This window comes from Rhizobium sp. YAF28 (assembly GCF_052113285.1).
In the GTDB taxonomy this organism is placed as follows: Bacteria; Pseudomonadota; Alphaproteobacteria; order Rhizobiales; family Rhizobiaceae; genus Rhizobium.
In genome coordinates this window covers 221,347-274,475 of the sequence record NZ_JBFRCX010000001.1, presented here as the reverse complement: position 1 = coordinate 274,475, position 53,129 = coordinate 221,347, and the positions used below count along the sequence as shown (strand labels likewise).

Annotated in this window: 61 protein-coding genes and 3 pseudogenes (2 of these 64 only partly in view); 31 read left to right on the top strand and 33 right to left on the bottom strand. The window is 60.1% G+C overall.

Annotation, left to right across the window (positions count from 1 at the left end):
- On the top strand, window positions 1–619 hold the 3' portion of the coding sequence (locus tag AB4Z13_RS01490) for a D-alanine--D-alanine ligase family protein (protein ID WP_442205583.1). The gene continues 449 nt to the left of window position 1, outside the view; only the last 619 of its 1,068 coding nucleotides appear in the window; its start codon lies beyond the left edge, outside the window; the stop codon is at window positions 617–619.
- Window positions 620–829: 210 nt separating this feature from the next.
- Window positions 830–2,098 carry a hypothetical protein gene (locus AB4Z13_RS01485; RefSeq protein ID WP_442205582.1) on the top strand — a complete coding sequence of 423 codons (1,269 nt, stop codon included), beginning with the start codon at window positions 830–832 and terminating at the stop codon, window positions 2,096–2,098.
- A gap of 115 nt (window positions 2,099–2,213) precedes the next feature.
- Here the strand turns inward: AB4Z13_RS01485 and AB4Z13_RS01480 are convergent, their stop codons facing one another.
- The 3 genes and pseudogenes from AB4Z13_RS01480 to AB4Z13_RS01470 form a co-directional block, all read right to left on the bottom strand.
- Window positions 2,214–2,561 carry a TPR end-of-group domain-containing protein gene (locus tag AB4Z13_RS01480; protein ID WP_442205900.1) on the bottom strand — a complete coding sequence of 116 codons (348 nt, stop codon included), beginning with the start codon at window positions 2,559–2,561 and terminating at the stop codon, window positions 2,214–2,216.
- A 30-nt stretch (window positions 2,562–2,591) separates the two neighbouring features.
- Window positions 2,592–3,938 (bottom strand): annotated as a pseudogene (locus tag AB4Z13_RS01475) (tetratricopeptide repeat protein); the annotation flags it as partial.
- A 290-nt stretch (window positions 3,939–4,228) separates the two neighbouring features.
- Window positions 4,229–4,639 (bottom strand): winged helix-turn-helix transcriptional regulator, encoded by a 411-nt coding sequence (locus tag AB4Z13_RS01470; RefSeq protein WP_442205581.1) that lies wholly within the window; start codon window positions 4,637–4,639, stop codon window positions 4,229–4,231.
- A 121-nt stretch (window positions 4,640–4,760) separates the two neighbouring features.
- Here AB4Z13_RS01470 and AB4Z13_RS01465 point away from each other — a divergent pair, with 121 nt between their 5' ends.
- From AB4Z13_RS01465 to AB4Z13_RS01440, 6 genes are all read left to right on the top strand, one after another.
- Window positions 4,761–5,744, top strand: a complete 984-nt coding sequence (locus AB4Z13_RS01465) for an MDR family oxidoreductase (protein ID WP_442205580.1) — start codon at window positions 4,761–4,763, stop codon at window positions 5,742–5,744.
- A 141-nt stretch (window positions 5,745–5,885) separates the two neighbouring features.
- Window positions 5,886–6,716: an alpha/beta fold hydrolase gene (locus tag AB4Z13_RS01460; RefSeq protein WP_442205579.1), complete on the top strand. Its 831-nt coding sequence runs from the start codon at window positions 5,886–5,888 to the stop codon at window positions 6,714–6,716.
- A gap of 27 nt (window positions 6,717–6,743) precedes the next feature.
- Window positions 6,744–7,463, top strand: a complete 720-nt coding sequence (locus tag AB4Z13_RS01455) for a hypothetical protein (protein WP_442205578.1) — start codon at window positions 6,744–6,746, stop codon at window positions 7,461–7,463.
- Between the two features lie 6 nt (window positions 7,464–7,469).
- The gene (locus tag AB4Z13_RS01450) at window positions 7,470–7,889 is read left to right on the top strand and encodes a GlcG/HbpS family heme-binding protein (RefSeq protein ID WP_442205577.1); all 420 of its coding nucleotides are present in this window, start codon (window positions 7,470–7,472) and stop codon (window positions 7,887–7,889) included.
- A 12-nt stretch (window positions 7,890–7,901) separates the two neighbouring features.
- Window positions 7,902–8,621: a hypothetical protein gene (locus tag AB4Z13_RS01445; protein ID WP_310388510.1), complete on the top strand. Its 720-nt coding sequence runs from the start codon at window positions 7,902–7,904 to the stop codon at window positions 8,619–8,621.
- 338 nt (window positions 8,622–8,959) lie between these two features.
- A complete protein-coding gene (locus AB4Z13_RS01440; RefSeq protein ID WP_442205576.1) occupies window positions 8,960–9,343 on the top strand; it encodes a VOC family protein in 384 nt (127 codons plus the stop codon).
- Between the two features lie 95 nt (window positions 9,344–9,438).
- Here the strand turns inward: AB4Z13_RS01440 and AB4Z13_RS01435 are convergent, their stop codons facing one another.
- A complete protein-coding gene (locus AB4Z13_RS01435; RefSeq protein WP_442205575.1) occupies window positions 9,439–9,936 on the bottom strand; it encodes an SRPBCC family protein in 498 nt (165 codons plus the stop codon).
- A complete protein-coding gene (locus AB4Z13_RS01430; RefSeq protein ID WP_442205574.1) occupies window positions 9,926–10,279 on the bottom strand; it encodes an ArsR/SmtB family transcription factor in 354 nt (117 codons plus the stop codon). Before AB4Z13_RS01430 ends, AB4Z13_RS01435 begins: the two co-directional genes overlap by 11 nt.
- Before the next feature lie 292 nt (window positions 10,280–10,571).
- Between AB4Z13_RS01430 and AB4Z13_RS01425 the strand changes: the two genes are divergently transcribed.
- The 5 genes from AB4Z13_RS01425 to AB4Z13_RS01405 all read left to right on the top strand — a co-directional run bounded on the left by AB4Z13_RS01425 (window position 10,572) and on the right by AB4Z13_RS01405 (window position 14,226).
- Entirely contained in the window at window positions 10,572–11,327 is a 756-nt protein-coding gene (locus tag AB4Z13_RS01425) for an SDR family oxidoreductase (RefSeq protein WP_442205573.1), read from the top strand.
- A gap of 51 nt (window positions 11,328–11,378) precedes the next feature.
- Complete coding sequence (locus AB4Z13_RS01420; protein ID WP_442205572.1) at window positions 11,379–11,783, top strand: cupin domain-containing protein; 405 nt, start codon at window positions 11,379–11,381, stop codon at window positions 11,781–11,783.
- A gap of 113 nt (window positions 11,784–11,896) precedes the next feature.
- Window positions 11,897–12,649, top strand: a complete 753-nt coding sequence (locus AB4Z13_RS01415; RefSeq protein ID WP_442205571.1) for an SDR family oxidoreductase — start codon at window positions 11,897–11,899, stop codon at window positions 12,647–12,649.
- A gap of 101 nt (window positions 12,650–12,750) precedes the next feature.
- On the top strand, window positions 12,751–13,449 hold the full coding sequence (locus AB4Z13_RS01410) for an HAD family hydrolase (protein WP_310388523.1): 699 nt from the start codon (window positions 12,751–12,753) through the stop codon (window positions 13,447–13,449).
- A 126-nt stretch (window positions 13,450–13,575) separates the two neighbouring features.
- On the top strand, window positions 13,576–14,226 hold the full coding sequence (locus AB4Z13_RS01405; RefSeq protein WP_113323529.1) for a LysE family translocator: 651 nt from the start codon (window positions 13,576–13,578) through the stop codon (window positions 14,224–14,226).
- Window positions 14,227–14,285: 59 nt separating this feature from the next.
- On the opposite strand, the gene AB4Z13_RS01400 is transcribed toward AB4Z13_RS01405, so the two are convergent.
- Window positions 14,286–14,630, bottom strand: a complete 345-nt coding sequence (locus tag AB4Z13_RS01400) for an ArsR/SmtB family transcription factor (protein ID WP_310388527.1) — start codon at window positions 14,628–14,630, stop codon at window positions 14,286–14,288.
- 106 nt (window positions 14,631–14,736) lie between these two features.
- On the opposite strand from AB4Z13_RS01400, the gene AB4Z13_RS01395 reads away from it, so the two are divergent.
- A complete protein-coding gene (locus AB4Z13_RS01395) occupies window positions 14,737–15,483 on the top strand; it encodes a glucose 1-dehydrogenase (protein ID WP_113323527.1) in 747 nt (248 codons plus the stop codon).
- A gap of 86 nt (window positions 15,484–15,569) precedes the next feature.
- Here AB4Z13_RS01395 and AB4Z13_RS01390 read toward each other — a convergent pair whose 3' ends face one another.
- Complete coding sequence (locus AB4Z13_RS01390) at window positions 15,570–16,070, bottom strand: GNAT family N-acetyltransferase (RefSeq protein WP_113323526.1); 501 nt, start codon at window positions 16,068–16,070, stop codon at window positions 15,570–15,572.
- Window positions 16,071–16,322: 252 nt separating this feature from the next.
- Here AB4Z13_RS01390 and AB4Z13_RS01385 point away from each other — a divergent pair, with 252 nt between their 5' ends.
- On the top strand, window positions 16,323–17,918 hold the full coding sequence (locus AB4Z13_RS01385) for a serine hydrolase domain-containing protein (RefSeq protein WP_442205570.1): 1,596 nt from the start codon (window positions 16,323–16,325) through the stop codon (window positions 17,916–17,918).
- Between the two features lie 474 nt (window positions 17,919–18,392).
- Here AB4Z13_RS01385 and AB4Z13_RS01380 read toward each other — a convergent pair whose 3' ends face one another.
- Entirely contained in the window at window positions 18,393–18,950 is a 558-nt protein-coding gene (locus tag AB4Z13_RS01380) for an NUDIX hydrolase (protein ID WP_442205569.1), read from the bottom strand.
- A 146-nt stretch (window positions 18,951–19,096) separates the two neighbouring features.
- On the opposite strand from AB4Z13_RS01380, the gene AB4Z13_RS01375 reads away from it, so the two are divergent.
- On the top strand, window positions 19,097–19,861 hold the full coding sequence (locus tag AB4Z13_RS01375; protein WP_442205568.1) for an alpha/beta hydrolase family protein: 765 nt from the start codon (window positions 19,097–19,099) through the stop codon (window positions 19,859–19,861).
- A 206-nt stretch (window positions 19,862–20,067) separates the two neighbouring features.
- Here the strand turns inward: AB4Z13_RS01375 and AB4Z13_RS01370 are convergent, their stop codons facing one another.
- Both AB4Z13_RS01370 and AB4Z13_RS01365 read right to left on the bottom strand, forming a co-directional pair.
- Window positions 20,068–20,517 carry a DUF4168 domain-containing protein gene (locus AB4Z13_RS01370; protein ID WP_113323522.1) on the bottom strand — a complete coding sequence of 150 codons (450 nt, stop codon included), beginning with the start codon at window positions 20,515–20,517 and terminating at the stop codon, window positions 20,068–20,070.
- Between the two features lie 300 nt (window positions 20,518–20,817).
- The gene (locus AB4Z13_RS01365; protein WP_442205567.1) at window positions 20,818–21,966 is read right to left on the bottom strand and encodes a helix-turn-helix domain-containing protein; all 1,149 of its coding nucleotides are present in this window, start codon (window positions 21,964–21,966) and stop codon (window positions 20,818–20,820) included.
- A 667-nt stretch (window positions 21,967–22,633) separates the two neighbouring features.
- Between AB4Z13_RS01365 and AB4Z13_RS01360 the strand changes: the two genes are divergently transcribed.
- Complete coding sequence (locus AB4Z13_RS01360; protein ID WP_113323520.1) at window positions 22,634–22,834, top strand: hypothetical protein; 201 nt, start codon at window positions 22,634–22,636, stop codon at window positions 22,832–22,834.
- Here the strand turns inward: AB4Z13_RS01360 and AB4Z13_RS01355 are convergent.
- Together AB4Z13_RS01355 and AB4Z13_RS01350 are read right to left on the bottom strand one after the other, a co-directional pair.
- Window positions 22,831–22,947, bottom strand: a pseudogene (locus tag AB4Z13_RS01355) (IS5/IS1182 family transposase); the annotation flags it as partial. The gene AB4Z13_RS01360 and the pseudogene AB4Z13_RS01355 overlap by 4 nt on opposite strands.
- Before the next feature lie 43 nt (window positions 22,948–22,990).
- A complete protein-coding gene (locus tag AB4Z13_RS01350) occupies window positions 22,991–23,464 on the bottom strand; it encodes an Lrp/AsnC family transcriptional regulator (protein WP_113323549.1) in 474 nt (157 codons plus the stop codon).
- A gap of 103 nt (window positions 23,465–23,567) precedes the next feature.
- Here AB4Z13_RS01350 and AB4Z13_RS01345 point away from each other — a divergent pair, with 103 nt between their 5' ends.
- Window positions 23,568–24,101: an RBBP9/YdeN family alpha/beta hydrolase gene (locus AB4Z13_RS01345; RefSeq protein ID WP_442205566.1), complete on the top strand. Its 534-nt coding sequence runs from the start codon at window positions 23,568–23,570 to the stop codon at window positions 24,099–24,101.
- A 60-nt stretch (window positions 24,102–24,161) separates the two neighbouring features.
- Here the strand turns inward: AB4Z13_RS01345 and AB4Z13_RS01340 are convergent, their stop codons facing one another.
- On the bottom strand, window positions 24,162–25,133 hold the full coding sequence (locus AB4Z13_RS01340; RefSeq protein ID WP_442205565.1) for a quinone oxidoreductase family protein: 972 nt from the start codon (window positions 25,131–25,133) through the stop codon (window positions 24,162–24,164).
- 82 nt (window positions 25,134–25,215) lie between these two features.
- On the opposite strand from AB4Z13_RS01340, the gene AB4Z13_RS01335 reads away from it, so the two are divergent.
- The gene (locus AB4Z13_RS01335; protein WP_442205564.1) at window positions 25,216–26,076 is read left to right on the top strand and encodes a LysR family transcriptional regulator; all 861 of its coding nucleotides are present in this window, start codon (window positions 25,216–25,218) and stop codon (window positions 26,074–26,076) included.
- 79 nt (window positions 26,077–26,155) lie between these two features.
- Here AB4Z13_RS01335 and AB4Z13_RS01330 read toward each other — a convergent pair whose 3' ends face one another.
- Both AB4Z13_RS01330 and AB4Z13_RS01325 read right to left on the bottom strand, forming a co-directional pair.
- Window positions 26,156–26,461 carry an MliC family protein gene (locus AB4Z13_RS01330; protein ID WP_442205563.1) on the bottom strand — a complete coding sequence of 102 codons (306 nt, stop codon included), beginning with the start codon at window positions 26,459–26,461 and terminating at the stop codon, window positions 26,156–26,158.
- Between the two features lie 64 nt (window positions 26,462–26,525).
- A complete protein-coding gene (locus tag AB4Z13_RS01325; RefSeq protein ID WP_442205562.1) occupies window positions 26,526–26,990 on the bottom strand; it encodes a GNAT family N-acetyltransferase in 465 nt (154 codons plus the stop codon).
- A gap of 430 nt (window positions 26,991–27,420) precedes the next feature.
- On the opposite strand from AB4Z13_RS01325, the gene AB4Z13_RS01320 reads away from it, so the two are divergent.
- The gene (locus AB4Z13_RS01320) at window positions 27,421–27,621 is read left to right on the top strand and encodes a hypothetical protein (protein ID WP_442205561.1); all 201 of its coding nucleotides are present in this window, start codon (window positions 27,421–27,423) and stop codon (window positions 27,619–27,621) included.
- 78 nt (window positions 27,622–27,699) lie between these two features.
- Here the strand turns inward: AB4Z13_RS01320 and AB4Z13_RS01315 are convergent, their stop codons facing one another.
- The 8 genes from AB4Z13_RS01315 to napE form a co-directional block, all read right to left on the bottom strand.
- Window positions 27,700–28,632 carry an alpha/beta fold hydrolase gene (locus AB4Z13_RS01315; protein ID WP_442205560.1) on the bottom strand — a complete coding sequence of 311 codons (933 nt, stop codon included), beginning with the start codon at window positions 28,630–28,632 and terminating at the stop codon, window positions 27,700–27,702.
- Window positions 28,633–28,739: 107 nt separating this feature from the next.
- Window positions 28,740–29,102 carry a DUF2200 domain-containing protein gene (locus AB4Z13_RS01310; protein WP_442205559.1) on the bottom strand — a complete coding sequence of 121 codons (363 nt, stop codon included), beginning with the start codon at window positions 29,100–29,102 and terminating at the stop codon, window positions 28,740–28,742.
- 210 nt (window positions 29,103–29,312) lie between these two features.
- Window positions 29,313–30,020, bottom strand: coding sequence for a cytochrome c3 family protein (locus AB4Z13_RS01305; protein ID WP_442205558.1), 708 nt, complete (start codon window positions 30,018–30,020; stop codon window positions 29,313–29,315).
- Window positions 30,017–30,526, bottom strand: a complete 510-nt coding sequence (locus tag AB4Z13_RS01300) for a nitrate reductase cytochrome c-type subunit (RefSeq protein ID WP_442205557.1) — start codon at window positions 30,524–30,526, stop codon at window positions 30,017–30,019. The genes AB4Z13_RS01305 and AB4Z13_RS01300 overlap by 4 nt, the downstream gene beginning before the upstream one ends.
- Window positions 30,496–33,000: a periplasmic nitrate reductase subunit alpha gene (gene napA / locus AB4Z13_RS01295; protein WP_442205556.1), complete on the bottom strand. Its 2,505-nt coding sequence runs from the start codon at window positions 32,998–33,000 to the stop codon at window positions 30,496–30,498. The genes AB4Z13_RS01300 and napA overlap by 31 nt, the downstream gene beginning before the upstream one ends.
- Entirely contained in the window at window positions 32,975–33,256 is a 282-nt protein-coding gene (locus AB4Z13_RS01290; RefSeq protein ID WP_310388564.1) for a chaperone NapD, read from the bottom strand. The genes napA and AB4Z13_RS01290 overlap by 26 nt, the downstream gene beginning before the upstream one ends.
- Window positions 33,249–33,749, bottom strand: coding sequence for a ferredoxin-type protein NapF (locus AB4Z13_RS01285; protein ID WP_442205555.1), 501 nt, complete (start codon window positions 33,747–33,749; stop codon window positions 33,249–33,251). Before AB4Z13_RS01285 ends, AB4Z13_RS01290 begins: the two co-directional genes overlap by 8 nt.
- Window positions 33,750–33,759: 10 nt before the next feature.
- A complete protein-coding gene (gene napE, locus AB4Z13_RS01280; protein WP_029868513.1) occupies window positions 33,760–33,969 on the bottom strand; it encodes a periplasmic nitrate reductase, NapE protein in 210 nt (69 codons plus the stop codon).
- A gap of 393 nt (window positions 33,970–34,362) precedes the next feature.
- On the opposite strand from napE, the gene AB4Z13_RS01275 reads away from it, so the two are divergent.
- Window positions 34,363–35,019 (top strand): glutathione S-transferase family protein, encoded by a 657-nt coding sequence (locus AB4Z13_RS01275; RefSeq protein WP_442205554.1) that lies wholly within the window; start codon window positions 34,363–34,365, stop codon window positions 35,017–35,019.
- A 191-nt stretch (window positions 35,020–35,210) separates the two neighbouring features.
- On the top strand, window positions 35,211–36,437 hold the full coding sequence (locus AB4Z13_RS01270; protein ID WP_442205553.1) for an NAD(P)-binding domain-containing protein: 1,227 nt from the start codon (window positions 35,211–35,213) through the stop codon (window positions 36,435–36,437).
- 470 nt (window positions 36,438–36,907) lie between these two features.
- On the opposite strand, the gene AB4Z13_RS01265 is transcribed toward AB4Z13_RS01270, so the two are convergent.
- Entirely contained in the window at window positions 36,908–37,288 is a 381-nt protein-coding gene (locus AB4Z13_RS01265; RefSeq protein ID WP_113323507.1) for a pentapeptide repeat-containing protein, read from the bottom strand.
- Window positions 37,289–37,752: 464 nt separating this feature from the next.
- Between AB4Z13_RS01265 and AB4Z13_RS01260 the strand changes: the two genes are divergently transcribed.
- Entirely contained in the window at window positions 37,753–38,124 is a 372-nt protein-coding gene (locus tag AB4Z13_RS01260; RefSeq protein WP_007797316.1) for a COG4315 family predicted lipoprotein, read from the top strand.
- A gap of 345 nt (window positions 38,125–38,469) precedes the next feature.
- Here AB4Z13_RS01260 and argS read toward each other — a convergent pair whose 3' ends face one another.
- Window positions 38,470–40,173 (bottom strand): arginine--tRNA ligase, encoded by a 1,704-nt coding sequence (argS, locus tag AB4Z13_RS01255; RefSeq protein ID WP_442205552.1) that lies wholly within the window; start codon window positions 40,171–40,173, stop codon window positions 38,470–38,472.
- Window positions 40,174–40,582: 409 nt separating this feature from the next.
- Here argS and gltS point away from each other — a divergent pair, with 409 nt between their 5' ends.
- From gltS to aac(6'), 3 genes are all read left to right on the top strand, one after another.
- Window positions 40,583–41,788 (top strand): sodium/glutamate symporter, encoded by a 1,206-nt coding sequence (gltS, locus tag AB4Z13_RS01250; protein WP_442205551.1) that lies wholly within the window; start codon window positions 40,583–40,585, stop codon window positions 41,786–41,788.
- 187 nt (window positions 41,789–41,975) lie between these two features.
- A complete protein-coding gene (locus AB4Z13_RS01245) occupies window positions 41,976–42,998 on the top strand; it encodes an alpha/beta hydrolase family protein (protein ID WP_442205550.1) in 1,023 nt (340 codons plus the stop codon).
- Between the two features lie 50 nt (window positions 42,999–43,048).
- Window positions 43,049–43,492 carry an aminoglycoside 6'-N-acetyltransferase gene (gene aac(6'), locus AB4Z13_RS01240; RefSeq protein ID WP_442205899.1) on the top strand — a complete coding sequence of 148 codons (444 nt, stop codon included), beginning with the start codon at window positions 43,049–43,051 and terminating at the stop codon, window positions 43,490–43,492.
- 118 nt (window positions 43,493–43,610) lie between these two features.
- On the opposite strand, the gene AB4Z13_RS01235 is transcribed toward aac(6'), so the two are convergent.
- Complete coding sequence (locus tag AB4Z13_RS01235) at window positions 43,611–44,381, bottom strand: alpha/beta hydrolase (RefSeq protein ID WP_442205549.1); 771 nt, start codon at window positions 44,379–44,381, stop codon at window positions 43,611–43,613.
- 201 nt (window positions 44,382–44,582) lie between these two features.
- Between AB4Z13_RS01235 and AB4Z13_RS01230 the strand changes: the two genes are divergently transcribed.
- Window positions 44,583–45,578, top strand: a complete 996-nt coding sequence (locus AB4Z13_RS01230; RefSeq protein ID WP_442205548.1) for a cupin domain-containing protein — start codon at window positions 44,583–44,585, stop codon at window positions 45,576–45,578.
- 147 nt (window positions 45,579–45,725) lie between these two features.
- Here AB4Z13_RS01230 and AB4Z13_RS01225 read toward each other — a convergent pair whose 3' ends face one another.
- The gene (locus AB4Z13_RS01225) at window positions 45,726–46,211 is read right to left on the bottom strand and encodes a RidA family protein (RefSeq protein WP_439015445.1); all 486 of its coding nucleotides are present in this window, start codon (window positions 46,209–46,211) and stop codon (window positions 45,726–45,728) included.
- 332 nt (window positions 46,212–46,543) lie between these two features.
- Window positions 46,544–46,918 (bottom strand): VOC family protein, encoded by a 375-nt coding sequence (locus tag AB4Z13_RS01220; protein WP_113323499.1) that lies wholly within the window; start codon window positions 46,916–46,918, stop codon window positions 46,544–46,546.
- A gap of 68 nt (window positions 46,919–46,986) precedes the next feature.
- Here AB4Z13_RS01220 and AB4Z13_RS01215 point away from each other — a divergent pair, with 68 nt between their 5' ends.
- Window positions 46,987–47,433: a MarR family winged helix-turn-helix transcriptional regulator gene (locus AB4Z13_RS01215; RefSeq protein WP_442205547.1), complete on the top strand. Its 447-nt coding sequence runs from the start codon at window positions 46,987–46,989 to the stop codon at window positions 47,431–47,433.
- Between the two features lie 325 nt (window positions 47,434–47,758).
- On the opposite strand, the gene AB4Z13_RS01210 is transcribed toward AB4Z13_RS01215, so the two are convergent.
- From AB4Z13_RS01210 to AB4Z13_RS01200, 3 genes and pseudogenes are all read right to left on the bottom strand, one after another.
- Complete coding sequence (locus AB4Z13_RS01210; protein WP_442205546.1) at window positions 47,759–47,848, bottom strand: hypothetical protein; 90 nt, start codon at window positions 47,846–47,848, stop codon at window positions 47,759–47,761.
- A 4-nt stretch (window positions 47,849–47,852) separates the two neighbouring features.
- Window positions 47,853–48,118, bottom strand: a pseudogene (locus tag AB4Z13_RS01205) (integrase); the annotation flags it as partial.
- A complete protein-coding gene (locus tag AB4Z13_RS01200) occupies window positions 48,115–49,128 on the bottom strand; it encodes an AraC family transcriptional regulator ligand-binding domain-containing protein (RefSeq protein WP_442205545.1) in 1,014 nt (337 codons plus the stop codon). The pseudogene AB4Z13_RS01205 and the gene AB4Z13_RS01200, both read right to left, overlap by 4 nt.
- Before the next feature lie 170 nt (window positions 49,129–49,298).
- Between AB4Z13_RS01200 and AB4Z13_RS01195 the strand changes: the two genes are divergently transcribed.
- The 3 genes from AB4Z13_RS01195 to AB4Z13_RS01185 are packed head-to-tail and all read left to right on the top strand — an operon-like array spanning window position 49,299 to window position 51,507.
- Entirely contained in the window at window positions 49,299–49,805 is a 507-nt protein-coding gene (locus AB4Z13_RS01195) for a hypothetical protein (RefSeq protein WP_442205544.1), read from the top strand.
- 55 nt (window positions 49,806–49,860) lie between these two features.
- On the top strand, window positions 49,861–51,291 hold the full coding sequence (locus AB4Z13_RS01190; RefSeq protein ID WP_113323496.1) for a DUF1254 domain-containing protein: 1,431 nt from the start codon (window positions 49,861–49,863) through the stop codon (window positions 51,289–51,291).
- 33 nt (window positions 51,292–51,324) lie between these two features.
- Window positions 51,325–51,507, top strand: a complete 183-nt coding sequence (locus AB4Z13_RS01185) for a hypothetical protein (protein WP_442205543.1) — start codon at window positions 51,325–51,327, stop codon at window positions 51,505–51,507.
- Window positions 51,508–51,686: 179 nt separating this feature from the next.
- On the opposite strand, the gene AB4Z13_RS01180 is transcribed toward AB4Z13_RS01185, so the two are convergent.
- Complete coding sequence (locus AB4Z13_RS01180) at window positions 51,687–52,088, bottom strand: hypothetical protein (RefSeq protein ID WP_442205542.1); 402 nt, start codon at window positions 52,086–52,088, stop codon at window positions 51,687–51,689.
- Window positions 52,089–52,110: 22 nt separating this feature from the next.
- Window positions 52,111–53,129, bottom strand: partial view of an arylsulfatase gene (locus AB4Z13_RS01175; protein WP_442205541.1) — the 3' portion only. Its footprint extends 1,441 nt past the window's final position; the window shows 1,019 of its 2,460 coding nt (coding positions 1,442–2,460); its start codon lies beyond the right edge, outside the window; the stop codon is at window positions 52,111–52,113.

Below are 53,129 nucleotides of genomic sequence, written 5' to 3'. Positions count from 1 at the left end.
CCTGCCCGTTGCCCGCTCGGTGACGCTCGATCAGGCCGCACCGCCCGCGCTTGAGGCGCTCGAAGGCGCGCTCGACCTTCCGCTCTTCATCAAGCCGGCCCGCCAGGGCTCCTCGGTCGGCGTGCGAAAAGTCTCGGGCAGCCAGGAATTCGCGCCCGCCCTTGCCGAAGCCTTCAGCCACGACCGCAAGCTCATCGCCGAGGAATTCATTGCCGGGCGCGAGATCGAATGCAGCGTGCTGGAAGATACAAAAGGCGGCCTCTTCGTCTCCCGCCCCGGCGAGATCGCGCCCGCCGAAAGCCACGGCTTCTACAGCTACACCGCGAAATATCTCGATGAAAATGGTGCAGCCCTGAAAGTGCCCGCCGAGCTTCCCGCCGATGTCGAAGCCAGGATCCGCGACATGGCCGCCCGCGCCTTCCGCGCACTCGGCTGCGACGGCATGGCCCGCGTCGATTTCTTCCTGATGGAAGACATGCGCTTCATCGTCAACGAGGTGAACACCATTCCGGGCTTCACCGATATCAGCATGTATTCCAAGGCGATGGCCGCCAGTGGCGTCGCTTACGCCGAGGTCATCGACCGGCTGGTGGAGCATGGGCTTGCCAGAGGGGCGTGAGCTCCGACTATAAGAAAAGACCCCTCCCCACAGGTGGAGAGGCCTTCATTCGATCCATCGCCGCGGGCTGTCGCCGCATCGCTCCGCCAACGTCCAACGAGAGCCTATGGACGTGATTATTGCGACCATGCGCAACTTTAACGAGCTAACTGGCGAATTGTTAATGCCGGGCCGCTAAAACCCGCCATCACTACAATGATGGATGAACGCATGCGGCTGAAAACTGATTGCAAATCTCCAGGTTCAAAGCTGGGTTACACGACGCTTGGCATATTGGCAGGACTCGTTTTCTTCGCGGTCGGATCATCGCCGCTTCGGGCGCAGGATACAGCCCCTGCGCCAATCACGGCTAACGCCGGAACCGTCGGCGGACGGGTGCAGGCCGCGACCGAGACACTGGTGCAGATGTTCGATTTCGGTGCGGATTTAAGCCCGAAAACGCTCATCAAGACCTTGCCTGGTGACTGGGCGATATTGCCGCCGGATCACGGCCTGCCCGCAAACAAACTGAAGACGTGGTGCAAGTTCAATCGCATCAATCTCAAGCAACCCGATTCACGCTATCCGATCTTTGACGGTCTGATGGGACGGGAGGGCAGCGCCAGGCGATTTGAATTGCGCCTGTCTGTCGGTGCAGTGGTCTATTGGATCTCCAATGTTCAGGATGAGATGCATGTGCTGGGCTATGACAATCCCGAAGCCACTGAAGCAGCCGGCATGCGGCGCAACCTGGTCATAAAAAACAGCATTCAGCAAGCCGAGGCCTTTCCGGTAAACGATGATGTGGTCGGCTTTATCAATCCCGCCACCTCCACCACACCGACTTTTCTCGTGCGATGCCCGGGTGAGCCCGAGGATGCGGGAAGGACCGAGCAAAATATGCAGACCGTGAGCACGATCGCAGAAACAATAGCGCAACGGGCTGCATTTTTGTCATATTCCCCGGATGGGTCCGTTCCCTTCGTCAGCAAGATGCAGGGTAGCTGGACATTGGTTGATGAACCCGCCCGACCCGACGTGCGAAACAAAACACTCGCTGACCTGTGCCATATCCGCCGCGTCGAGATGCGGCCGGACCATCAGCCTCTGCCGATCCTGACCGCGCATGTCACTGACACTTCTTCCGAGCAGGATCGCCCGGCGCCGGCATCACAGGATGAATTCGAATTGCGGCTCGCCGGTGATGGTGAATTGTTGCGCGTGGCGCTGCATGATCCGCTTACCGAGATGAAACAGGATCCCGAACGCTTTCGCGCTCCACCCGCTGCGAAAGGCGACCTCGTTGCCAAACGCCGCCAACAGGCAGCAGTTGCGCGCTACCGCCAGGCGGCATTGTCCTACGCATTGCCGGTTACGCTTGTTTCGATCGACGACGATACGTTTATTGAAACTCCGAAGAACCCATGGAGTCGGGCTCCCAGCTACGACAGTGGGCCTGCGGCCTTCAAACGCTATTGGTTGCGATGCCCTGAAAACTGACCTGCTGCAATCGTCGCCTTGAACGTCAAAGATCAGGCAAGCCGGAACGGTAGGTTAAGCCCCCTTGTTGGAAGCGGCTTACGCTGGCATCCGACAGGATGGGCGGAGTCTTCGGTCATTTCGCAGTTGGCGAAGCCTGATCCCGAAGATGCGCCCTCGCTGCGAGCATGATCTGAGAAAAACGTGGCAGCGGGCGTAGGCTGTCCAGGTCGTTGTCGTTTTCCATCCATACCAGCAATTCCGGGCTCATCTTCGGTGCTATGCGCTCGAGCACGTCAAGTGCGGCTTGCGCATCGCCGCTGATCGCCCAGGCACAGACGAGGTTTGATTGGAGCTGGATATTATCAGGCTCGAGCAGGCTGGCACGCGAGGCCCATTCGCGGGCTCGCTCGTGATCGCCGAGGAGCGCCAGGATGCCCGCCCCATGCCCGATCGCGCCGCTGTGGTCGGGCTCGGCGGCCACGATGCGCTCGATCCGCACCTGCGCACGGCGGCAGGCGTCGAGCGCCGCTTGCTCGTCGCCCTTGCCCTGGTAGCACTGGATGACCATGGCGGCGGCATTGTAGTCTCCGGGGGCGAGTGCGGCGGCCCGCTCGAAATGGCGGATGGCATCATCGAACCGGTGCTGCATGATGAAGGTGCGCCCGGCGGCAAGGTTGGCGGCGTAGTCATCGGGATCGAGCCGCAGAGCGATTGCACATTGGCGCTCGGCCTCTTCGAACTGTCCCCTGTAGAGAAACAGCAAGGCCTTTCCGGCGTGCGCACTGGCGAGTTCGGGATCGAGTTCGAGGGCGCGATCGATTTCGAGCTCACCCGTCTCGGTGCCGCCGACACTGCGCCTCTGGCGATTGAGCGTTTCGCCGAGAAGAGCCCAGGCGCGTGCATTGCCCGGTTCCAATTCGCATACGCGGCGGCAGAGGCGGATGATCAGCGGCAGGTGCCGCTCCGAGCCGCTGATATTGTATTCCCGTGCCAGAAGGAACAGCTTGTATGCTTCGGGGTCGGTCGGCCCCGTGCGCTCCAGCGCCTGGCGCTCCGAAGGCAACAGGCGCAGCCTCAGCGCCTCGACGACGGATTTGGCAAGGTCCGACTGCAGCACCAGCACGTCCTTGATGTCCCGGTCGAAGCGCTCGGCCCAGACGGTTGTTTCGTTCGTCCCGTCGATCAGCTGGGCGGAGAGCCGGATGCGCTCGCCTGCCTTGCGCACATTGCCTTCGAGTATATAGGCCACATTGAGCTGCTGGGCGATTGCGCGCGCGCTCTGAGCCTTGATGCTGAACGATGTCGCGCGGGAAACCACCGTCAGGGCCGAGAGCTTGCTCAGGTCGATGATGATGTCCTCGGTCACGCCCGCGCTGAAATAGTCCTGCTCCGGATCGCCGCCGATATTGGCGAAAGGCAGGACGCAGATCCCGATCGGCTCGCGACCGGCGGAAGCTTGTGCCGGCGCCTCACCCTGGATGGCGAAGGCATGGATGGGGCGCTCGATATTCTTGAGCGAGATCGTCCCGAGGTCTTCAAGGGCGACATTCAATTTTCCCGCCACGTGTTCGCGCACCGTTTCGGAGAGCACGATACCGCCCGGCTGGGCGAGCGCCCGCAGCCGCGCTGCGATGTTGACCCCCTCCCCGAAGAGATCGCCGTCATCGACGATCACGTCTCCGAGATTAAGCCCCATGCGGAAACGAAGCGTCAGATCGGTTGCTGAAGCCGTGCCTTGAAGCGCAATGGCGCAGACTGCCGCATCGACTGCGCTCGCGAACTCGATGAGGGCGCCGTCGCCCATCAGCTTGACGATGCGACCATGGTGGCGCGCCAATGCAGGATCAAATGCCGCAAACGCCGCCTTGACGCGGGAAAGCGTGCCAGCCTCCGCGCCCCATCAGCTTGCTGTAGCCGGCGACATCGATACAGAGAACGGCAGCCAGTTTGCGCATAGAACCGTACCTGTGAGTTGGGTGCTCGCGGCAAAAGCCCGGGCTTTCCCCTCAAGCAGTGCATCACATTCCGGCATTGGAGACAAGCGAGCGAAGCTGCGCACCGTTTTCGGAGCACAGGCAACAGGCGTTTGCAGACTACCGCGCACAAAGCTGCCGATTGCCTGAACGTCTCCCGACTTTTGCTCCTGATCTAGCGGGCTGCCGCGGCTCTGCGACCAGCGGAAACCGGCACTTCATCGGCCGGACAGTGCGGATCCAGTTCCGGAAGTTTCTGCTGTTCCTCGCGATATCGGTCCCCCCAGTCCCTGAGGCTGCCGAGGATCGGCACCAGCGAGCGCGCAAGCGGCGTCGCCTCGTACTCGACGCGCGGCGGGACCTCCGGAAAGACGTGGCGCGTTATCAGGCCATCAGCCTCCAGCTCCCGCAGCTGGAGCGTCAGAACCCGGTGGGTCGCGTCCGGCATGAGACGGTTCAGTTCCATGAAACGCTTCTTGCCCATCAGAAGGTTGGCCAGGATCGTCGGCTTCCAGATTCCGCCGATGATGGAGACGGTGAGTTCGACGGAACATCCGCTCTTGGGCTGGAGTCGCTTAGGTCGCATCGACGGTGTCCTCTTCGATCCTCACGCACATAATTGATAGTATAGGCTGTAATTGTGCGTTCTTTCAATGACTTCCGAGTGCACATACAACAGCGAAATCATTTCAAGAAGGAACGATTTCGTGTCTTTTCAAGCAATCCTCGCAAGGCAATCAGCAGACGGCGTAACGGCAACCGTCGAGACGGTTGAGGACGATATCCTGATGGAGGGCAGCGTCACGGTCGCGATCGACTGGTCGACGGTAAACTACAAGGATGCCTTCGCTCTCGCCGGGCAGAGGATCATCCAGACCTTTCCGCTGATATCAGGCATCGACTTTTCGGGAACCGTCGAAAGCTCGCGCGACGCCCGCTTCGCCCCTGGTGACAAGGTCGTCGCGACAGGTTGGGGACTGAGCCAGACGCATCATGGCGGGTTCGCGCAGAAAGCGCGCGTGCCGGCGGACTGGCTGATCAAGCTTCCGGCCTCGATCTCGACGCGGGACGCCATGGCGATCGGCACGGCTGGCTTCACCGCGATGCTGAGCGTGCTTGCCCTGGAGCATGGAGATGTGGGGCCTGAACGAGGAGAAGTCCTCGTCACGGGCGCGTCCGGCGGCGTCGGCTCCATCGCGATCGCCATTCTGTCCAGGCTCGGCTACCGCGTCGTCGCCTCCACCGGCAAGAGGAACGAGACCGATTATCTCCAGCGGCTCGGCGCCGGCGAAGTGATCGACCGGGCAATGCTTGCGCAGGAGGGTGCGCCGATCGCTGCCGAGCGGTGGGCGGGAGCGGTCGACGCCGTCGGCGGCCGGACGCTCGCAAACGTGCTTGCCCAGACGAAATACGCAGGCGTGGTGACGAACTGCGGCTTCGTGGGCGGACGCGATCTTCCGGCCAGCGTCCTCCCGTTCATCCTGCGAGGCGTCGCGCTCGCCGGCATCGATTCCGTGAACGCGCCGATGGCGATCCGCCAGAAGGCATGGGCAAGGCTTGCGACGGATCTCGACCTCGACAAGCTGGCATCCACGATCACGCAGGTCGGTCTCTCCGATGTGCCGAGGATTGCGGCAGAAATGCTGGAAGGCCGTGTCCGCGGCCGCACGCTGGTCGACGTGAACAGCTGAGCGGTTCCGCGATCCCCTCAACCGCCGAACCGCTCCGGGTCGGCCCCAACAATTCGCGCAGCATGGCGGATGGCTCCCCTGGAACCGGACGGCGATGACGCGCGCCCCGATACTTGAAAACCTCCCCCGAAAGGAACTGACATGACCGATTCACTGCAGACTGCGCCCACGCAGTATCTCGAAGCGGATGGAATCCGCTTCGCTTACCGCCGCCTCGGCCCTGATGCAGGCACGCCGCTGATCCTTCTGCAGCACTTCACCGGCACGATGGATTCCTGGGATCCTGCAGTGATCGATGCGCTGGCGGCGGAGCGCACCGTCATCGTCTTCGACAATGCGGGCGTCGGCAGATCGTCAGGCGCCACGCCTGACAATGTCGAGCAACAGACGGCGGACGCGGAATCCTTCATAGCCGCGCTCGGCTTCGACGAGGTCGATCTGCTCGGTTTTTCCCTCGGTGGCTTCCTTGCCCAGCTGATGGCAGTCCGGCCGAAGGTCAAGGTTCGCAGGATCATCCTGGCCGGCACCGCGCCGAAAGGTGGCGAGGAACATCTGCTGCAGGTGGTCGGGGAGGCTTTCGCAAAAGATGCGCGGGACGTAAGGCTTCCGCTGTTCTTCACCCCGTCGGCACAAAGCCAGCGAGCCGGCGAGGCCTTCGTGGACCGCGCCCTCGCCCGGCAGCAGGACCGCGATCCCGATAGCGCAGATTCCGTCGCCGATCCGCAAGCCGCGTCGATCATCGCATGGTGCTCTGAGCGCGACCCGCATCATGCCTCGCTAAAGGCGATCGGGCAGCCGACGCTCATCGTCCACGGCAGCGACGACACGATGTTTCCATCGGTCAACGCCTACGAGCTGTTCAAGGCGATGAGCAACGCAACGCTGATCATCTACCCGGATTCCGGCCACGGCGCGCTTTTCCAGTACCCGGAAACATTCGTCTCGCACGTCAAGACCTTCCTCGACGCCTGAGCGTCATCTCTTTTAAGGAGTACCAAAATGAATGCATTGGCGCAGAAGATCATCGACGCCCACGGCGGTCTCGAGATCTGGAACAGGTTCTCTTCGCTCACGGCCCACCTCAGGCAGGGCGGCGCGCTCTGGGGGTTGAAGGGTCATGCCGGGAAGCTCGACGAGACTGATGTCACGGTTGGCCTGCGGGAAGAATGGGCATCGCACGCTCCGTTCGGCCCCGAGGGCAAGGTCAGCCGCTTCGAGCCCGGCAGGGTCGTTCTCAGGGATTCCGCCGGCAGCGATCTCGACACGCTTTCCGACCCGCGCAGCTCCTTTGCGGGCCATGCACTCGAAACGCCGTGGACGGAGCTTCAGCTCGCCTATTTTGCCGGCATTGCCATGTGGACCTACCTCAACATGCCTTTCCTTCTTGCTCAACCGGGCATCGAAGGCGAAAAGATTGCGGACTGGCATGAGAATGGCGAAACGTGGCAGCGTCTCAGGGTGACCTTCCCCAAGAGCATCGCGACCCATAGCACGGTGCAGACCCTCTATGTCGACGAGGCCGGGCTTCTCAAGCGCCATGACTACGACGTCGAGATCGCCGGCAACACGCCGGGCGCCCACTATATCGGCGGTTACGTCAATGTTCAGGGCCTGATGTTCCCGACCGAACGCCGGATCTATCCGCGCCTGCCGGATGGTTCCAGCCTGTCCGAACCGCTGGTCGTCTCCATCGACCTCTCTGATATAAGTCTGGCCTGACACGTCATGCGACATCCAAGACTCGATCTGGCGGCCGCACGCAAGATGATCGCGGCCGCGGAAACCCGTGCCGGGGAGACCGGCGTCAGGGCGACCATCGCCATCCTCGACGGCGGGGGCGATCTCCTCGCCATGATCAGGATGGACGGCGCATGGCCTGGCGGGTTCGACCTCGCCCTCGGAAAGGCCACGACCGCCCGATCCTTCCACGCGCCCTCCTCCGCCTTCGTTCCGCTGATCCAGCCCGGCCAGCCGCTGTTTTCGGTAAGCAACGTGGGAGGCGGACGATACGTGATCCTCGGCGGCGGGTTTCCTGTCGAACTTAACGGCAATGTCATCGGCGCCATCGGCGTGAGCGGCGGCTCGGTCGAACAGGACATCGCAATCGCCGAGGCGGCGCTCGCCGCCTTCAATCTCAGCAAGTGACTGGAGTACATAATGACCGATCTCGTCAATCTGGCGATCGAAGCGCATGGCGGCCTGAACCGTTTCAACCAGTTCTCCTCCCTGACGGCCAGGCTGTATCAGGGCGGCGTGCTATGGGGCCTGAAGGGGAAGCCGACGGTCCTGGAGAACTGCAACGTCAAGGTGGACCTCAAGCGCGAGCGGGTCTCGCACTGGCCTTTCGCCCCCACGCAGCACCGGTCTGCATTCACGCCTGATCGTGTGGCGATTGAAACGGCTGATGGAACCGTCGTCGAAGAACTGATCAACCCACGGCAGTCTTTTGAAGGCTATCTGATGGAGACGCCGTGGAGCGATCCCCAGGTGGCCTATTTCGCTGGCTACACGATGTGGACCTACCTGACGTCGCCCTTCATCCTGAAGCGCTCAGGGGTTACATCGAGGGAGATCGAGCCGTGGCATGAGAACGGAAAGACCTGGCGGCGGCTGCATGTCACCTTTCCGGACGAGATCGCGACACACAGCGCCGAGCAGATCTTCTATTTCGACGACGCCGGGATTCTGGTCCGGCATGACTACGAAGTGGACATCCAGGGCAGGAATGCAGCGGCCCGGTACCTGAGCGATTACGTGTCTGTCGAAGGAATTCTCCTGCCCGGGAAGATGCGCATCTTTCCGCGTGGAAGCGACGGCATCGCGCTGACCGAACCGTTGATCGTCTCCGTCGACCTGTCCGACTTCCGTTTCGAGTAACGAAAATTCCGCAGCGCGTGTTCGCGCGCGCTGTAGGCTTGAGGCTGCAAATGAGCAGCGCGCCTTGAATTTCAAGGCAAGCGTCGAGCATGGCCTTGAGTTGCGGCTCATCGACCTTCTCGATGTCTCCTCGCAAATGGTCCATGATGTCGTGAAGCGCGTCTGCATCTTCTGAGTATGGTGGCGCGGATCATGATCGACTGCACTGACGAGAGATATTCTCCCATGGGTCGATGTTTCGATGGACCGACGATCCGCTTGGCGGTTGCAAGCCAAACTCCTGCCGAACTCTTTGCTGCCGCTGCCACCACCCTACTTTGTCCGAAGGAGGAATTGATATGGCTACCGTCAGCGTTCGTTATATCGTCGACGACGTCGATGCAGCGATTGCATTCTATACGCAGTCGCTCGGCTTCGCGCTCACCATGCATCCGGCTCCGAGCTTCGCCATGCTCACCAGGGGCGATCTTCGCCTGCTCGTGAACGGCACGACGGGGCCAGGCGGCGCCTCCCAGCCCATGCCGGATGGACGCCGGCCCGAACCCGGCGGATGGAACCGCATCCAGATAGAGGTCGACAATATCGAAGACGAGGTCCAACGCCTGAAGACATCAGGCGCCAGATTTCGCAACGATATCGTCACCGGGTTTGGCGGCAAGCAGGTCCTCGTCGAAGACCCCGCGGGCAATGCCGTCGAATTGTTCGAGCCGCCGAAAAAGTAGCTGCGCAGCGGCGGCCCTGAAATTTATAGGGCGTGGTCTTCAGGCTGGACTGCACTGTCTCAGTCTTCGCCGCGCCACCCGCGAGATCGGCGACGTCATGCCCCTCCCGCGCCGAGGGCAACGAGAAGCTCGTCCAGTTGCTCGAACTGCTCGGGCATCCCGCCCTCCGCCCCGGAATTGGCGTCGAACGCTTCCTTCGAGGGATAGAGTTCGTGCAGCACCAGCAGCGTCTTGCCGCCTTTTTCCTCGAAGGTCACCGTGGTGATGGCAGCGTCATCACTTTCCTCATTCGTCCAGACCAGGCGCGCGTTGGGTATCACTTCGAGATACTTGCCGAAGAATTCCATGGCGCTCGAGGCATCGTGGCCAAACGCAACACGGTAGCCACCTCCGACGCGGACATCCATATCGCAGGAAAGCATGGGCACGCCCATCGACTTCGGCGCCCACCACCGCATGAACAGCTCGGGCTTGGTCCACGCCGCAAACACGATATGTGCCGGGCCGTTGAAGGTTCGCGTAACGACGAGCTCACGCTCGGACGTCCGTTCCACCGTCGTGGGGTTCTTCATGGGGGTAGGCTTACTCTCCATCGTCCTTCTCCTTCCGTTTCAGTTCCTCGATAACCTTGTCCAATTCGTCGAAGCGCGCGTCCCAGAGCTGGCGATAGCTCTCGATCCATGCCGCCTCTTCCTCCAGCCGGCGCAAGCCGAGCTTGCAGGTGCGCACGCGCCCGACCTTCTCCGTGATGACAAACCCCGCCTGCTCCAACACGCCGACATGCTTCTTCATGCCCGTCAGCGTCATCTGGAACTTATCGGCAAGGTCCGTGATCGACGCGTCTGCACGTCCAAGCTGCTCCAGAATGCCGCGTCGGGTGGCGTCCGAGAGCGCGGCAAACGAGGCATCGAGGCGGGCTTTCGAATACTGAACCATATGGTTCAGTATATAGCGCAGAGACGAGCGACACGCAAGGGACCGGGCGCTGCGTTAGCGATCTTGCCTGATCGAGCGCCTCCGCGTTTCGCCAATTATGGTTGCCCCTGATCTCATATGGGAACAATATACCCCCCGCGATGCGAGATCGCCCCTCGGCCGAAGCCGACCGTGGCGACGACAGTCGATGTGTTTCACTTAATCCAAGCATGGAATTTCTCGCGGCTGTGTCGGCTTTCGCGATCGTAACCTGGAACTCCGGCCCAAGAGGGTCGCGGGAGGAGAACCCGTTATGAAAATCGTACTTATCGGAGGCACCGGCCTCATCGGATCGAAGACCGCAGCGCGTCTGCGAGACAAGGGCCACGAGGTGCTGGCCGCATCCCCGAAAACCGGGGTCAACACCATCACCGGGGAAGGACTGGCGAGCGCGCTCGCCGGCGCCGACGTGGTCGTCGATCTCGCAAACGCGCCGTCCTGGGAAGACCAGGCAGTCCTGGACTTCTTCGAGACATCGGGCCGCAATCTGCTCGCCGCAGAACGCGACGCCGGCGTGAAGCACCATATCGCCCTGTCTATCGTCGGATCGGAACGGCTGCCGGAGAACGGCTATTTCCGGGCCAAGCTGGCCCAGGAGAGGCTCATCAAGGGATCGCCGATCCCGTACACGATCATTCATTCCACCCAGTTCATGGAATTCCTGAAGGGCATCGCCGATGAGGCGACCGTCGGCACTGTGGCCAGGCTCTCGCCTGCAGCCTTCCAACCCATAGCCTCGGACGACGTTGCCGACATCGTGGCGGATGTTGCCCTTGCACGGCCGGTCAACGGGATGATCGAAATTGCAGGTCCGGAGCGCTCCCGCATGAACGAGATCATCGGCCGTTATCTGAAGGCGATCCATGATCCGCGGACAGTCGAGGCGGATGTTCACGCGCGCTATTTCGGGTCGGAACTGGACGATCGCTCGCTCGTGCCCGACGAGGGCGCGCGGCTCGGCAAGATCGGCTTTGCAGACTGGTTTCGCCAGTCCCAGCAGTCCAGGTAGCTCGAAGCTCCCGACACGCATTTTTGCACGGCAACGAAGAGGGTTACGACGATGAATTCCGCCCTATCCGCATCGCTGGTGGCAGCCAGCATCTGCCTCTCCGGCACCTTGGCTATCGCCGCCGAGGACACAGCGAAGGTAAAATCGCTCATGAGCAAGGATCTTCCGCACTATCCGGGCAAGGAGGGTCTCATGATTTCGGTAGATTACGGGCCGGGAGGCTCCTCGCCGATTCACAAGCATGAGGCAGACGCCTTCGTCTACGTGCTGGAAGGTTCGATCGTGATGCAGGTCAAGGGAGAAAAAGAGGTTACCTTGTCTCCAGGGGATACGTTCTACGAAAGCCCTTCCGACATCCACCTGATCAGCCGCAACGCGAGCAAGACGAAACCGGCGAAATTCATCGTCGTGCTGGTCAAGAAAAAGGGCGCTCCGGTGGTGATGCCGGTAAAATGACATCAGGCGCTCTAAGCGCCGAATTTTTGCGGTGCCGGCCGAACCAGTGCCGGCATTGTCCGAGCTTTTGATCGTTGCGATCGAAGTTAGGGGCGAAAACACGGAGGGGATCGATGAAAGTAACGGTCATGGGAGCGAGCGGGCGCATCGGAACGCGCCTCGTTGAAAGCCTCAGGCAGGCGGGGGCCGAAGTCGTCCTGGCATCCCCCACTTTCGGAGTGAACAGCGTGACAAGGGAAGGCCTCAGGACCTCGCTCACGGGCGCGAACGCCGTCATCGACGTCACGAACGCTGCATCCTTCGGAGACAATTCCGCGTTGGAGTTCTTCAGGACATCCACGCGAAATCTGCTGGCCGCCTCCGCAGATTCAGGGGTCGGCCACTATCTCGCCCTGTCGATCGTCGGGACCCCTCGCCTTGTCGAGAGCGACTACTTCCGCGCAAAGATGGTGCAGGAGAACCTGATCAAGGCGGCCCGGCGCCCCTATACGCTTGTCCACTCGACACAATTCTTCGAGTTCATCAGCGGCGTGATCGACATGGCGGCAGGTGATGACGGTATCCGGCTTCCTTCCGCCTCCGTGCGGCCGATAGCTGCCGATGACGTCGCGGAGGTGCTCACCCGGTTGGCGTTGGAACCTCCGGTGAACGATACGGTGGAAATAGCGGGACCGGAGCAGTTCGCCCTCGATGAGATCGCCCGCATGCTTGTCGCAGCCAACGAAGACATGCGCCCGGTAATCACCGACGAGACCGCGCGCTACTATGGCGTCGAACTGAACGACGACACATTGCTGCCGCTTCACCTCGCCCATGTCGGTCCTATAAGGTTCGAAGACTGGCTGAACCAGTCCATGGCCAGTTAGGGGGCAATTCCGGCCCGAGGCTGACAGCGCTTTTGTGTTTTCATGGCCGTCGTGGCAATACGGATGCGACCAAGGAAACCTCGCTCTTGTCAGGTTCATAGATGATGCGCCTGCCCCGTATCCCCCAAGCCGTCTTGTTCGACATGGACGGGGTGATTTTTGACACCGAAACTCTGTATCGCGATGCGACGATAGCGGCTGCTCGACACGCCGGCTTTCAATTGCCTCAATCCGTCTATCTTGAAACAATTGGTTTACCCGCTCCCGCTGTTCGCGAACTTTTGCTGGCGCAATTCGGAAAGGACGCTCCTTTAGAGGATTTTTGGAGGCATGCTTCGGAGCTGTTTGAAGAGATGGCTCAAACGGATTTGCGAACAAAGCCAGGCTTGCCGGAAATTCTCTCTCTCCTCGAAGCCGAACAGATACCTTCAGCGATTGTCACCTCTTCAAATCGGGCTCTTGTAGAGGCGCACCTCTCCGCAGCCGGCCTGCAAGGTCGCTTCAAAACCATTGTTGCGTATGGCGACTACATCGCGGGAAAACCACACCCCGCCCCTTATCTGCTGGCCGCTGAGCGGCTAGGCTTGCCCATTGGTGATTGCGTAGCACTTGAGGACTCCCGCAACGGGGTTCTTTCCGCGTCGAGTGCGGGAGCCATGACCATCATGGTGCCGGACCTCGTTCAGCCTGATCGAGATATTTCCGGCCTGTGCGAATGCATAGTGGCCGATCTTCATGTTGTACGGGAATTGATCTCGAACAGTTTGATTGACCTCGTCGGCTGGGCCGCAGACTCATAAGCGCGGAGCCAAAGCCGCATTGAGGCGAGCTGAACCACAGCGCGGCGCGCTGTCGGATACGCACACCTCGCCTTGCACGCAGCCCAATGCTATCGTTACTGTCATAGGAAACGGAGCAAGACAATCATGGATTTGGCAATTCCCAGCGCAACCAATCTCAGCCTGTTCGTCAGCGCCACGCTCGTGCTGCTTCTCGTACCTGGACCCGCCGTCCTTTACATCTTCGCGCGCTCGGTCGAGCAGGGCCGTTCTGCCGGCCTCGTTTCCATCCTTGGCATCCACACGGCCACACTTGTTCATGTCGTCGCCGCCGCTGTGGGGTTGTCGGCTCTCCTGGCATCGTCTGCGCTCGCCTTCAGCGTCGTGAAATATGCCGGCGCGGCCTACCTGATTTGGCTTGGCCTCAAGAAGCTCTTCGGCCCGTCGGGCATTCCCGACGTCGAGGGAGGTTTACCGACGCGCAGCCGTATGCGCATCTTTCGTGAGGGCTTTATAGTCAACCTCCTCAATCCGAAGACAGCGCTGTTCTTTCTGGCTTTCCTGCCGCAGTTCGTTGAGATCGACCGTGGCCATGTGGCAATGCAGGTCGCTTTTCTCGGGATTCTCTACACGGCGATCGGCGTTCTGACGGATAGCTCCTATGCCCTTGCTGCCGGCACCGCCGGCACCTGGCTAAAGCGCAGTCCCGTCTATCTCAAGGCTGAACGCTGGGTTAGTGGCTTCGTCTACATCGGCCTTGGCTTGACGGCCGCTTTTGCGGGCAATCAGAAAAAATAGCCCGTCTGGCTTCCCTTGAAAGTCGCTGGCGGCGGCCAGACCGCGATGTCATCAGGTGATCAGCCTGCGTTCGTTGCTGCCGGTGGCCGTCCGTAGGCGCTCAGGATGGCCCCGATGAGACCGGGGAAACGGCTATCCACCTCCTGGCAGCGCGAATGGTTGCGCATCTCCACTCCTTGACGCTCACCCCGGATAAGCCCGGCCTCGCGCAGCACTTTCATATGCTGCGACAGCGATGATTTGGGGATGACTCGGCCCCCGAGATTGGAAAGCGCAGTGCATGTGCCGCTGGAGCCGAGGCCTGCGATTTGCGCGAAGATCGCCACACGCTCCGGATCGGAGAGCGCATACAGGATCGCTTCCGGCTTCAAATCCTCGACGGCTGGATGAAAAAGCGGTCTCATGAATTTTATATAGGGCTACTTGAAATCGAGATCAACAGTTCCGAATTTCTGAACTATGGAACAATGCCGTCAACCCCGGCGGCAATCCAGGTCGAAAGGAATTGATATGTCTAAGCTTGCTGGAAAAGTCGCCGTCGTGACAGGGGCCTCCAAGGGGATCGGCGCTGCGATTGCCAAGGCGTTCGCCGCTGAAGGTGCAAAGGTGGTGGTGAACTACGCGTCGAGCAAGGCGGGTGCAGACGCTGTCGTCGAGACGATCACTGCCGCCGGCGGCAAGGCCGTCGCGGTACAGGGCGATGTTTCCAAGGCGGCACAGGCGCAAGGGTTGATCGACGCCGCAGTCAGGGAATACGGCCGTCTGGACGTGCTGGTCAATAATTCCGGCGTCTACGAATTCGGGGCGATCGAAGAGATCACCGAGGAACACTACCACCGCCAGTTCAACGTGAACGTTCTGGGCCTGCTGCTGACCACCCAGGCCGCTGTCAAACACATTGGCGAGGGCGGCAGCGTCATCAACATCTCGTCCGTGGTAACGAGCCTCACTCCCCCCGCCTCGGCCGTCTATACCGGCACCAAGGGAGCCGTGGACGCCATCACCGGCGTGCTCGCCAAGGAGCTCGGTCCGCGCAAGATCCGCGTCAACGCCATCCTTCCCGGCATCGTCGAGACCGAAGGCACGCACACTGCAGGCGTCATCGGTTCGGATTTCGAGCACACCGCGGTGGCACAGACCCCGCTCGGGCGCATCGGCCAGCCCAACGACATCGCCACGGTCGCGACCTTCCTCGCTTCTGATGATGCCGGTTGGCTGACTGGCGAGCGACTGGTCGCCGCCGGCGGTTTCCGCTGATTGACGATTGATGCTGCTGCGTGCTCTCTCAGGGAGCACGCACCCTGCCCCGGTTGCCGGTGCATGCGCTGGCTTGCGAGGCGGGATCAGCCCGGAAACTCTTCCCAGACTTCGGCATAGGCCTTGAAGCCGATGCGCTCGTAGGTGGCTTTGGCTTTAGGATGATCCCAGGTGTCGGTGTGGAGCCACACGCGATCAGGCCGATGAGCCCATATCGCCCTGAGGGACCAATCCAACAGATAGGGCCCGAGACGACGGCCCTGGACCTCGGGAACGAGGCCAAAATGCTTCAGCTCCACATCCCTTTCGCCCACGCCCACGAATTCGCAGAGCCCGACCGATTGTCCGTCGTGCCGCAAAATGTAGAGCGCTGTGGAACGGCTGCGCAGAAACGCCAGAAGCCCTTCCCTTGTCATCCGGAGACGCTCGTCCCATTGCAGGGGCACCCCTATGGATTGATAGAGGCTGAGATAGTCGTCCGCATCAGGACGCTCCTCCGCGATGCCAGCGGCCGCAAGCGGAGACGACAATGCACCGCCCTGCGGGGGCGCAAGCTGTTCCATATATGTGACGAGAAGACGGACCATGCGGGGACTCAACAACTGCCGATCGATAGCAGACCCGGTTCATGAAATCGACGTCTCACATGGCCTGCGGAGAAGAAGCGTAAGCGGTGTCGCAATCACATCGCTATGTACGATCGTCCATTGCAAGGATCGAATTGACCCTCCATAGTTGCGCTTAATGCGAAGATGGATAGTGATGCTTCGACAAACTTACGATCGAAAGATTCAGCTCTCCGCTTCCTTTGCCATATGAAAATGATCTGGGGGAGACGGATGACGGAAGCCGAACGCGTCGATCGACTATTCGAGGCCTGGAACAATCAAGATTCGCCCGGCTGCGCGGTTGCGGTCATACGCGATGGCGATGTTGCCTATAAGCGCGGCTTCGGCATGGCCAATCTGGCCTATGGCATCGCGATCGGGCCGTCCACTGTCTTCCATTCGGCATCCGTCTCCAAACAGTTCACGGCATTTGCAATCCTGCTGCTGTCATCAGAAGGAAAATTGTCGCTAGATGATGCCGTGCGGAAATACGTGTCCGACCTGCCTGATTTCGGCGCGCCGATCACGCTGCGACATCTGCTCCACCATACCAGCGGTATCCGCGATCATTGGGAATTGCTGGCCCTCGCAGGCTGGCGTTACTCCAAGGACTTGATCACCGACGACGACATCCTCGCCGTCGTCTCCCGCCAGCAAGATCTGAATTTCCAGCCCGGCGACGAACATCTCTATTGTAACACGGGTTATGCCTTGCTGGCACAAGTCGTGAAGGCGGTCAGCGGCCAGTCCCTGCGTGCCTTTACCTCGGCCCGGATTTTCGAACCCCTCGGCATGCGCAATACGTTCTTTCGCGACAACTACGCCGAGGTCGTCAGGAATGTCGCCGACGGTTATGTGAAGACGGAGTTCGGGGTGGAGATCTCGAACACCAATTTCGACACTGTGGGCGCGACCAGCCTGCTGACCACCGTCGAAGATCTCGCGCTTTGGGACAAAAATTTCTACCATTCGCGTGTGGGAGGTCCGGATGTCATCGCAGAGATGCTCAAACGCGGCCGGCTGAACGATGGCAGTGAAATCGGCTATGCCTCGGGCCTCGGCATCGGTAGCTATCGCGGCATAACGATCGTCGAACATACCGGCGGCGATGCCGGCTTCCGCTCCGATCTCATTCGCTTTCCCGAGCAGCATTTCTCCGTGGCGATCCTCGCGAATTTCGGGTCGATCGTACCCAGCGATCTCGTCCGACGGGTCGCCGATATCTATCTCGCGGATGTGTTGCAGCCGGTATCAACGCCTGTGCCGAACCCGTTTCCGCAACCCGACGCGAATGCATTGGAACTGCTGACCGGCTATTACGCCGAGGCGCGGCTAGGCGGCCGGGTCGCCCGCCTCGCGGAGCATGGTGGAAAGTTGCTGGGCGGCTATGACATCGAGTATGACGGCTATGCCCTTGAAGCAGTCGATGATCGTCGCTTCCGTTTCAGCGATTTCCCCAACAGTGAGATCGAGCTGGAGCAAGAGAAAGGTGAGCCCGCGACCGAGCTGAGGTCCTATTTCGACGGCAAGCCCGGATACCAGTACCGGCGATTGCCGGCATATACGCCTTCGCCAACAGAGCTTGCCGATTTGGCCGGCTCCTATCGTCCGGTCGAAAACGACATGCCCTATGAGGTGAACGTCACGGAGGCGGGTCTGATGTTCAAATCAGTGAAGTCCCGAGAAATCACACTGACAGCCGTCGCGCCGGACCATTTTCTCGGTGATGGCGACCGGTTCACCTTCACCCGCGACGGAGACGGCCGGGTCAACGGCCTGCTGATGAACAGCGGTCGCGTCCGCCATTTCCGCTTCGACCGGCTTTGATCTGCTCGCTCGTGACATACAACGTAAGCAGCGTGCCGCTCGCACCTTGACTGCGATTTGCTGCTCGATATCGAAGGCTTTAGCGTTGGAGCAGGCCAGCAACAACACGCCAAGACGGTTATTGCGTTTGGCAGAGGTTGCGCCAATCATGAAATCGTAAACCCGACCATCTTCGAAGGTGGAGCCCCAGCCGGAATTCCGACGCTTTGGCTGCACGGCAGTCATGACCAGTACTATCGAATAGGGCACTGCCGGGGAAATTTTGAAAAGTTTCTGTCGGCGGGCGGACAGGGGAAATTCGTTGCTGCCGCCGCGGGGCCATGCCTTGCTGTTCAAGCCGGCATTGTGGAAGCACCATCTCGATCATTACATCGATAGTGTTGCTAAGGGGATCAGTCCGCAAAGCTTCTGACATCAGCGACGACAGCAAGACCTGTTCTCCGGCCTTGTCATGTCGCACCGGCGTGTCGGCTACTATCCCAACCGTCCGGCAACCCGCAGCGCCAGAAGGATGGACGACACGTGAAGAGCCTGCCCGATCAAGCCGGCCTGCAGCCCATCCAGCACCTCCGCAATGGGAAGGGCATGAACGGTCAGGCCCTCCTCGCCGGCCTCGAGGCGTTGCTGATATTTTTGCTCGGCGCCGGTTGCGAGATAGGTGTGAAGACGGTTCGTGTGAGAGGCCGGGTTCGGATAAAGCGTGCTGATCAATTGCCAGTTCTGGGCAATGTAGCCGGTTTCCTCCTCCAGTTCGCGACGGGCTGCCTTTTCACTATCCGCGTCCCGCTCGTCGAGGCCGCCTCCCGGTATTTCCAGGAAGAACTTGCCGGCCGCATGTCGATATTGGCGAACAAGCAAGAGGCGATCGTCAGTGGTGATGGCAACGATATTGATCCAGTCGGGATAGGACAGCACGTAATAGGGAGAAATCCTCACGCCGCCTGACGTCAGACAATCGTCGGCCCGCAAATTCAGCCACCGATCCTGCAGGATCGTCCTGGATTCGATCACCGTCCAGCCGTCGTCCTCCATTCGAAAATTCTCCCGTTTCGACTCGCCGATCCCGAAGACTAGTTCAATGCGCCGGCGTCGGCCATGGAACATGCCTTGCGAAATTCATTGCAGTTTTCGGATGGCTTGTGGGAGTTTGCGTCAGCGGAAATCGGACGCGAATCCAGATGGCGACAGGTCTCACCAGGCTTGAGAAATATTTCATCCCCTCCGGCGAGCCTGATGCCCGACTGGAAATTGTTGCGGCCAGGCCCCGGCACGAAGGACCATATCCGACCATCGTCTTCAACCATGGCTCCACCGGGCGCGGCCACAACAAGTCCTTCTATACGAGAACCGCGAGCCCGGCTGTCGTGGCGAACCATTTCGTCGAACGGGGCTGGATGATCCTCTTTCCGCAACGCCGGGGGAGAGGCAAATCAGGCGGAAATTACGGAGAGGGACTTGCTCCTGATGGCTCCGGCTATTCCTGCAATGTCGAGATTGCGGTTGCGGGCTTCGAGCGGGCCGTTGAGGATTTGGATGCTGTCGTGCGCCATCTGCGCGAGCGGTCGGATGTGGATCAGAGCCGACTTGTCATCGCGGGCGTCTCGCGCGGCGGCATCCTGTCGATCGCATATGCAGGCATGCGCCCGGCTATCTTCCAAGGCGCTGTCAATTTCAACGGTGGCTGGCTTGGCAGAGGTTGCGCCAACCATGAAATCGTCAACCCGGCCATCTTCGAACGCGGAGCATCGGCCGGAATTTCGACGCTCTGGCTGCACGGCACGCATGACCAGTACTATCGGATTGAGCACTGCCGCGGAAATTTCGAAAGGTTCCGCTCGGCGGGCGGACAGGGGAAGTTCATTGCGGCGGCCGCGGGCCATGCCCTGATGTACAAGCCGGCATTGTGGTCGAACCATCTCGATCACTACCTGGATAGTCTGTAACCGCTGTTCTTAGGCCGCCAAGCAGGGATGTAGCTCCTCCCTTTGTTGACGCGCTGTACCAAAGGCACAAAGCGATACTCAGCGGCGATCGGGGGGGAGCCAGGCCAGGATGGCGCTGACCTTGCCCCAGTGATTGCCCCAGTGATCGAGGTGTACTCCTCGACGTAATCCTCTCCGATTCAAGGATTATGCAGAAGCGCGCAGCCCTATTGCTGCTGCTGCGCCGGCGGCGGGGTGCCGATCTTTTCCAAAACCTTCTTGGCGAGAGCCGGGTCGCTCTGTGCTGCCGTCAGAATCGACGAGTATTCCTCGACAGAGATGCCGTTAGAGGCTTCGACGGTGTCGACCATCTGCTTTTTGGCTTCATCCTGCAGCTTTTGCTTCGCAGCCTCGTCCTTCGTCGCGCCGATTTTGGCCGAATATTCCTGCCTGACCTTGTCGACCTGCTGATAGGCAACGGCAAAGGCCTCGATTTTCTGATCGCTGACAGGGGCGGCTGCACCATTGTCTCCGGTCTGCCCCTGCATCGGCGCCTGGCCCTGCGCCGGCGGCTGCTGTTGCGCCTGGGCCAGATCCACGGCGGATGCCGGGCTGAGAGCAAGCAGGCTGAAGACCGCAGCGGTCATCGTTGCGACGGGTGTGTAACGAGTGATCATAGTCATTCCTTTTCACGTGCATGATTTGATCGGCAGCAGGACCGCCTCGGTCGATCGCTCAGCCGCTTGAGGCTGGCGAGGTCGCAACGATGGACCGTTAAGAGGGCACGGTGCGGCGGTGGCGGGGCAATTTGCTGACGATTGAGCGGCAGCTTTGTGACCATCGACATGCCGGCCAGGCGCGGATAAATCCGGTGCTAGTTGACGAGGCTGGCGTTCTTTGAGGTCTCCCGCCGGGAAGTTGCATCCGGAGGTGGATCTCAGACTTGGCTGAGCCAAGGCCTCCACCATGACATCGGATCAGCCTGCAAGCGTCAGCCAATCGCCGATCGTTGTCCCGTGATGCCGTGTGGAACGCGCAGCCGGAACAGCCGGGCGCTCGGTTGCCACGGTTCTTCGGATTTCACGTGGGCTCAATCCGAATTCGTGGCTGAAAGCGCGCGTAAAATTGGCAGCGACGACGAAACCGGCGGCCTCCGCGATCTCGGAGATTGGCCTGTTATCGGCCGGGTTGCTCAGATCCGCATAGGCCTGCAGCAGTCGCCGCTTGCGGATATAATTCAGCACTCCCCCGCTCGCTTCGAACAGCTGGTAGAGCCGCGTGCGCGAGATGCCCAGGGCGCGGCAGATGGAGTCGGGCGTCACATTGTCTGATTGCAGGTTGAGGTGAATGTAGCGATGCGCCCGCTCCATCATTCCCATACTGCCTTGGACTTGACCCGTATCCGACCTTATGGATGAGGCAGCACTTGCAACGACCATGTCGGCGATTGTTTGTATGATCCGCGGCACCTCCCCAGCCGTCAGGTTGCCCAGCTTCGTTTCCAGACCGGCGATATAGCTGACGAGCAATTCAGCCAGGCTGCCGGACAGAAGCGTATTGTTGGCACCCTGGAGAAGGCTTGCATCCACGGCCAGCAATTCATAGGGGAGGAAGACGAGCACGGCGACGCAATCGGTCATCCGCCCGCGATAGGGATAGCTGAGAGATCTGAAAAATACCTCGCCGGCACCGGTTTCCGTAACGTGACGGCTGACCTCGGTCCAGATCCGGCCGCTGCGAAGCAGGCCGACGTTCCAATGGTCTATCGGGCTCGAACGGAGCATGGATTGATCGCGAATATAGCTATGCGCCTGTGTGTGCTGCTGGACGATGAGCACGCTGCCGAGATGCCAGCCGATCTGTTCGGCAAGAAACCCGTCGTCGGGTGATTTTCCATCCGGCAGATGGACATCCACGAGCGGCGCCATATGCGCACGCCAGGCCTGGAACTGGTCTTTCGCCGGCAGATCCCTCGTCGAGAAACGCAGGGGCACCAGCGCAGGCGCGACATCCTGAAGTCGCTCCTTCTCCATGGCCGGTTCGCGCGGCCAGCGCCGCCGCTCCAGATGGGCCGGCCATGCCTGCCCCGCAGCGGGGTCATCTCCAGATCCAGAACCCGTAGCCATCCAATCCCTCCAGCGTGCCAATCGATCCGACCGGGCCGTTGAAATTGAGAGTGAACAATCGTTTTTGCGACAAAATCGCCGCCAGAAACCGCCCTAGCCGGGAATCGGCAAGCAGCCACCTCCATAAGTTGTTTATCATAATCCCTTTGGATCAGAAATGTACGCAACGATAATTTTCAGGACGCGCGGATAACGACAATTGCGTCCCATGGCTGTATTTAAATAAGCACGGTTAATTCCCGAATGAGAACAGAATAGACCAGAATACTTCACCTGCCAGCGCCCCATAGAGACGGAGCAATTCCAGGTGAAACGACAAGAACTCAAGAAAAAACACGAGAGTACGAGAAGGTAGTCGTGAACTACCCGGGAAATATTCGTGCGCTTTCTGCATAAGCTTCGGCCCATTGCAGAGACTCTTCGTCACACAACCTGCAGCCGCCAAAAAGAATACTTATAACCGGCTACGGAGGCTTCCTTGATCACTCAACTGGGGGGATTGAGGCGATCGTTAGCAAGGCCAAGTGGGACGAAGCGAGGGGTTGCGCGCAAATTCAGGCGCCATTGAGTCGATGCGTATGAGCCTGATGCTGACGCGCAACCCCATTCTATCGAACCTGGAGAATTCTGATGCGAACTGCCCTCTTATGGGCAAACGGAGGCTAAGATGATCACGACGGAAGACCAGAACCACATCGAATTGAAACAGACTTCGAACTGCAGAAGGGACGTCGAAATCGCAATGATGGGAATGCTCACCAATCTGCAGAAACACGGATGGTCAGCAGCGGAATTGGCACTGGCGCTTGCGGATGCCTCCGAAGAGCTCGTCATGCTGATCGCCAGCAAAACGGTGAGATCGAACTAGACTGTCGTGACGAATTCGTCATGTAAGACAAATCTAACGGCGAGTTTGTCGTATCGCGTTGCGATACGACGCCGCTGTTTGAGCTTGGCAAAGAAGCTCTCGTCGCGCCATCGCCCCAGCTTTCGCTACGGCACCTCTATCGCGATTACCGCGAAATCAGCCCTTCATCATGAGCTCGCGCCCGATCCGTTTGGTGGGCTCGCTGCGTAAAACGATCGCAGTGTTGACCGAGCCGTAGCGGGCAACGGCATCGACGATGCTTTCCAGCTCCGCCGGCGACGGCACGATGACTTTCAGGTGAAAACAGTCTTCTCCCGTCAGCCTGAGAACCTCAATGACTTCAGGCATTTCCGAAAATTGCTTCAAGCAAGTCTTGATATATTCGTGCGTGGTGCGCAGGCGGATGATCGCCATCATTCCAAGCCCGACCGAAGCAGGGTCGATGACAGCCCTGTAGCCGCTGATGATGCCGCGTTCTTCAAGCCGCTTCAGGCGTTCCGACGCTGCCGGCTGCGAGAGGCCGACCCTTCTTCCAAGTTCGGAAACGCTGATGCGCCCGTCGCCTTGCAGGGTTTCAATCATGGCAATATCGGTTGGATCGAGCTCGGCACGACTATCGAATTTCGCCATCGACTTTGAATCCATCGGTTTGCGACGAGTTTTTCCGATGAATGCCAATTTATCCACTCTGAGTAAACGGTCATGTTGGCGCGGTAACCACGAGAGGCGAGACATGACCGAAATCATCCATCTGCCGGGTATCGGCAATTCCGGCGAGTTCCATTGGCAAAGCCGTTGGGAGAGCGCCGATCCCTCCATCCGCCGTTTCGCCCCTTCGAACTGGGACAAGCCCGATATTTCCGACTGGATCGCGGCGCTGGAGCAGGCCGTGCGTGCCGCGCGAACGCCGCCCGTTCTCGTGGCTCATAGCCTGGCCTGCCTGCTCGTCGCACATTGGCATGAAGTTTCCGATCTGGCGATCAAAGGGGCGATGCTGGTCGCCGTGCCGGATCCGGCATCTCCGGCCTTTCCCTCAGAGGCTGTAAGCTTCGCAGAGGTACCCCGGAAACGGTTTCGGTTTCCTTCCCTCATCGTGGCAAGTACCGATGATCCCTATGGTTCGCTGCCCTATGTCGAGACACGGGCCGAGCAATGGGGCAGCGAATTGAAGGTGATCGGCGCGGCTGGCCACATCAACGGCCAAAGCGAACTCGGCGATTGGCCGGAAGGCCTGGCGCTCCTGAGAAACTTCGCAAGCCGCCTGTAGCCCGCCTCGCCTGCACCGGGAGATGACGTGACGGCGCACGCCACCAACCCACGGCAACCGTCACGGTATGAGCAATATGCTGCCGGCCGGCCGCCCCGACTCCATCTCCTCATGCGCCTTCGCAACCTCCGCCAAGCCGTATTCGGCAGCGATCTCGCAGACGATGCCCCGCTCCATCGCGGCGATCGCCGCCTCTGCGGCATCGCGGTATCGGCCGACATCGGCGCACCAGGCCATGATGCTCGGATGCGAGAGCGACTTGCCGGGCCGAAGCTCTTCCACGGCAACAGGCGGAATAGGGCCGGCGGCCTGGCCGATGGTGATGGCGGTTCCGAAGGGGCGCACGGCGCGGATGCTCTTCAACAGCATGTCGCCGCCGATACCGTCATAGGCGACATCGACGCCGTTTCCACCGGTCAGTCGCTTCACCTCGGCGACGATATCGGCCCCTCGCCCGATGATCAGGTGATCGGCGCCATAGGAGGTGGCAAGGGCCGCCTTTTCGGGCGAACTGACCGTGCCGATGACGGTGGCTTCGAGCGATTTCGCCCAGCGCACGAGAATGCTGCCTAGCCCGCCGGCGGCGGCATGGATCAGCACGGTACTGCCCTGCCCGACATTGGTGACTTTCCTCAGGAGCATATAGGCCGTCATGCCCTTGAGCAGCGAGCTTGCTGCCACCTTGGCCGATACCGCATCGGGAAGCGCAATCACCCTTTCGGCCGCAATGATGCGGGTCGAGGCATAGGCGCCGGCTGGCGGGCCGCCATAGGCGACGCGGTCACCCGGTTTGAAGCCGGAGACATCGGCACCGATCTCTTCGATCACGCCTGCGGCCTCCACGCCGATGACGGCGGGATAGGATGGCAGCGCATAGAGGCCCTTGCGGTGATAGATATCGAGGAAATTGGTGCCGACCGCCTGATGGCGCATCTTGACCTCGCCGGGACCGGGGGACTCTGACGGCTGATCCTGCAGCCGGAACTGGGTGACATCGCCGGGGGCGTCAAGCAGGACGATCTGGTCGGGCATCGGTCGTTTTCCTCTATGGAGCAACTTGATGCAAGCAAACTAGCCGATAGCCTTATGTGTGAAAATTCCCTATTGTCGCACAATGATTGGGAAGGAATTCACACAATTAGACTGGGACGACCTGAGGCATTTCCTGGCGCTGGCGCAGGCAGGAACCCTTCTCGGCGCAGCAAGACAGATCGGCGTGGAGCACGCGACGATCAGCCGCCGCGTCACAGCCCTTGAGAAAGGCCTCGGCCGCAAGCTCGTCGACCGCCGCGGGCGCCGCATCATCCTGACCGGCGATGGTGAGCAGATTGCCAGGCACGCCGCCCTCGTCGCCCAGCAGATGGCGGCCATCGAGCAGCTCGGCCGGGCGAGCGCCACGGAGACGCGCGGCCATGTGAGGATCAGCGCCCCGCCAGCGCTTTCGAGCGTGCTTCTCGCAAAGCCCGTGGCCGCCATCAGGCGTGAGCATCCGGGCGTCGAGATCACGCTGGTGGGCGAAAAGCGCCTCGCCTCGCTGAACCGCCGCGAGGCCGATATCGCCGTGCGCATGTCGCGCCCCGAAGATGGCGATTATGCCATCACCAAGCTCGGCGAAATGGACTTCCACCTCTATGCATCGAAGGCCTATCTCGAAACCGTGCCGGAGGCGCAATGGACCTTCATCGGCTATGACGAAGGCATGAATGCCTCGCCGCAGCAATTGCGCCTCTTCGAACTCGCCGCCGGCCGGCCGATCGCGATCCGTTCATCGGTTCTGGAGTTTCAGGCCGCCGCCGCAAGGCTTGGCGGCGGTGTCGTCCTGCTGCCGGATTTCGCGGTTTCGGGCACGGATGGTTTGCAGCGGATCGAGGATGAAGATCCTCTGACGCGTGAAGTGTGGCTGGTGGTCCACGCGGAGATCAAGGATGTGCCGGCCGTCCGTGTGGTCATGGAGGCGCTGAAGAGCGCCTTTTGAGATGCGGCGGGCCGGATGCAGGCCTCTCCAACTCTCAATCGAGCGGCAATACCACGACCGGTTTGCCCATCACATCGGATCACTGCACGTGGCAGCTGGTCGACCTTCCAGGCGCTTCCAGCTGCGCATCGTTGCCCTTGATCCAGAACAGAACGGTCCCATCGGTATAGCGCGCGCCGGAGCCGGACATGCCCTGCGGCAGGCGGAAGCTCTGCCCGTCCGTGGTGATCAGCGCCTCGTTGCTCGCAGTCAGGAAACTTGCGGTGACACCCTTGCCGTCATCGCAGCGATAGATGACCTCCGCCTTGTCCTCGGCCAGGACTGGGGCAAGGCTCATCAAAAGCACGACACCCGACAATCCAAACACACCACTCTTCATCCTCATGCCTGTCTCCCTCGGTTGGAAAGTGTGGGACGTTAGCAGCAGATGATGACCGCATGAGCGGTCGTCAACGCAGGACGTTATACGGCCGACGCACATACCGTTGGCGGACTACTTCACCCTCTCTCCAGATGTCTGCTGGAATGAAGCCGCAGCACTCATACAGCCGCCTGGCGGCACCCGCTCCCGGACTACCTGCGACGAAGGTATCCACATGAATAGTAGACTCGGGAGGTGTGGTTGAAATGGCAGCCTCGACAAGTAACTTGCCAATGCCGAGCCGGTGAAAGTTGGAAGAGACCGCGAGCCAGCGGATGGCATACTCCGTACCGCTACCGCCTATGATAACGCCTCCTAAAAAGCAGCCATCTCCAGCATCGGTTCTTGCGCAGTAGGCCTGCCGCTGCGCGATCTTCCGGATAAGAACATTATCGAAACCGGGCATGGGACCGAACAACGGCACCACTTCCTCAGCCAGCCGAAGCCAAGGTGCTACATCATCATGTTGTGCCAAGCTGATCCGAACTTGCATCCACCGCCTCGCCATGTCCTGAACCAAACTTCCATAGCAGGCAGATGTTGGCTTGTCCGCTTCGGGCGCAACAGCAGACTTCAGCCGTGTGTTCGCTCCGAGTAATTACACGGCATTGGCTCGTCGACCAGACTCTGCTTGTGGCCATTGACGATGGAGCCATCTGGCCAGAGCTAGGCGCGCTGCGACCTGGCTCGGCGCCCAGGGCTGACGGTTATTTTGCTGCGTAAGCGATGGCGAAAAATGGCACCGGCTGTCGAATTCGCGCCCGCTCGCGCGTCTTCTTGACAAAGAGGGCAAGGAGAACAGCCATGACGATTTCCATTACCGCCTTTGAACGCACGCCGCTCTTGCCATGTTTTTGCCACCACCCTGACATGCATTCTTTACAAATAACGCCTACCATAGGTTCGGACATGGAGGACAGGCGATGAATGAGATGACCGCATCGGACATGCTGAGGGATCCGCTGATCCGCCAGATGCTGCGCGCCGACAGGATCAGCCTTGCCACCTTCGCGACCCTGCTCGATACCGCCACCCGGCGGCAGGCCCGCCGCGCCGGCGAAAGCGTTCCTCCCCAGCCTGCGGCTCCGGAGGCCTGGAGCAGCGAGGCTCTTTCCTCCGTTTGACATCCCCATGCCCGATCAGGGCAGGACTTTCGGCTCGCCTTAGCCAGGCGGGCCTTTTTTGCGCCATGCCCTCCCGAGCTAGGCCGCAATCATAGGCTGGCTCGCCTCACCGGTTTCGTCCGGCGTCTTGCCCGCAAGATCGCCCGGCGTCTTGCTCGCAAGATCGCAGAGCATAGTCACCGCCAGATCCGGCGCGACATGGTGCGGCATGTGGCCGACTCCGTCGAGCAGTTCGACGGTGAGCGCCGGATGCCTGTCATGGAGCCAGTCGAGATGCCAGCCGGGGTCGATGATCCGGTCTTCGCGCCCGAAGAGAACGGAGACCGGCAGATCGGCCGGCAGGCTTCCGGGCGGTTGCATGTCGCCGTTGAAGGCCCAGAGTTCCTCGGCCATGGTAGCGATCGACGCGGCATTGACCATATGCATGGCCGGCAGGGTGGAAAGCTCTGATGTCACCGGATTGGGATAGGACGAGGCGCGCAAGCCACGCTCGAGGAAATAGGACGAGCAGCGGGCAATCACATGCTGGCGGATGACCGGGCCGACGAAGGGTGCGACGGCACTGCGCAGCACGATGAACGGCTTGAAGGGAACGGGCCGGCAGCAGGGCGAGATGAGAAACAGGCCTTTCAGGAGATCCGGCCGGCGGGCGGCCAGATGCAGTGCAGCCGCACAACCGATCGAATGGGCAGCCAGCACGACCTTGTCCAGCTCCAGCGCCTCGAGGAGACGCTCCAGCCAGAAGGACTGGCCACGCGGGCCGCGCTCCCCGGCAGGCAGTGCCGGGCTGAAACCATAACCCGGCCTGTCAGGCGCGATGATGTGCAGGTCGCTGCCCGAAAACGGCATCATCACCTCCTCGGCAATACTGCCGCAGCCATGCAGCAGCACGACGGGATTTTCACCTGCGCTTCCGCTTTCGAGCATGTGGATCTGCTCGCGATCGGTTTGAATGATTTTGCCAACCTGCGGGGAGACGGCCGGTGGAGGGAGAGGCTGGACGTAGATCATGCCGGGCAAAACGTGAACATCGGGGAAATGTTCCCCCGCCCCAGAAAATCGCGCCGCCTTCAGATGGTTAGCGCTTTCGGCGAGGCGTCGTGCCGATAGCGGGCAATTCAGGCGACGGGCGATTTCCGGAGGATCTTCTCCATCGCCTTTCCCCGCGCGAGTTCGTCGACGAGCTTGTCCAGGTAGCGGATTTCCCGCATGGTCGGCTCTTCGATATTTTCCACGCGCACCCCGCAGATCACGCCCGTGATCAGAGCGCGGGATGGATTCATTTGCGGCGCCTGCGCAAAGAAATCCTCGAAACTGGTCTTTTGCGCCAGTTCTCCGTCAAGGCTTTCCGCGCTGTGCCCCGTCAGCCAGCAGATGATTTCGTCGACTTCCGCCTTGCTGCGCCCCTTCTTCTCGGCCTTGGCGAGATAGTGGGGATAAACGCTGGCGACGCTGATGGAATAGATGCGATGCTTCGTCATGGGCCCTCTCAGGCGCTGCAGAGATCGTCCGGCCGAAGATAGCCGAGATCGGCGCAGGGAGGAATGCATGAGTGGCAGGCCGGACGCGATGTTGACGGTGTCTTCGCCCGAGCTTCCGCTTTGGAGCATATGGAAGGTAAGGCACCGGACCAACAGTTGGTCGCATGCCCTGCCCCTCTCCTCAGGATATTTCGGCAAAGGCGGCAGCCGTCAGTAATCGACGGCCACAGCATCCGCTGTGCCGAGATAGGCCGCGAGTTTGGCCCGCTCATGCCAGCCAGGATCGGCATTCCTGCCCATTAGCTCCGCCGGAACCTTCCAGCCCGGATCGATGCCTTTCATGTCAGGAAGTTCATGCGCGATGCCCTTGTGGCAATCGATGCAGGTCGCCTTGCCCGGGAGCAGGTATCGCGTGTGGATGTCAGCGGCGCGCACGGTCTGTTTCGTCAGGTCCATGGCGCCCATCGAGTGGCAGTTCCGGCATTCCAGGCTGTCATTGGCCTTCAGCCGCGCCCATTCGTGCTGGGCAAGTTCCAGCCGCTTGTCGAGGAACTTCTCGCGCGTGTTGATCGTCCCGAATATCTTGCCCCAGACTTCCTTCGACGCCTGCATCTTGCGGGCGATCTTGTCGGTCCATTGGTGCGGCACATGGCAGTCCGGGCATGTGGCGCGAACGCCCGAGCGGTTCGAGAAGTGAACCGTGCGGCTCAACTCCTCGTAGACATTCGTTTTCATTTCATGGCAGCTCGTGCAGAAGACCTCGGTATTGGTCGTCTCGAGCGCGGTGTTGAACGCGCCCCAGAACATGACGCCGCCGACGAAGCCGCCGAGCGTCAGGAAACCCAGGCTGAGTGTCGCGGCCGGCGTGCTCAACAAGCGCCAGCACCAGAGGACTATCGCCTTTATCCAGCCGATCATTGCTCGCTTCCCGCAGGTTTGAAGCCCAGCTCGCTCATGTCCTTGAAGCTGTTCGGCACCAGGGGCTTCGCATCCGCCTGAGGCACGTGGCAAGCGGTGCAGAAATATCGCCGGGGCGAGACGTCGGCCAGCATCTGCCCTTCGCGGGTCATGAAGTGCGTAACACTGATCATCGGCGCGCCGGAGCCTTCGGTCAGCTCGCGGCGATGGCAGGAAAGACAGCGATTGGCGTTCACCGTCAGCTGGTAGCCCTCGATCGAATGCGGGATGATGGGAGGCTGGTCCGGATAATTCCGCATCTTTCTGATGTCATCGACGACCCATTTGGGAACCGGCTTCGCCTCCTTGCTCTCCATCGGGTTGTCGTTGCCCGACAACGAGGGCACCATCTGCGCCACGGTGACGGTGCCTGTGAGCATGAGAAGGGCGACGGCCGCGATCGCCCAGACGCGCTTCTGGACCACGCGCCTCGTGATCAGGCGACGGGAAGAATCTTGACTGCGCATTTTTTGAAATCCGCTTGCTTGGAGATGGGGTCGGTGGCGTCGAGCGTGACCTTGTTGATCAACTGGCTGGCGTCGAACCACGGGACGAAGATCACGCCATGCGGCATTCGATTGCGCCCGCGAATTTCCACGCGGCTGATGATCTCGCCGCGCCGCGACTGGATCCGGACCTCCGCCCCCTGATTGATGCCCATTTTCCTGGCGTCGTCTCCGTTCATGAAACAGCGCGCGCCGGGAAACGCCCTGTAGAGCTCGGGAACACGCATCGTCATCGAGCCTGAATGCCAGTGTTCGAGAACACGGCCCGTCACGAGCCAGAAATTGAACTCGTCATCAGGCGACTCCGCGGGCGGTTCGTAGGGCACCGCCAGAATGACCGCGCGGCCGTCCTTCTGCCCGTAGAATTTCAGCCCCTCGCCTGGCTTGACATAGGGGTCGTAGCCTTCGCGGTAGCGCCAGCGCGTCTCCTTGCCGTCGACGACCGGCCAGCGCATGCCGCGCACCTGATGGTACATGTCGTAGGGTGCAAGATCGTGTCCATGCCCGCGACCGAACTCGGCATATTCCTCGAACAGCCCCTTCTGGATGTAAAAACCGAAGGCCTTGGCCTCCCGGTTCTCGTATTCGGCCGAGACGTCCGACAGGGGAAATTCGTCCACCTTTCCGTTCTGGTAGAGCACCTGGTAGAGCGTCTTACCCTTGTATTCCGGGTTCTTCGCGAGGATCTCGGCAGGCCAGACCTCGTCGGTGGTGAAGCGCTTGGAGAATTCCACCAGCTGCCAGAGGTCGGAGCGGGCTTCGCCCGGAGCATTGACCAGCTGGTGCCAGACATGCGTGCGCCGTTCGGCATTGCCGTAGGCGCCCTCCTTCTCCACCCACATGGCCGCCGGCAGCACCAGATCGGCGCTCATGGCGGTGACTGTCGGATAGGCGTCCGAGACGACGATGAAATTGTCCGGATTGCGATATCCCTTATAGGTCTCGTTGCTCGTGTTCGGCGCGGCCTGGACGTTGTTGTTGACCTGCACCCAGTAGAAATTCAGCTTCCCGTCATGGAGCATGCGATCCTGCTCGACGGCGTGATAACCGGGCTTCTCCGGAATCAGCCCGCTCGGCACCTTCCATATGTCCTCGGCATGCTTGCGATGCTCCGGATTGGTGACGACCATGTCGGCCGGCAGGCGGTGGGCAAAGGTGCCGACCTCGCGGGCCGTACCGCAGGCGGACGGCTGTCCCGTCAGCGAAAACGGACTGTTACCGGGCTCGGAAATCTTGCCCGTGAGCAGATGCAGGTTATAGACCATCTGGTTGGCCCACACGCCGCGGACATGCTGGTTGAAGCCCATGGTCCACAGCGACATGACCTTGGTCTTGGGATCGGCGTAGAGTTCGGCGAGCTGTTCCAGGAAGGCGCTGTCGACGCCCGAAAGCTCGACGGCCTTTTCGAGCGTGTATTCGGAGACCATCTCCTTGAACGCCTCGAAATCGATCGGCTCCATCTTGGCAGCGTCCGCCACCCCCTTGGCCTTCATTTCAAGCGGATTGTCGGGACGCAGGCCGTAGCCGATGTCGGTCGTCCCCTTCATGAACTTGGTATGCTTGTCGACGAAATCCTGGTTGACGCGGCCGGTCTGGATGATGTGGTTGGCAATGTAGTTCAGGATCGCGAGATCCGTACCCGGCTTGAAGATCAGGGGTATGTCGGCAAGGTCCATGCTGCGATGCGTGAAGGTGGACAAAACCGCGACCTTCACATGCTCGTGCCCGAGCCGCCTGTCGGCGACGCGCGTCCAGAGGATAGGATGCATCTCGGCCATGTTCGAACCCCAGAGCACGAAGGCGTCTGCGTTCTCGAAATCGTCGTAGCATCCCATCGGCTCGTCCATGCCGAAGGTGCGCATGAAAGCCACCGCTGCCGAAGCCATGCAGTGACGCGCGTTGGGATCGAGGTTATTGGAGCGGAAGCCCGCCCGCATCAGTTTGGTCGCGGCATATCCTTCGAAGATGGTCCATTGGCCGGAGCCGAACATGCCGAGTGCCGTCGGCCCCTTTTCCTTCATCACGCGCTTGGCCTGCGCCGCCATCACATCGAAGGCCTCTTCCCAGGTAACGGGTTCGAACTCGCCGTCCTTGGCGTAGACGCCGTCCCGCTTGCGCAGGAGCGGGCTCGTAAGCCTGTCCTTGCCGTACATGATCTTGGAGAGGAAGTAGCCCTTGACGCAGTTGAGGCCGCGATTGACCTCGGCCTCCATGTCGCCATGGGTCGCGACGACCTGGTTCTCCTTCACGCCCACCATGACGCCGCAGCCGGTGCCGCAGAAGCGGCAAGGCGCCTTCGACCATTTGATCTCCAGCGCCGCCACTCCGCCGGGCACCGACTGTGCCGAGGCGGGCGCGGCAAGGCCTGCGGTCGCAGCGGCGATTGCCGCCGCCTGCGCCTTCAGGAGATCACGCCGCGTGAGTTCGGTCGTCATCGATCGTCTCCTCTATTTCCAATGCCTGTTCGAAAACCATGTGGGCGGCGAGCACGCCGTCCATCCCCGAGATGCCGATGAGCGTTTCCCCGAGCACGCCGGAATGCGGCCCCTCGATCACGACGACGATCTTGCCCGGTCCCGTCGCGTGAACCTCGACCCCTTCGATTGCAGCGAGACGCGCTGCGACATCTTCGGTCAGTTCCGGGCGCGTGATGACGACGGCACTGGAGACGTGATGCCGGCTGTTAGACATGAGCAGCCTCCGGATGACGGGGATTCATCGTGATTGCATCGGCCGGGCAGACCGAAATGCAGGCGCCGCATCCCGTACATGCCGCCGCATCGAGTTCGGGAACGAACGGTCCGCCGAGCCGCGGCCGAAACCGGATCGCACCAGCCGGACAACAATCACGGCAGGCCTGACAGTCGACGTAATTATTGGCCAGGCACCCATCGCCAATTGCCGCATAATGGGCAAAGCCGCCTGCAGAACCAGCCGGAAAGACATTCTCGGGACATCGTTCCGCGCACTTGCCGCAAAAGGTGCATCCTCCCTGCCGAAAATCCACGGCCGGAATGCCCGAACGGATCGAAATGATCTTCGTGGGACAGGCATCGACGCAGGCGCCGCAGCCCGAACAGTTTTGAACGGATGTCTCACTCGCTCCGGGAGGCAAGATCCTATCCAGATCCTCCGGGGATCTGCCGGTCAGAAAGCCACGTCGGGTGCGCGTTGCGAGAACCATGACCCGATCCTCACTCTACCGAGGCCGAAGGCGCGGGCTTGACCTCATGAGGTCCCGGCGGCCCATTGACGATCTGGTACATCCAGACCAGGAAGCCATAACCGCCGACGACCCCGACAGCGACAACGGGCCAGATGCCGAAAGCAAGCACGGCGAAGGTCAACAGCTCCCGCCGGCGCTTCTTCCTGAACTCTCCACCAGTATCCGTGATTTGAGCCACAACGCCTCCCCAGAGTTGCTGACGCTACCGGTATAACCCCTTAAGCGTGTCCAGCCAATCTCCATCTGTTATCGCGACTTGCGCCAGCGCTTCGCGATCGGGAAATCGGCTATGCGAGAACGGTGTATCGCACGCCCGCTCGGCAGTCCTTGACAGAGATCAAAGCAGGCAGTCGACGGATTGAATCCACCGAGCGGCCGACCCGGCCTTGCCGGACCAACGCACCCTGCCAGGCCTCGTTCTTTGTGACCGGCACGCGCTATCGTTCCAAGGGTGAGCGATGGCGCACGGTCGGGCTACGCTTGGCCCGCGCGCGGGGATTATTTCCATCATCCCGCTGTCGGATTCCCGCCCGCCCGCTCGTCTTCCAGACGGACAGGAAGGAGAACGATCATGACGATTACCATTACCGCCTTTGAACGCTCGCCCGATCGCGGCAAGGGTCTGGCGCGTGACATGCGCGTTCGCTGGGCGCTCGAAGAAGTCGGGCAGCCCTACGAAGTTCGCCTTGTCTCGTTCAAGGCGATGAAGCAGGCGGCCCATCTTGCGCTTCAGCCTTTCGGGCAGATTCCGACCTATGAGGAAGGCGATCTCACCCTCTTCGAATCCGGCGCGATCATCCTGCATATCGCCGAGCGCCATGCCGGCCTGCTGCCGGACGATGCCAACGCCCGCGCCCGCGCGATCACCTGGATCTTCGCCGCCGTCTCCACGATGGAACCCGTCATCGTCGATCGCGAAACCGCCAGATATCTGGAGGGCAAGCAGAGCTGGTACGAAGAGCGTCTGGCCTACGTCAACGACCGCATCCGCAAGCGGCTCGGCGAACTCTCCGCCCGGCTTGGCGATGCCGACTGGCTGGACGGAAACTTCACCGCCGGCGACCTCGAGATGGTCTCGGTGCTGCTGAGGCTGGAGGGATCGGCCCTGCTGGACGAATATCCCAACCTCTGCGCCTACATCGCACGCGGGCAAGCGCGGCCCGCATTTAAGCGCGCCTTCGAGGCGCAGAAGGCGGTGTTCCTGGCTGTATCGGCTGGCGGGCAATAAGTCTGATTAGGGCCGAAAGCCTCGACCGCTTTGCGCCCCCATTCCGGTCATTATCACAAAATTGGCGCAACGCATTCGGCCGGTCTCGTACTTGCCGGCATTGCGCTGACCACGACCTGTTAGGTCGGCGTTGTCCTTCCAGGTCGGCTTTGTTAGGCTCCTGCAGCTCTAGCCGGCCTGGAGACGCAGGAGTGCTGAACCGACACGACACTGTAGTTATCGGCGGCGGCCAAAGTGGCATGGCCATGAGCTACCATTTGCGCAAATGCAACCGAGAACATGTTGTTCTTGAACGCAAGCGCGTCGCGGAGCGTTGGTTGGGCGAGCGATGGGACTCGCTCCGCTTCCAATTCCCGAATTGGTCGTTGAGGCTGCCCGGATTCGAATACGCTGGCGATAGCCCGGACGCATTCGCGCATCATCGCGACGTTGGCAAGTTTGTCGAGGACTACGCAAAGTTCATAGATGCGCCGGTTTGCTGTGGCACGGAAGTCTCGTTGCTGCGTCGCGATCGCCACTCCGACCGCTTTCTCATTGAGACGAATGACAGTCTGTTCAGCGCATCGCGGGTCGTCGTCGCGACGGGCCCGTTTCAACGACCGTCGCTGCCGGCATGGTCGCGCGACCTGCCGCCGCATGTCTATCAAGTGCATGCAAACGATTACCGAAACCCCGAGCAGCTCCCACCGGGCGCGGTCCTCGTGGTCGGTAGCGGTGCTTCTGGTTGTCAGATTGCTGATGAACTCAATGTCGATGGCCGTGTAGTCTATTTTAGCGTGAGCGCCCATCGCCGTGTGCCGCGCCGATACCGCGATCGCGACAACTTCTGGTGGTTCATGTCCATGGGCCGTTTTGATGTACCGATCAATAGCTTCCCAGGGCGCAAATATCCGACCACTACGGTGATCACAGGGGTCAACGGTGGGTATGACGTTGACGTGCGTCGCTTCATGCTAGAGGGGGGCGTCGTTCTCGGGCGGCTCGAGGGCGGCGCGGGCGGCAAACTCTACTTCAATGATGATGCCGAGTATGTTTTGACGGAGGCAGACCGAGCCTATAGCGACTTCAAGCATGCTGCGGATGAGTGCGCGAAGGCGAAATCACTCGACCTGCCCGTTGAAGATGCGAAGGACACGCCGGGACGGCCCGTTCCAGTTCTGCCCATTCCAAACCTGGATTTGAAGACTGCAAACATCGGTTCCGTCGTCTGGTGCACCGGATACACTTTCGATTTTGGTTGGCTGGACATTCCGGTGTTCGACGAAGGCGGAGCACCTATTCAGGAACGCGGCGTCACCAACTGCCCGAATTTGTATTTCCTTGGGCTGCATTGGATGCACACATTCAAGTCCGGCCTGCTCTTTGGCGTTGGTGAAGACGCTGCGTACATTGCGGATCACATGGCCGAAGCCGGGTAATTCAACGAGGACCGCGCCGGGATGTGCGCAGCAGTGTGAAATAATCCGCGTTTCCAGGAGAGAAAGGGCGACTCGGCTGTTTGTGGACGGGTCCGCTTTGGGCGTTAAGTCGGTTTGGCTCCGACCAGATCATTTACTCTATCCGCCGGTGACCGCTTGGCCCCAAGAGCGGTCTTCCAACTCGACAAAAAATCGCTAATCGCGCTTGCAGTTACCAGAATACCTGAACGGCGAGGACGGCGAGAAAGGCAACCACCACCGCAGAAGCCATCCGTAAGACGGTTCGATTCGCCTGTGCGAGTACCTGTGGCCTGGGTTCTCGCTTGGGATTGAATTTGTGGCGACGTTTCGGTGACGCTCCCGCTTGCGACGATTTGTTTCCTGCTGCCATGGCCGTTCTGCTCAAGGTGGTGAATTTCAGGACGCCAATCTACGCTGTTTCTCGATGTGCACGAAGTCATCCACGGCAATCAGGTTTTCGCGTTTTCATAGGCCAGGAATAGATCGGTTACGAGAACGCCATTGATGCGCATCCCAGTTAAATCGGCGTCTTTGATGTCTGAATCTGCCAACGTGACGCCGCTTATGGTCAACCGCGACAGGTTTGCATTCGTGATGGCGGCTCCAGACAGATTGACGTTGTTAAAGCGCGCATCCACAAGACTGATATCGTCAAAAAACGCTTCGCTTAAATTGGTGTCAGTGAATTTTGCCTTGGTCAAAACAGCGTAAAACCGGGCATCTGCAAGGTTCACGCCGTCGAAATTCGCACCTGACATATCGGCCCGCTCGTAATGAACTCCCTGCATCTGAGGGCCATCAAACTGGTTGTGTTCTTGGTGGTCGCTCATTGTCGTTTCCTCGGGTCAATCATGATTTTGACCCAAAGAATGCCAGATTGTGCAATCATTTACGACCGTCGAATCTGAAATAGAAACGAGCCCACGCCAATTCTGGCCGTGTCGTTTGTCGCGCAATTCCTAAAGCTTGCTACGTCGAAGGTTTTAGTCGCAAAATGTGTCGCAGGTTTTGGGATTTTTGCGTGTCTTCGCTCCAGCGCAAGCACAGGACAAGAAGCCCAACATTGCAATGCTCGTGACCGACGATGACTCAAATGACCGCTTTGGGGTCGAGACGCGACCCTTCTGCCATCATTGGCAAGGGTCCGGAGTTGGCGCTTCGTGGACCTTGTAACTATTGCTGGCCTGTCTTGTTCGTCCCCCATGGGCGGAACCGCTTTCATAGTTGGGCGTTTTTGTCAGTTAGATCGGGTACTGCTGGCATTCCGCCGGCACTGCCGAATGGGAGAAAAATCATGAGAACGATATTAATCGCGATAGGTGCGTTAACTGCTTTAACCGGTTCTGCTTTTGCGGCCGAGCCGGCCAAGATGGTCGAGACGAAAATGGGCAAGGTCCTGGCCACTGAAAAAGGCATGGTGCTTTACACATTCGACAAAGATACAAAAGGCAAATCCAACTGCGATAGCGATTGCCTGAAGAAGTGGCCGGCGTTCCACGCTGGAGCCAAGGCCAAGGCGGAAGGCGAATGGTCTCTAGTCAAAGCTGCGGATGGCAAAGAGATGTGGGCCTATGAGGGTAAGCCGCTTTACACCTATGTCGAGGATAAGAAAGCCGGTGAAGCCAACGGCGATGGCGTTGGAGGAGTGTGGCACGTGGCCAAATAGCTCCAGCAACGGTTCGAATGGGCGGTCGTCGGATCGCCCTGAACCCCAAGACCAACTTCTGGAACGGCCTCTCTCTCTCTCTCTCTCTCTCTCTCTCTCTCTCTGTGGTTTCGCCGACAAACCCGGCCCGCCTGGCACGTCCGATGGAACCGACCGCTCAAGCCTGACTTTCCCAGCCTCGTCGATAATACAGATCGCCACTGACCGCAGTGACACGCCAAGGCAGCATAAAACATCGTCGTCTCCCGTCATCTCGGTTGCATCGAGATTGTGATGGGAGCCTGCCCCTTGTGGGGCCGCCCGATTACACATGCTAAGGGCCGGAAGCCGTCAAACCAATGGACCTTACATACGCCGCACAGCTTCCATTCCAAGAAGCTCAAGACACTTTCCGATAACCCTTGCGACCAGCTTGCACGTGGCGAGCCGTCCCGACGGATCGTCCGCCTTCAGCACCGGGCAATCCGTGTAGAACCGGCTGAACGCATCCGCCACCTGATAGGCCCGATCAGCGATTTCGAAAGACTCGAACTGTCGCGCTGCCTCCGAAAGGGCGTGCGGATACCAGAGGCATTCCATCAGGACGGCACGTTCCGATGGATGGCTGATCGAGATTGTCTCGCCTGGAACGATGCTGGCCTCCGCAGCCTTGTCGAGGATCGAGCAGATCCGGGCGTAGGCGTATTGAAGGTACGGTCCGGTCCGTCCCTCGAAGGAGGTCATCCTGTCGATATCGAAGAGGTAACCTGTCTTTCTTGGTGTGGAGAGGTCGGCGAACTTCAACGCGCCGAGGCCCACAACCGTGGCTGCTTGGCTGTCGGCGACCATTTCAGACGACTTGGCGAGCGCAAGATCGATCATGTCACCGAGCGAGGCTGCCGACCCGTCACGGGTCTTGAAGGGCTTGCCGTCATTGCCGCGGACTGTACCGAAGGTCACGTGCCGTAATTCGACGCCATCGGCATAACCTGCCGTACGCGCCGCCGAAAACACGCTGGCGATATGGAGTGCCTGCCGATCGTCAGTGCAGTAAACGATCTGCTGCGCGCCGATGTCACGCACCCGCTGCCGGAGTGTTGCGAGATCGGTGGTACCGTAAAGGGCCGCTCCGTCTCTCTTCTGGAGAAGCAGAGGTGGCACATTGTCCGGAAGCCCGTCGCCGTAGACGTCGATGACAAGAGCCCCATCGCTCTCCCGCGCCAGCCCGCGGGTGGTGAGATCGTGGAGCATGGGCGCGACTTCCGCATGAGCATCGCTTTCGCCTTTGAATAGATCGAAATGCGCGCCGAGCATCTTCGCCGTGGCGGAGATCGATGCAAGGGAAATGGCCCGCATGCGCGCCCAGGCCTCCGCCAGAAGCGGATCTCCGTCCTGCAGCTTCGTGGTCAGCATCCGCGCGAGCGCAAGCGAAGCCTCGTCCTCGCAGGCAGCATTGCCCGACTTGTAAAGGGCGCCAAGCTCCTCGACGGTCATGGCATCAAATGCCGATGGATCGATGAAGTATGTGGGGTCACCTGCCTTCCATCCCGCGGCCTGAGCTGCACCCAGAAGAAGCTTGCCCATTTGCAGGCCCCAGTCGCCAAGGTGAATGTCGGACAGAACGTCGTGACCGATCTCCACGAGGATGCGTCGCAGGCTCTCCCCGATGACGAAGGAACGCAGATGGCCGACATGCAGTGCCTTGGCGACGTTGGGTCCGCCAAAGTCAATGATCGTCCGCATCGGCTCCACCTTCTCTGCGGCGAGCGATGGATCGGCAAGCATGGCGCTTGCTTCCGCGGCAACGGCTGCATCGGCCAGCCGGAAGTTCACGAAACCTGGGCCGGCGACGGACACGTCCTCGAAAAGAGCACTCCGGGCTGCCTCTGCGACTTCCGCTGCAAGCACGCGCGGGTTCTTGCCCGCGGATTTCGCCAGCCGCATCATGTCGTTGCATTGGACATCGCCGAACTCGGGTCTGGTCGACCGGACGATGGAGGGGGCGGCTTCAAGGCCGTTCAGTTCATATGCGGAAGCAAGCGCGGCGAGCGCGGCCGATTTTACGGACATGGATCATTTCCTGAAATTGCATGAGTAAAGGAGCACGGAAGCGTTAAGAGCTTCAGCGTCGCCGTTCTGCAATCTTCGGAGCCATGTTCATGTCGGGCCTCTAAGTTCGATTTTTCAATAGACCGTCCGATGACCGCTGGCAATCACGTGATCGACTGAATTTTGCAACCACAACGATTGGAAGCGTCTCATTAAAATCTGCTGGCGATTGGTGGCTGACTGCGCGATCCGTGTTTCTATGACCAGCAAGGTCAGCGCAGGCAGCGTCAAATTGGCTGTCGAGACGCCAAGTGCAAGATGGTGTCCTGGGAGCAGCGAGGGGGCAAACCAATATTTTCACTGGTTCAGTCAAAGCGCGTGTGTCAGTGTTTTGCAACCGACAAGGCGGGTCTGGCGGTGAAGGTGGCACATGTCGACAATAGAGGTCCCAGGACTGCTGTCGTTCACCATAGCGATCCTCGTGTTCTTCGCTGGCGCGAACCTCAATCGGCTCATCCCCGCCCTCACCCGCTGGAGCATTCCGGAGGCAGTCACCGGCGGGCTCCTGGCAGCGTTCGTGACACTCGTCGCCTATGAGTTCCTTGGCATGGAGATCAGCTTCGCGCTTGGCGCACGCGACCTGTTGCTGCTTTACTTTTTCACCGGCGTTGGCCTGAACGCGCGGCTCTCCGATCTCCTTGCCGGAGGCAGGCCGTTTCTCATCCTGCTGGCCGTCACGCTTGCGTTTCTTGTGATCCAGAACCTCGTTTCCATGGGGGCCAGCGAGGTGCTCGGTCTTCCAGAAGGCATGGCAATCCTTCTCGGTTCGACCTCGCTGATCGGCGGACACGGCACGACGATTGCCTGGGCTCCGATCGTGTCGAGCCGTTTCGGTCTCACAAACGCTCTCGAAATCGGCATTGCCAGCGCAACGCTCGGCCTGGTCGTCGCCAGCCTCGTCGGGGGGCCAATCGCACAGTATCTGATCACCCGGAATGGCTTGAGCGGCCCCAAGGACGAGGAGTTGACGATCGGGGTGCCGCGGGATGCCGTTGGTGGCCACGACGACGATGTCAGTTACATCAGCCTGTTGCGCACGTTGCTGGTGACAAATGTCGCGATCATCATTGGCTACGCCCTGCACGAGATTATCCTTGAAGCCGGGATCAATCTTCCGCTGTTCGTCGTCTGTCTGCTGAGCGCCATCGTGATGACGAACAGCATTCCGATCCTGGCGCCGCGCCTGCCCTGGCCGACGCATACCCGCGGTCTGGCGCTCATATCCGATCTCTCGCTGAACATATTCCTGGCGATGTCCTTGATGAGCATGCAGTTGTGGGGCCTGAGCGGGCTCGGCCTTTCGCTCGCGATCGTGCTTGCGGTGCAGACGCTTGTGGCCGTCGTCTACATCATCCTGGTCGTGTTCCCGGCCATGGGGCGCAACTACAATGCGGCGGTCATTTCCGCCGGCTTTTGCGGGATTTCGCTCGGAGCTACCCCGACGGCAATAGCCAACATGACGGCGGTCACCAAGATCCACGGAGCAGCAACCATCGCGTTCATCATCCTGCCGCTCGTCTCCGCATTCTTCATCGATCTTGCAAACGCAGCAGTGCTTGGGTTCCTTGTTCGGTGATTGGTCCCGCGGAGATATTTTCGTGAATCGTTCTGCGCACTCACTTGTCGCAAAAACTGTCGCTACGGCACGTCGAAATACGGAATCCAGCCCAATGGAAGTTTGAACAGGAAGCGACGATCCACGTTGACAATTTTAAGTAATTTTCCCCTCCTGTCAGAGGATAAACTGGCGATGGATGGAGATCATGTTCAAGGTTGGCTTCACCAGAGGTAACGTAGAAGACAGCAGCCGATCGAATTGGGCTGGTGACGGCTCCCGGCCCCTGGCCTGGTCAGCATGGTATCCGACTGAAGATCCCTTAAGAAAAACCGCTGTTCCTGAGGAGCCGGTTCGATCCCTTTTCCTCACTGAGGAATCGGTGGACGATGCACGCCTGGCAAGCCGACAAGAGGCCTATCCCCTTGTACTGCTCTCGCATGGAACCGGGGGAACAGCAGCCGGTCTTGGTTGGCTCGGTCAACGCCTAGCCAAAGCAGGCTTCGTTGCAATCGGCATCGATCATCATGGTAACACCGCTTCGGAACAATATCGTCCGGAGGGCTTCCTGTGCTGGTGGGAACGCGCTCGGGACCTGACCGTTTTGCTGGATTATCATGCTGCCGAGGGACAATTTGCAGGGCAGCTTGATCTCGATCGCACCTTTGCGGCAGGGTTTTCTCTGGGCGGTTACACGGTACTGTCGTTGCTGGGTGCCATCACCGACATGACGCTGTTTCTCGACTGGGCTCAGAACAAGCCTTGGGGCAATGGTCCGAGAGAGTTTCCGGACATTGGGGAGCAGGTTACCCCACTGCTGGAAACCAGTGCCGTGTTCCGCGCCTCATGGAACCGGCAATCATCGTCCTATAAGGATTCAAGGATCAAAGCCGCTCTTCTTTGCGCACCGGCGCCCACGGTGCGGGGCCTGACAGGCGAAAGCCTGAGCAAGATTCCTGTGCCGGTTGCCATTGCGGCTGTAGGCGCTGATATCGAAGCCCCTTCCGACCTGTGCGCTGCATGGGTGCACGAACAACTACCAAACAGCACGATGGATTTGCTCGATCCAATGGCTGGTCACTACGCCTTCCTGTGCGAATGCTCCGAATGGGGTAAGGTCCATGAAACCGAAATATGCGCTGATGCGCCTGGCGTTGATCGCCGGTGGATTCATGATCGGACAGCAGCATTGGCGATCGAGCTGTTCTCGAAAACCGCGTCCGACTTTTGACACGCTCTGCGGGGTTCTTGCGACAAGGAAGGAGCCGCCATATGGGATCGATTATTGAGATTGGGACCATAAAAGATGTTGAGCCATGGGCGCAGCTTCGCATTGCGCTATGGCCGCATCACTCGCTTGAAGACCATTGTGCCGAGCTGGCCCGGTCGTTTCTTTCAGGAAATGGAAAAGCAGCCGCGTTCATCGCTCGAAATGATGCGGATGAAGCTATCGGGCTTGCAGAGGCCACTTTACGTCATGATTACGTGAACGGATGCACTAGCTCACCTGTCCTGTTCCTTGAAGGGATCTATGTCCGGCCCGCTGAGAGGCGAAGGGGTATTGCGCGGTTGCTGTGCAACGCGGTTGCCGAATGGGGAAAGTCGCTTGGATGCGTCGAATTTGGCTCCGACGCGCCGCTTGAGAACGCAGCCAGCCATGCGCTCCATGCTGCATTAGGATTTGCGGAGACCCAGCGCGTCGTGTTCTTCCGAAAAACCCTGTAGTCCGTCTTGCCCTTCCACGGGGATGGCTTGTCGCGAAACTCACTCGCAAAAGTCGGAGCGCTGCGTGTTTTCAGCGTGGAGAGGTACTCCCGGCACGGTGGCGCCGGGAGCAGTATCGTCAGTTCGTGAGCGCGGCCTTTTCAATGGCCGCAGCGACTTCATTCGCATGAACGACGAGGGAGGCATGGCTGCCAGCCACCTCTGTGATCTTGGCCTTCATCCTGGCCGCGAACAGTTTCTGGGTCTCCGGTGCGATTACCTTGTCCTTCGTGCTGATCACATAGAAGGTCGGTTTGTCGCGCCAAGCCGCCCTATCGACCGGAGCCTCGTAGGCTGTGTGGTTTAGCGGAAGCTGCGAGTTTGCCAGGGATTCGGCGACCTTCAGTGGAAGGTCCGCGGCGACCGCCGAGGGAAACACCTTGGGATCGATATAGAGGTTGCCCTTTTCGTCGGGATGAATTGCCTTGGTGCCTTCGGTTGCCGGGCCGCCCTTGGCCAGGGCCGCCAGAGATTCTCCGACGTCAGGTGCGAAGGCGGAGACATAGACGAGCGCGGAGACCTTGGGATCGTCACCGGCTTGCGTGATGACCACGCCGCCCCAGGAGTGGCCAACGAGGACGGTCTTGCCATCCTGCTTCGCCAGTGCCTGCTTGGTGGCATCGACATCCGCAGCCAGCGACGTGAGCGGATTTTCGACCAGCGTTACGTTATAGCCCTTCTTCGTAAGGATGTCGGCAACGGGCTTCCAGCTTGTCTGGTCGACGAAAGCGCCATGGACGAGCACGATGTTGTGCGCCGCCCCCTTGGGTAGACCAGCCGATTGGGCGGGTGCGGCAAACGCTGCCCCGGCGACGAGAACTGTGGTGGCTAAGAGTAGTATATTTCGCATTGCTTGCTCCTGTTTGGATGCCGACAACCCCGACCCACGAAAAGGGACAGGCACTTCGGTACGTGTTGCGGCAGTTAGCCAGATTGCTTGCTGGGTGACCTGATGGCTCACGTCGACACGAAATAATACGAAGGGTTCCGGGACGTTAGGCCCCGATCGTCCGGATATTGTGTCCGACCGTACGGCGGACTAACATCAGGCATGGACATCCTCGCCGAAGTGCTCGATCGCGTTCGACTGAGCGGCACCCTGCTCTTTCACTTCGAGCTCGGCCATCCCTGGAACCTGGCCTTGCCGGAGCGCCCCTACGCCCTGTTCCATTATCTCAGTCGTGGCACAGCCACCCTCGCGCTCGAACATGGGCAAGAGCTCCGCATGGCGGAGGGCGATCTCGTCGTCATCACACGCGGCGAGCCCCATTTGATTTACTCGGATAGTCGGACGAAGCCATTCCTGGTTACGGACCTCGATCGACCCGCACATCTTGGCGTCGTGCGTCACGGAGGCAGCGCGCAGCCGCTCTCGACGATGATCTGTGGCAATTTCATTCTCTCGTGGCCCGCGCGCGGTAGCGTGATGGAGCTGCTTCCGCCCGTACTTCTCCTGAAGCCGGCAATGGACGGTGACTGGCTTGAGGCTATCCTGCGCCGCATGGTGAGCGAGTCGGCGCTTGAACGTCCCGGCCAACGCGTCGCGCTCTCGCGAATGACAGAGGTGCTCTTCGTCGAGGTGTTGCGAAGCTGGATCAAATCTCTCCGGCCAGGAGAAGGCGGATGGCTTGGGGCGATGGCGGACCCCTATATTGGGCGAGCGCTTGAGTTGATCCACGAACGACCGGATGGGCCCTGGACGCTTCGCGACCTCGCACATCGCGTGGGGCTCGGCCGCTCGGTGTTTTCGGCTCGCTTCACCAAGCTCGTCGGCCAGTCCATGCAGCGCTATCTGATCGCACGCCGGATGTCGGAGGCTGCGTTCCTACTGGAAACAAGCGATGAGGGAATTGCCCGGATCGCAAGCCGCGTTGGCTACGAAACCGTCGCGGCGTTCTCGAAGTTGTTCCATCGGCACCACGGCCTCTCACCCGGCCGCTATCGAGCAGCTCGGCGCACTGACGGCCGCCCAAGGCCAGGGGAATTTCCTGATCAGGAGTCGCCGACTGATCTTGACCAAGCTGACGTCGAGACCGTCCTGTCATAATCGCTCGCTGGGCGGAGGCTTTGGAATTACAGCCACTGAAGAGCATGGTCATCGGCGCGAGCGCCTGCTGACGCTTCCATCCTGACCAGGTCTGTGGACCTGCGTGACCTAAATGCGGCCATCCAAAACTCGTGCCGTGGCGGGTCGCTAAGGCCGTATAAGAACCTCGGCTTCAATCTCGACGGGAAGATCAAATGGCAGGCCTGCCACGCCTATCGCCGAGCGGGCGTGTGATCCGCGTTCGCCACCGTAAACCTCTGCGATAAGGTCGCTGAAGCCATTGATAACGAGTGGATATGAGTTGAAGGAGGGATCTGTATTCACCATGCCAAAGACGCGAAGCCAGCTGTCCACCCGGTCCAGGTCACCCAAAGCAACTTTCAGGCTGGCCAACATTGCCAGTGCGGTCAGGCGAGCGGCATGGTAGCCTTCTTCCAAAGACAGACCTTTCCCGACCTTTCCGAGCGGTCCAGCAATCGAGCCGTCTAAATTGAGTGGCCCGTGTCCGGAAATATAAGCCCTTGACCCTGAAATGCGGACCCAGGGAAAGGAGAGTTTCACGTTAGGCGGAAGCAGGATCGGCGCCGGAAGTTCTAGTCCCAACCGTTGTAGCTGGCTTTCGATATGCGACATTGGTCATCGACTCCTGTTATTGCTTGGGAAGTTCCAACGAGACGCGGTCAGTGGCGCCGCATCCGCTGATGCTAGGCAAGTTAGATGCTGTGGCCCGACAGTAGCAGCGCACTCGGCTGCCATAGTCGAGGAGATACGGGTCCCCGCCGCCGCAACGAAAAGAGGTCTGCTCGAACCCAGCAGTCCCCGATCAGGTGTAGCGATAACTTCATCTAGTGAGAGGCCGCTTTGGGCCGAAAGCGACCGTTGGTCGCATTTGCCGCAGAATTCCGGAATTCCGCGAGAGAAAGTATTCACATTTGAGTTAGGGGCTGCGCGTCTGCGGGGCCGTTTCAGTCACTGGTCGGAAGGGTATGCGCGGTTATCGTATAGCCAAATGGATCGACGAAGGCGAAATAGCGTCCGAACGGGCCGTCCTTCGGCGGGAAAGCTATCCGCACGTCGCGCTCGCACAGATGAGCGTGCAATTCGTCAGCGTCGTCGCAGCCAAACCAGATCGCGATGCCAACCCCCAGCTTCTGCGTGTCGTCAAAGTCCTCGATCGGCGTGCGGACGGCGAATGGGATGGGGTGCGTTTCGAAAACAATCGCGCCCGGAGGGGCTTTTGCCGACGGCGTAAGCCCGACAATGTCCCGATAGAAGGTCCGTGCGGCGTCCAGATCCTTCGTCTGTATCCCGATGAAATCCGGTCCAATGAGGCGAGGCATGAGCTATCTTTCCTTTTTATACCTGACGCAGTATCGTCAGGACCCTGATATAATATAAGGGTACTGATATGTCCAGCCTGATTGATCCGCCTGTTGATGACACCTACCGCTCGCTCGGATATGCGCTGAAGCGGGCGCAGCAAGCGCTGCGGGGCCATCTCGACGCTGAACTCAGAAACATCGGATTGACGACCCCGCAATACTCGGTGCTGGCGGGGCTTGAGGTCAGCGCGGGCCCGTCAAGTGCGGAGCTTGCGCGGCGGGCCTTCGTAACACCGCAGACGATGCAGTCCATCATAGCGACACTCGAACGGGACGGCCTCGTCAAACGAACGGCCCACCCGGTACATGGGCGGGTGCTTACGACCGAACTTACGCCGGACGGCCGGTCGGCATTGCGTGCGGCCCACGAGATTGTCGCCAACGCCGAAAGCCTCGTCCGAAGTGCCGTTGCACCCGATGATCCCGAGATCATCTATTCAGCCTTGCTACGAATAGCAGAGGCCATGCGGTGAGGTCCTCCGCTGGCGCACGGTCGAAGAGGCTTGACTGTCGAGCCTGCTTCGTCCGCTTCGGGCCGACACCAGACGAGTACGTCGGCCGGAACGCGCCGGAAGCGGACGTCAAGCGGGACCGAGTAAGTGACGGAATTGGCCGGAAGCGGACTGGCGGGCTCTGGGAAGTCACGCTGGAAAAGCCGCCTTCAACTGGTCACGGAGCTTCGACGACAACGCATACGACAGTTCGGGCAGGTTCCCACCTCCCTCAGCCTCCAGCCGCCTTCTTCTTCCGGTGGTCGGCCAGTTGATCCCCACAGGCCAAGTACAAGCAGAGAATGGATCACGAGATCACTGCATTGATCATACCGCGCTCAAGAGTGCCGTGTGCAATCGAGTTCCACAGGTTTAGTCCCTGAGGATCAGAGTACATGAGCCTTTTGCTGGACGACCATGGCGCGGATTCGAATTTCTTGACCTGTGACGAGGGTTCCGATCTTGACCTTAACAAGACCGCAGCCTCGGAGCTTACTGTCGATCGCGAGATCAAACAGCGCGCGATCTCTCAGGCGCCTCTCGGTCGAGGAAGAAGCGGATCGCCCAGATCTCGCGCTGCTTCAGTGGTTTCTTGACGCTGACCTTTCGGCCAGCGTTCCATGCAGGACGGCCCAGTAACTGCAGGATCGTGTTGTGCAATACCTATTTGAGTTCTCCTTCGGAGCGAAATTCCCTCGGCCCATTGCCGGTTGCCTTTCGGAAAGCGCGAGCGAAATTGGCTGGGGACGAATATCCCAGTTCCGCCGATACGCGCGTGATCGAATCGTTTGTATGCCGGAGTAATTCCGTGGCTCGCTGTGCCCTGACTACGTTCGCCAAGCTGCGAAAATCGGTGCCGGCCCGATTCAGCTCACGTTGCAGTGTTCGGACACTGGTGTCCATCAATAGTGCCGTGCTATCGATCGATATGCTGCCGGTGAGAACCTGGGTCCGGATCTGCTCCAAGATCACGTTGAGCAAATCCCTTGGAGCACCGCCCCGCCGGTCTCGCGCCACATCCTCGATGGTGACGCTCGGCCATGAAGTGCTCCTCGCCATGGCGGACAGATGATGGCGTTCCGTGACGATGGTCACCGCGGGTGCGTTGAAATGGACCGGGCAATGGAAGACGTCTTCAAAAAGTCTCGTCTGGCTTGGCCTATCGGTATCAAGCTCGACGCGCAGCGGTCGCCAGTCAGGGGGCAAATAAGCCCTGAAGAGGCTAAGCAGGACGCCCGCCGCCGCGCACGCGGTGTTGCCCCACCCGGTACGGCCGGCTAGCGCAAAGACATAGCTGTATCGTACCTCGTTGCCGACGATCGCGACCGACATCCTGTCATCCGTACTATGAAAGCAAAGACCGGAGATGGCGCGCTCGATGGCCTTCCCCAGGGTGCCGGCACCCATCACGTAGCGTCCGTAGCTGCCGTAGTTAGCGACGTTCATCATCGGGGCAATCAGAACCCCAAAGTTGGCCTCACCGGCAGCGCGTGCAGCCGCTTCGACAAAGCCGATCACCGCCGCGTGCGGGATGAAGCAGTTCTCGCCCTCAATCAGTTCGAGATCAAAGCCTACGGCGCGATTGGCCTGGAGTAGTGCCTTTGGTCCCATTTCACGGCGTATGAAGGCCGGCATGCCATGCAATATGCGGTTGGAGATAACGGGAATCTCAGCCATGCATGCATTGCTCCAGAAATATTGCAACCGTGGCGTAAAATGAGTGGTTTCAAAATTAGGAATAGTGATTATTGCAGTAAAACGTGCGTGTCGCGCAAGCAAAGAAGCCTGCTTCCGAGAGAATTTCTGCTGTATCAACCGGAGGGAAGACCATGACGACCAGACGAAACTTGCTGATCGCAGCCACAGCTGTTGCGGCGACAGCGGTGCCGCTTAGGCCCCGACTGGCGGGAGCAGCCGATGACGTAGCTGACTTCCTGTTCGTCCAGACCGCAAGCGCGATGACCTTCGACAAAGCGGCGAACAAGCTGACGCTCGAAGGCATTGGCGCTACAACATTGTTTTTCTCTGACCGCCCCGAGCGCATTGCCGGGAATATGGGTACGACAGCGTTTGTGCCTTTCTGGAGCAAGGGCAAGGACAGCTTCCTCTCTGATCCGCCGAATGCAGACCTGTCCATCCTCGAAGCAAACAAGCTCCAACAGGTCGTCGTCGCCCTGGAGAATCCGGAACTGAACGGCCAGAACTTGACCTACACGTTGAAGGTGGTTGGCGGCGAGATGCCGGAGAAGGGCTCGAAGGTTTCCGTGTTCATCGACATCATCGGCATGCCGCTGACGCCGCTTTCATACGCGGGCGTGGCAAGGCGTGGCTTCCGACGCGCTGTTCTTTACTAGCCTCAGCCTGAAGCGAGGCAACCGACTTCGACACGACCTAAGAGGAGTAAGGCAAATGTTGACGAAGCGAGATCTACTTCGCTCGGCCGCGGCGATCGCTGCTGGCGCCGCGATTGTGAAGCCAAGCCTGCTGATGGCGCAAAGCTATCCAGATATTGTCGAGGCCAAGGACATTGCCGAGGAAGGCTTGATCTACGGCCTGCCGCTCGTGATGAACTATGCCATCATGTACGAGTACGCGGTAGACCGCAATTCAGGGCAGTTCAAGGCGCCGTTCAACCAGATCAAGAACGAGCCCAACGTTTACACTTACAAGGACACGGCAATCGTCACGCCCAACAGCGACACGCCGTATTCCTTCGTCTGGCTGGATTTGCGAGCTGAACCGGTGGTGCTTTCGGTGCCGGCGATCGACCCGAAGCGCTACTACTCTGTCATGCTCTGTGACGGCAATACCTACAATTACGGCTATATCGGCACCCGAGCCACAGGGAGCGATGCCGGCGACTACATGGTGGTCGGACCTGACTGGGAGGGTGACACCCCGGCGGGCATCAAGCAGGTTTTTCGTTCGAGCACGCAGTTTTCCCTCGCAGGTTATCGCACCCAGCTTTTTGGCCCGGATGATCTCGACAACGTCAAGAAGGTGCAGGCTGGCTACAAGGTGCAGATGCTGTCGGCCTTTCTGAAGCAGACGCCCCCAGCGGCCGCGCCAACCATCGACTTCCCCAAGATCGACAAAGAACTCGCGAAGACCAACTTCTTCGACTATCTCGACTTCGCTCTGCAATTCGCGCCGGCGCAGGGCAATGAGAAGGAGATAAGGGCCAAGCTGGCACGCCTCGGCATCGGGCCGGGTAAGTCCTTTGACTTCAAGGATCTGCCACTGGAGCACAAGCTGGAGATTGGCCTCGGCATGAAGGAGGGCCAGCGGAAGGTCGACGAGGCCGTCGACAATGCCGGCAAGGCGATCAATGGCTGGCGGGTTAGCGGTCTTCCAGGAGACAGTGCCCACTACAATGGTGACTGGTTGAAACGCGCCGTCGCTGCTCAGGCCGGCATCTATGGCAATGACCCGGAGGAAGCGACCTATCCGTTCACGCGCGTCGATAGCCAAGGCCAGACGCTCGACGGAAGCAAGCACAATTACATACTGACCTTCCCCTCCGGCCAACTGCCGCCGGTGAACTCCTTCTGGTCGGTCACGATGTATGACGGCAAGAGCCAGCTCCTGATCAAGAATCCGATCGATCGCTACCTCATCAACTCGCCAATGTTGCCGGGCATGAAAAAGAACGAGGATGGTTCGCTCACACTTTATATCCAGAAGGACAACCCCGGCGCGGACAAGGAAGCAAACTGGCTGCCTGCGCCCAATGACACGATCTATCTCGTCATGCGCCTGTATTGGCCGAAGACCGAAGCGCCGTCCATATTGCCGGCCGGCGAAGGAACGTGGCAGCCGCCGGCCGTCGTGGCGCAGTAATTGTCCCGACCATGCTGGTGCGCGGTACCGGATGTGAATGAGAAGAGAGCGACGACCACCACGACGGAACTACTTTGCGCCACCGCCGCGGTATTGCCAGGCTTGGTCATCTTATCCGCCGATACGACGGCTTCCGCACAGACCTATGAGATGACGACGCCCTTCTCACCGGGCGTCGTCGTGTCGGACAAGATTGATCTGTTTACTGATGCATAAAGCCCCATGCGATGATCTGCTTGTCCGCTTTCGGGGCTGGGCTAGCTAGCTCCCTATGACACTCTAGGGGCGCAAAGCAGTCGTCTACGCCGAGATCGCCAAACGGCCGCTTCGGGCTGAAAGGCGGCCGACGCCCTTGGCCGCTTCGCGCCCATAGCTGACGTCGCGCCGGACGATTGCTAACGGTCAGCAATGCGGCTCGATGCCAAGCCGCACGCCGCGCACCAGACGCCCAGCGCGATGTGGGCCGCGACAACAGGCCAGAAAGCGATGCCAGCGATGCCGTGGCGAATCCATCCAAGAATGAGTATTGCGACCACGGCGAAGTTGTAGAACAGCATCGCTGTCACCAATCCCTTGGCAGCCTTGCCTGCCAGGTCATCCCGCGCAAGCCAGCAGGCGACGGCCAAGCTCAGCACGGCCGCTCCGGCGACACGGGCGGCCGTCATGCCGGCAGGCGTGTCCGGCGCGGCCCCGAGCAACACTTGAACCAAAAGCGCTGGTGCAATCAGCAATGCCAGTCCCGTCGCAGCTTCGACCACGCCCGTTACCGAAAACAGCAGCCTGGCATTTGCAGCCATCGTTCCAAACATGCCGCCCCCACTATTGCCCGAGCTTGAACGTCAGCTTGTCGATCTTGCCGGAGAACTTGAACGGAGCGTCGTAGCGATACTCGACCAAAGCGACCCCTGTGCGCGTATCCTGGCCCACGTCGAAGCTTTCGTCCTCTGGAAAGGTGACGGGCGTCGTGTGTTCGACCGAGTTTGTCGCCACCTGCTTGCCGTCCACCGACAGGACGCCGCTACCGCCCTTGCCGAGGCCCGGACCATCGGACTTGAACTCGAAGACGATTTGGTGCTTGCCAGGTTCCAGTTCCGGCCCCTCCCACATCGTGCGCTTCAGGTCGAGAAGGTTGTAGAGAAACACGACCCTGCCCCGCCCGACGCCGAAGTCGCCTTTGCTGAGAAACAGGCCGTAGCCGCCGAACCGTCCGCCCTCGGTCACGATCATGCCGTCCGCACCGCCTTCGGGTATCTCGACCTCGGCCGTGATCGTATAGGACTTGTTGAGGACACTCGGTGCAGCGCTCGGCGGCACACCGCTCAGTGCCCCCGAATAGGTGAACTCGGTTCGCCCGGCCGTCAGGTTGGGGCGTGGCGTGTTCCAACGGGAAAGCGTCGAATTGTCGAGCGGCAGCACGTCGTACTTCTTCGCCTCGGAATAGAAGAGGTCCTGCATCTGCTTGAGCTTGTCGGGCATCTTGGCGGCCAGGTCGCTGAACTGGGTCGGGTCATCGTTGACGTTGTAGAGTTCCCAGTTATAGCCGGTGATGACGTCGGGCGGCGTGGCGGTGCTCAGCTCCCACGGCCGGGTTGCCGGCGTCGTCGCTGCCACCCAGCCGTTGTCGTAGATGGCGCGATTGCCGAGCATCTCGAAATATTGCGTCGTATGCCGGGTGGGGACATCGGCATTTGCCTTGTCCCATGTGTAGGCCATGCTCACCCCTTCGACCGGCTTCTGAGCGATGCCGTTGATCGTCTCGGGTGCCGGGATGCCGGTGGCTTCGAGGATGGTCGGCACGATGTCGATCACGTGCGAGAACTGGCGGCGGATGCCGCCCA

Excerpts from the sequence above, each read along its gene's own strand:
- AB4Z13_RS01370 (WP_113323522.1), bottom strand. The coding sequence starts at position 20,517 with ATGATCACTCGTTACACACCCGTCGCAACGATGACCGCTGCGGTCTTC.
- AB4Z13_RS01345 (WP_442205566.1), top strand. The coding sequence starts at position 23,568 with ATGACCGAAATCATCCATCTGCCGGGTATCGGCAATTCCGGCGAGTTC.
- AB4Z13_RS01390 (WP_113323526.1), bottom strand. The coding sequence starts at position 16,070 with ATGGTCCGTCTTCTCGTCACATATATGGAACAGCTTGCGCCCCCGCAG.
- AB4Z13_RS01460 (WP_442205579.1), top strand. The coding sequence starts at position 5,886 with ATGACCGATTCACTGCAGACTGCGCCCACGCAGTATCTCGAAGCGGAT.
- AB4Z13_RS01210 (WP_442205546.1), bottom strand. The coding sequence starts at position 47,848 with ATGTACTCTGATCCTCAGGGACTAAACCTGTGGAACTCGATTGCACAC.
- AB4Z13_RS01330 (WP_442205563.1), bottom strand. The coding sequence starts at position 26,461 with ATGAGGATGAAGAGTGGTGTGTTTGGATTGTCGGGTGTCGTGCTTTTG.
- AB4Z13_RS01375 (WP_442205568.1), top strand. The coding sequence starts at position 19,097 with ATGGCGACAGGTCTCACCAGGCTTGAGAAATATTTCATCCCCTCCGGC.
- AB4Z13_RS01450 (WP_442205577.1), top strand. The coding sequence starts at position 7,470 with ATGCGACATCCAAGACTCGATCTGGCGGCCGCACGCAAGATGATCGCG.
- AB4Z13_RS01430 (WP_442205574.1), bottom strand. The coding sequence starts at position 10,279 with ATGGTTCAGTATTCGAAAGCCCGCCTCGATGCCTCGTTTGCCGCGCTC.
- AB4Z13_RS01235 (WP_442205549.1), bottom strand. The coding sequence starts at position 44,381 with ATGCGAAATATACTACTCTTAGCCACCACAGTTCTCGTCGCCGGGGCA.
- AB4Z13_RS01275 (WP_442205554.1), top strand. The coding sequence starts at position 34,363 with ATGACGATTACCATTACCGCCTTTGAACGCTCGCCCGATCGCGGCAAG.
- AB4Z13_RS01290 (WP_310388564.1), bottom strand. The coding sequence starts at position 33,256 with ATGTCTAACAGCCGGCATCACGTCTCCAGTGCCGTCGTCATCACGCGC.
- AB4Z13_RS01405 (WP_113323529.1), top strand. The coding sequence starts at position 13,576 with ATGGATTTGGCAATTCCCAGCGCAACCAATCTCAGCCTGTTCGTCAGC.
- AB4Z13_RS01365 (WP_442205567.1), bottom strand. The coding sequence starts at position 21,966 with ATGGCTACGGGTTCTGGATCTGGAGATGACCCCGCTGCGGGGCAGGCA.
- AB4Z13_RS01310 (WP_442205559.1), bottom strand. The coding sequence starts at position 29,102 with ATGACGAAGCATCGCATCTATTCCATCAGCGTCGCCAGCGTTTATCCC.
- AB4Z13_RS01445 (WP_310388510.1), top strand. The coding sequence starts at position 7,902 with ATGACCGATCTCGTCAATCTGGCGATCGAAGCGCATGGCGGCCTGAAC.
- AB4Z13_RS01200 (WP_442205545.1), bottom strand. The coding sequence starts at position 49,128 with ATGGCTGAGATTCCCGTTATCTCCAACCGCATATTGCATGGCATGCCG.
- napA (WP_442205556.1), bottom strand. The coding sequence starts at position 33,000 with ATGACGACCGAACTCACGCGGCGTGATCTCCTGAAGGCGCAGGCGGCG.
- AB4Z13_RS01350 (WP_113323549.1), bottom strand. The coding sequence starts at position 23,464 with ATGGCGAAATTCGATAGTCGTGCCGAGCTCGATCCAACCGATATTGCC.
- AB4Z13_RS01485 (WP_442205582.1), top strand. The coding sequence starts at position 830 with ATGCGGCTGAAAACTGATTGCAAATCTCCAGGTTCAAAGCTGGGTTAC.
- AB4Z13_RS01335 (WP_442205564.1), top strand. The coding sequence starts at position 25,216 with ATGATTGGGAAGGAATTCACACAATTAGACTGGGACGACCTGAGGCAT.
- AB4Z13_RS01265 (WP_113323507.1), bottom strand. The coding sequence starts at position 37,288 with ATGAGCGACCACCAAGAACACAACCAGTTTGATGGCCCTCAGATGCAG.
- AB4Z13_RS01410 (WP_310388523.1), top strand. The coding sequence starts at position 12,751 with ATGATGCGCCTGCCCCGTATCCCCCAAGCCGTCTTGTTCGACATGGAC.
- AB4Z13_RS01220 (WP_113323499.1), bottom strand. The coding sequence starts at position 46,918 with ATGCCTCGCCTCATTGGACCGGATTTCATCGGGATACAGACGAAGGAT.
- AB4Z13_RS01435 (WP_442205575.1), bottom strand. The coding sequence starts at position 9,936 with ATGGAGAGTAAGCCTACCCCCATGAAGAACCCCACGACGGTGGAACGG.
- AB4Z13_RS01440 (WP_442205576.1), top strand. The coding sequence starts at position 8,960 with ATGGCTACCGTCAGCGTTCGTTATATCGTCGACGACGTCGATGCAGCG.
- AB4Z13_RS01385 (WP_442205570.1), top strand. The coding sequence starts at position 16,323 with ATGACGGAAGCCGAACGCGTCGATCGACTATTCGAGGCCTGGAACAAT.
- AB4Z13_RS01470 (WP_442205581.1), bottom strand. The coding sequence starts at position 4,639 with ATGCGACCTAAGCGACTCCAGCCCAAGAGCGGATGTTCCGTCGAACTC.
- AB4Z13_RS01245 (WP_442205550.1), top strand. The coding sequence starts at position 41,976 with ATGTTCAAGGTTGGCTTCACCAGAGGTAACGTAGAAGACAGCAGCCGA.
- AB4Z13_RS01325 (WP_442205562.1), bottom strand. The coding sequence starts at position 26,990 with ATGCAAGTTCGGATCAGCTTGGCACAACATGATGATGTAGCACCTTGG.
- AB4Z13_RS01305 (WP_442205558.1), bottom strand. The coding sequence starts at position 30,020 with ATGATCGGCTGGATAAAGGCGATAGTCCTCTGGTGCTGGCGCTTGTTG.
- AB4Z13_RS01300 (WP_442205557.1), bottom strand. The coding sequence starts at position 30,526 with ATGCGCAGTCAAGATTCTTCCCGTCGCCTGATCACGAGGCGCGTGGTC.
- AB4Z13_RS01455 (WP_442205578.1), top strand. The coding sequence starts at position 6,744 with ATGAATGCATTGGCGCAGAAGATCATCGACGCCCACGGCGGTCTCGAG.
- AB4Z13_RS01400 (WP_310388527.1), bottom strand. The coding sequence starts at position 14,630 with ATGAGACCGCTTTTTCATCCAGCCGTCGAGGATTTGAAGCCGGAAGCG.
- AB4Z13_RS01230 (WP_442205548.1), top strand. The coding sequence starts at position 44,583 with ATGGACATCCTCGCCGAAGTGCTCGATCGCGTTCGACTGAGCGGCACC.
- AB4Z13_RS01415 (WP_442205571.1), top strand. The coding sequence starts at position 11,897 with ATGAAAGTAACGGTCATGGGAGCGAGCGGGCGCATCGGAACGCGCCTC.
- AB4Z13_RS01285 (WP_442205555.1), bottom strand. The coding sequence starts at position 33,749 with ATGGTTCTCGCAACGCGCACCCGACGTGGCTTTCTGACCGGCAGATCC.
- AB4Z13_RS01395 (WP_113323527.1), top strand. The coding sequence starts at position 14,737 with ATGTCTAAGCTTGCTGGAAAAGTCGCCGTCGTGACAGGGGCCTCCAAG.
- AB4Z13_RS01380 (WP_442205569.1), bottom strand. The coding sequence starts at position 18,950 with ATGGAGGACGACGGCTGGACGGTGATCGAATCCAGGACGATCCTGCAG.
- gltS (WP_442205551.1), top strand. The coding sequence starts at position 40,583 with ATGTCGACAATAGAGGTCCCAGGACTGCTGTCGTTCACCATAGCGATC.
- AB4Z13_RS01360 (WP_113323520.1), top strand. The coding sequence starts at position 22,634 with ATGATCACGACGGAAGACCAGAACCACATCGAATTGAAACAGACTTCG.
- argS (WP_442205552.1), bottom strand. The coding sequence starts at position 40,173 with ATGTCCGTAAAATCGGCCGCGCTCGCCGCGCTTGCTTCCGCATATGAA.
- AB4Z13_RS01215 (WP_442205547.1), top strand. The coding sequence starts at position 46,987 with ATGTCCAGCCTGATTGATCCGCCTGTTGATGACACCTACCGCTCGCTC.
- AB4Z13_RS01340 (WP_442205565.1), bottom strand. The coding sequence starts at position 25,133 with ATGCCCGACCAGATCGTCCTGCTTGACGCCCCCGGCGATGTCACCCAG.
- AB4Z13_RS01420 (WP_442205572.1), top strand. The coding sequence starts at position 11,379 with ATGAATTCCGCCCTATCCGCATCGCTGGTGGCAGCCAGCATCTGCCTC.
- AB4Z13_RS01225 (WP_439015445.1), bottom strand. The coding sequence starts at position 46,211 with ATGTCGCATATCGAAAGCCAGCTACAACGGTTGGGACTAGAACTTCCG.
- AB4Z13_RS01320 (WP_442205561.1), top strand. The coding sequence starts at position 27,421 with ATGAATGAGATGACCGCATCGGACATGCTGAGGGATCCGCTGATCCGC.
- AB4Z13_RS01260 (WP_007797316.1), top strand. The coding sequence starts at position 37,753 with ATGAGAACGATATTAATCGCGATAGGTGCGTTAACTGCTTTAACCGGT.
- AB4Z13_RS01190 (WP_113323496.1), top strand. The coding sequence starts at position 49,861 with ATGTTGACGAAGCGAGATCTACTTCGCTCGGCCGCGGCGATCGCTGCT.
- AB4Z13_RS01315 (WP_442205560.1), bottom strand. The coding sequence starts at position 28,632 with ATGATCTACGTCCAGCCTCTCCCTCCACCGGCCGTCTCCCCGCAGGTT.
- AB4Z13_RS01425 (WP_442205573.1), top strand. The coding sequence starts at position 10,572 with ATGAAAATCGTACTTATCGGAGGCACCGGCCTCATCGGATCGAAGACC.
- AB4Z13_RS01180 (WP_442205542.1), bottom strand. The coding sequence starts at position 52,088 with ATGGCTGCAAATGCCAGGCTGCTGTTTTCGGTAACGGGCGTGGTCGAA.